The following is a 57,671-nucleotide window of genomic DNA, read 5'->3' on the forward strand; positions in this document are numbered from 1 at the left end:
CCGCCCATGCCCATGTGATGGACGGACCGCTCGGCGGGTTCGGCTCGGGATTCGGGCATCCGCTGGCTGGCTTAGACCATCTGCTTGCCATGCTGGCCGTCGGCCTCTGGGGCGCGCAGATGGGTGGGCGATCGGTCTGGACGCTGCCGGCGACTTTCCCGATGATCATGTGCGTCGGCGGGATCATCGGCATGACCGGCCTTCTGCCCGACCAGCCGATCGAATACGGGATTGCCGTTTCTGTCATCGTTCTCGGCGGTGCGATTGCGGCCGCGTGGCGGGCGCCGGAATGGGCGGCGCTGGTGCTGATCGCAGCCTTCGCGCTCATGCATGGCTATCCGCATGGTGTGCTCGCGCCGCGCGCCAGCGACCCCGCAGCCTTTACCGTGGGCTTCGTGGTCTCCACTGGCGTGATCCATGTGATCGGGATCGCAATCGGTGCTGCCTTGAAGCCGATCGGCGGCGGCCGGCTGGTGCAGGCGCTGGGGGCGGTCATCTCGCTCGCCGGCTTGTGGTTTCTGTTCGGGCTCATGACGGGCTAAGCCGGCTCTCGGCCCTGCAGACCAAGCGTTTTGCTGCATCGCGATAGCATGGTTTCTGTTGACAAACCGCGATCAAACCGCACAAACGACGGCACCGGTCGCGACCGTCTCCATCGGCGCGGCCAGCGCAACCGTGAACAGCTCAGACACAGGCTCTCCATGACCACGAATACCGCACTCCTCGACTTCCAGATCGTTCCGAATGCCTCGCCCATGCCGGAAGCCGAGCGGCTCGCGGCTTTCGAAAACCTGGGCTTCGGAACGCTGTTCACCGATCATATGGCGGTGGTGCATTGGCACGTCGACAAGGGCTGGCACAGCCCGGAAGTCTCGGCGCGCAAGCCCTTCCAGGTCGACCCGGCGGCAAGCGTGCTGCATTATGCGCAGGAAATCTTCGAAGGCATGAAAGCCTACAAGGCCGCTGACGGCCGCATCACGCTCTTCCGCCCGGAAGAGAATGCCCGCCGCTTCAACAGGTCGGCCGAGCGCATGGCAATGCCTGATGTGCCGGAAGAGCTTTTCCTGAGGGCCGTCGAGGAACTGGTGAAGATCGACGCCAAGTGGGTTCCGGAAGGCGAAGGCAGCCTCTATCTGCGTCCCTTCATGTTCGCCAGCGAAGCCTTCCTCGGCGTGCGCCCCTCGCGTGAATACGTGTTCTGCGTCATCGCTTCGCCCGTCGGCCCCTATTTCAAGGGCGGCAGCAAGCCGGTCACGCTCTGGGTCAGCGAGCACTATACCCGCGCAGCCCCTGGCGGCACGGGTGCGGCCAAGTGCGGCGGCAACTATGCGGCGAGCCTTCTCGCCCAGAAGGAAGCGGCAAGCCGCGGCTGCGACCAGGTCGTCTTCCTGGATGCCGCCGAACACAAGTGGATCGAAGAGCTGGGCGGCATGAACGTCTTCTTTGTCATGGACGACAACACCGTGGTCACGCCACCGCTCTCGGGCACGATCCTGCCGGGCATCACCCGCAACTCGATCATCAAGCTTGCCGGAGACAACGGCCTTGATGTCATCGAGCGCCCCTATTCCTTCGATGAATGGATGGCGGACGCCAAGAGCGGCAAGCTGCGCGAGGCCTTCGCCTGCGGCACGGCTGCCGTTGTTGCCGCGATCGGCACGGTGCGCCATCCCAGCGGCGAATTCGTCATCGGCAATGCCGGCACGGGCATGGAAACGGAAAAGCTGCGAAACCAGCTGACCGGCATCCAGCGCGGATCCGTGGCGGATACACATGGCTGGGTGAAGGAAGTGACTCGCGCCTGACGACAGGCACAGTCACACGCTTTGAAACCCCGTCATGGCAACATGGCGGGGAATTTTGTTTGGGCGGACGCCTTGGACACCGGAACGGACCGGCGCAAGCAATGAAGGTCCGAAACAAAAGAGACGGCGGCACATCTGCGGCCCGGAACAGATGCAGGAAGACAACATGACGAACGGTCGGTCCGCCTCGGACTTCGTGCTGCCGCGACGGATGGCCATGGCGACGATTCACGGAAAGGAGCGCGCTCTCTCCGCGTCGTTCGCAGCCATCGGTATCGACCTGGTGCTGCCATCGGCCCTCGATACCGATCAATTCGGGACCTTCACCCGGGATCGGCCGCGATCCGGGACGATGCTGGAGGCGGCACGGGCCAAGGCACAAGCCGCCATGCAGGAAACTGGTCTGCAGGCAGCGCTTGCCAGCGAGGGCGCCTATGGCCCCCATCCGACCATTCCATTGCTCGCGGTCGGTCGCGAGCTGCTGCTCTACGTGGACGCGGCACAGGGCTTCGAAATCGCGGAAATGAGGATCGACGAGCGGCCAACATTCGGTCACTGCCCTGCCGTTTCGGTCGGGGATGCAGACGCCTTTCTCGAGCGGATCGGCTTCCCGGAGCAGGGCCTGGTCGTCGCGCCCGTAGGTCGGTTGAACGCACCGGTGGCCAAGGGCATTCGCACTGTTGCGGATCTGGAAATCGCGATCGGGACCGCGGTCGGGCTTTCCCCGACCGGACGAGCGCATATCGAGACCGACATGCGGGCCTTCATGAATCCCCGGCGAATGGTGGTGATTGGCGAGGTTGGACGGCAGATGGCAGCGCGTCTGTCGACACCTTGCACGCATTGCCGCCATCCGGGCTGGGGCAAGGTCAGAACCGAATACGGTCTGCCCTGCAGCCTCTGTGGCTGTCCGACATCGCTGCCGCGGCATGATGTGTTCGGCTGTGTTTCCTGTGGCGTGGAGGAGCGCCGTGAGCACGCCCTCGGCGCCGTTGCGGACCCTACCTACTGCGCGCTCTGCAATCCGTGACGACAACGACGCGGCAGCCTGAAGACCGCAATCATCAGATCCTCGATGGCCGCAGGAGGTAGGGCCGGATCCGGCTGCTGACCGCCGCCGTCTTCCAGTTGCGTATCCGCGCGCCGATCTTCTCGTCCTGCTTCCAGATGATCTCGGCATGCAGAACACCGAACAGATCGCAATAAAGGACAAGCGGCTCCTGATCCGCGAGTTCTATTCCTTCGGAGAGCACCAGACCCAGCCCCTTGGGGCTGCAGTCGGAAATCCATCCCCGGACATGGCAGCCGAACATCAGGACCAGCGAATCCAGTTCGCAGCGCTGTCTTATCTCTTTGCGACGTTCCATCGGACCTCCGCTCGTCTGGTTCAAGTGAGAGCACCAAAAGGTCGAGGTTCAAAGCCGGAACTGTCCGAAGCCTTGTTTTCAGGTTAATGCAAACGATCGCATTTTAGGCATTGAAGAGCATGCGGACACACACACGGGCCGCGCCAAGCGGGCGTTCCAGATTGCTTCAGTATCAACCAGGGAGAAAATGGTACGGTTGGGGGGTCTCGAACCTCCGACCTCAGGTGCCACAAACCTGCGCTCTAACCAACTGAGCTACAACCGCACATGACCGCGTCGCTGACGCCGTCGAGGGGTCACATACGAGCAGATGGATTTTTTTTCAAGCCCTTTCTGCGCATCAGGCGAAAAGGCTTGGGGTTATGAAAAAGGCCGGGCGCTATGCCCGGCCTAAGATCCTTGGGAGGATTTTTCAGTAATCGCAGTCGATCAGGCGACCTTGAGCGAGGACATGACCTTTTCGGCAGCTTCCTTGCCAGGCTTGGTCATCGTTTCGGCAACCTTCTTGGCGGTTTCCTGGATCGCCTTGGCCTGTTCGATCGTCACTTCAGCCTGCTTGCGGATGAAGGCGGTCTGGAGTTCGACCAGTTCAGCCATCGACTTGACGCCGAGCAGCGCTTCCATGTGCGAGAGCGAGAGGTCGGCATTGGTGCGCATGGCGTCGATCGCCTTGAGGCCGAGTTCGACGGTGCCGGCCTGGGCCGTCTGGACGGTCGCTTCCACGGTCTTCGTGGCTTCTTCCGTGGCGGACTTCATCTTGGCATAGGCTTCCTTCGACTGGACTGCGCCCTTTTCGGCGAAGTCACGGAAGCTTTCCTGCATCTTCGAAGGATCGAAGGAGGAGAAAGAGAAGATATCATTGGTGTTCATGGTGCATTTCCTCTTGTCGGGGGTCTCAGCGACCCCTCATGTTTCATTCATGAACCCTATATAGCACCTGATATTGTGCATTGCAATATTATTGTGCGCCGCACAATTAGATTTTCTGCATGTTGAAAACCGGGGCGGATTAACCTTACCAATCGAAAGGGTCCCGACTTTCTGGACCCAAAGGCACTGCCTAGCTATTAAAAATCTGTTAATTTACTCGCAGGCCATGAAGCGACAGGTCCGAAAATGCCCGCTCAATACCCATTCATCGACGTCGCCGTGCACGACCTCATCCGACCGCGTCTGGCGCGGGGCGAGGCGCTCGTGCTGTTTGCGCCGGGGTTGGGACGGGTTCTCTGGTGCAACGGGGCCGGCGCCCGCTTCTTCGGCGCCAACTCGATCTACGACTTTCTCGAGGAAGGTCCTAACCGTGGCGACATCACCTTTCGGCAGCTCGAAACGGTTGCCCGCCAATTGTCATCGCCGGGCGACAGCCGCAATCTGATGCTGCGCATCACCTCGGGCTTCCAGAAGCTGCCGATCACGGCATCCGCCGACTGCATCGAGATCCGCAAGGGGGAGCCGGTGATCCTGCTCTCGCTGCCGGCCCTCAAGCGCGCGACCGGGGAAAAGCAGCTCGCCCAGGAACTGATGAGCGGCTTTGACGATCCGGACACGCATATGGCCGTGCTCGATGGCGAGGGCGGCCTCGTCGCGAGCTCCGACGGTTTCCCGGGCCTCGGCATCACGCCGCAGACGGCGCGCATGCTGATCAATCTGGTCGAGGCGGATGCAGACAGGCTCGTCAAGCGGCCGATCCCGACAGGCCGGGGATATCTCCCCGCCGCCATCGGCAAGATTTCCGACGCGCCGGCGCTCCATCTTCTGTTCGCGGTCGAGACGATCCTCGGCCAGATGGACCCGAGCGACGACTTTGCGGAAGAGGAGGATCTGCCGACCGCGATCGCCGAGCCTGTCCGGGCCGACGATACGGTCGAAGACGAGACCGAGACCGAAGACTTCGCAATCTCCGCGGATGAGGCAATGGCAGAATCGGCCGAGCTCCCCTCGCCTGCTGCGCCCTTTGAGAGCGTGATTGCTGCCCTCGGAGACATTGAAGAAATCGAGCCGGACACCGACGCTTTCGACGCAGAGGACGAAACGGTGGACGCGGATGTCGAGGCGCTCGCGGATGAAACGGCAGATGTGCTCGCAAGCGAGCCGGATCTGGCTGCGTCAGAGACGACCGAACATTCCGACGAACCGCCTGTTGTCACGGAAGCGGACGTGCCCGCTACCAATCAGATCGTCGAGACCGTTGAGACCGCCGCTGCAGCGACCGTCGCGCCGACAACCAGGCTCGCGGGCCATGGCCCTGGCACCGAAGGTTTCACGTTTCATCAGGATCGGCGCGCCACACGCTTCGTCTGGAAGATCGATGCCGAGGGCCGGTTCAGCGAAGTCTCGGCGGAGTTTGCCCAGGCCGTCGGCCCGCGTGCTGCCGATATCGAGGGCGTCGCCTTCTCCGATCTCGCGGCCCTTTTCAATCTCGATCCAGACGGCAAGATCGGCGAGCTCCTGAAGAAGCGCGACACCTGGTCCGGCAAGACGATCTACTGGCCCGTCGAAGGAACCCGACTGGTCGTGCCCGTAGATCTGGCGGCGCTGCCGACCTATACGCGCAACCGCGAATTCGACGGCTTCCGCGGCTTCGGGATCGTCAGGGTCGCGGACGCCCAGGAAGATCCAGACGCGATCGGCATGACCTTTGTTGAGCAGCAGCCCTCCTTTGATGCGCCGGACGAACTGCCGACCGGTGTGCACAGCGACCGGGACGAGGAACTCGCGGAGTTCTTGAGCGAACTCAGTGAAGGCGAGACCCATCCGCCCGAAGACTTTATCGAAGAGCAGATCGCCGAGGCTGGCGAGCAGACCCTCGACGCTCTTATCAATGCGGATGATGACAACGACGTTGTCGACGACGCCGAACCGCACGCTGAAGCCAAAAGCAACGACGATGTTCCTCCGTCGCGCCCGGTCGACTTCGAACCACCGGTGCTGCGGATCATGGAACCGCGCAAACCCAGCCTGCCGGACAAGGTCGTGCAGCTGCAGGATCACCGTGTCCGCCAGCGCGACAGCCTAACCCCCGGCGAACAGGCCGCGTTTCAGGAGATCGCCCGCAAGCTCGATCCGCTTAGCCTGAGGGCGAAGGTCGAGCAGTCGCTGGCGTCGTCGGAGCCACCCGTGCTGCGAAACGAGCCGGCCGCGCCGTCACCGAAGACGCCGGAAGCGCCCCAGACGCCGCCCGCCAGCGCGATCACGCCGACCGAGCCCGTCGCCGAGCGTTCGGCCGAAGCCAATTTGCCGAGCCCATCGGCGGATCGGCCGGCAGGAAGACGCGAGCGCAGCCTGACTGCCGATATCATCGACCTCATGCCGGTCGCGCTCCTGGTGCATGTCGGCGACCGGCTGATCCACGCCAATCCGGAATTCTTCGCGCTGACGGGATACAAGACGCTGGGTGAACTTGACGACGTCGGTGGTCTCGACACGCTGATCCAGCGTCGTGATCTGGAAGAGCCCGGCGATGAGGCGGGCCAGGTCGTGGCGCTCTGCGCCAACGATCGCCTGCTACCGGTCACGGCACGACTGCAGTCCGTGCGTTTCGAGGAAACCACCGCCCTGATGCTGGCGCTGATTGCCCAGCCCGAAGAACAGGTCCGGCCGGAAATGCCGGCCGAGCCCGAGACGGTGACGGTTGCATCGGCCGCGACACCGGCGCAGGCGGGGGAACTCGCGCGCATGAAGGTCGAAGTGGACGAGCTGCGTTCGATCCTGGAAACCGCGACCGACGGCGTGGTGATCCTCGATTCCGACGGTGACATCCGTTCGATGAACCGGGCGGCAAGCGCGCTCTTCAACTTCGACGACATGGAGACGCGCGGGAAACCCTTTGTCATGCTGTTTGCGCATGAGAGCCAGAAGTCGATCCTCGACTATCTGAGCGGACTTGCCGGTCATGGCGTCGCTAGCGTCCTGAACGACGGTCGCGAAGTGATCGGTCGCGAGGCCTCCGGCGGCTTCCTGCCGCTGTTCATGACCATCGGCAGGCTCAACTCCTCCAACGGCTATTGCGCAGTCATCCGCGACATCACGCAATGGAAGCGGACCGAGGAAGAGCTGCGCAACGCAAAGCGCGCGGCGGAAACGGCCAACGCCCACAAGACCGACTTCCTTGCCCGCGTCAGCCATGAGATCCGGACACCGCTCAACGCGATCATCGGCTTTGCCGACATGATGGCCAACGAGCATTTCGGCCCGGTCGGTCATCCGCGCTACGGCGAATACGCGCACGACATCGTGCGCTCTGGCCGTCATGTGCTCGACATCGTCAACGACCTCCTCGACATTTCCAAGATCGAGGCGGGCGAGATGGAGCTCGATTTCTCCTCCGTCGGGCTGAACGAAATGGTGCAGGCAGCCGTATCGATCGTGCAGCCGCAGGCGAATGGCCAGCGGGTGATCATCCGCACCGCGCTGTCGCAGGCCGTGCCGAATGTTGTGGCCGACGGGCGCTCGATCAAGCAGATCGTGCTGAACATCCTGGCGAATGCAATCCGCTTCACGCCGTCTGGCGGACAGATCATCGTGTCGACGGCATATGAAGCGAATGGCAGCGTGGCGCTCCGGATCCGGGATACCGGCATTGGAATGTCGCGCAGCGAACTCGAGCAGGCGATGAAACCCTTCCGCCAGGTTTCGACCGGCACGCCACGCAATCGCGGCGACGGCACCGGTCTCGGCCTTCCGCTGACCAAGGCCATGGTTGACGCGAACCGGGCCCAGTTTGCGATATCGTCGACGCCAAACGAAGGCACGCTGGTCGAGGTGACCTTTCCTTCGCCGAGGGTATTGGCGGACTGACATCTCGGAATGATCGCGAGGACGGGGAGAACGGCATGACGGCATTCAGCATTCTCCTCGGCATTGCCGTCGCCATCGCGGTCGGTGCCATGAGCCCCGGGCCGAGCTTCGTACTTGTTTCGCGGATTTCGGTTGCCAATACGCGATTGCATGGACTTGCAGCAGCGATCGGGATGGGGCTTGGTGGGGCTCTGTTTGCGGTTCTGGCGCTCACTGGTCTTATTGCTCTGCTCGAACGGGTTGAATGGCTCTACCTGGTTTTGAAGGTCGCGGGCGGACTCTATCTCGTCTATCTCGGTGTGATGATCTGGCGCGGCGCAGCTGCGCCGATCTCGGTCGGATCGGCAGAGGGGCGGACCATGCACTCGCTGCCGCGCTGCCTGGCGCTCGGCTTCGTCACGCAGATCAGCAATCCGAAGACTGCCGTGGTCTATGCCAGCATCTTTGCGGCCCTGATGCCGCAAAACCCGCCACTCATGGTGGTTATTGCACTGCCGCCGGTGATCTTTCTGATCGAGGCCGGGTGGTATGCCATCGTTGCGATCGCCTTCTCGGTGCCGCGCTCGCAACGCGCCTATCTCAGCGCGAAACTTTGGGTCGACCGGCTCGCCAGCGTTGTCATCGGTGCACTTGGGTTGCGATTGATCGGCGAAAGTCTCGCACATCTGCGGCGCTGACCACGCCGCGACAGTCGGGCCGGTTTTCATCGCCCTCGCTTTCCGCTAGAGGAAAACCATTCCCGCATTCGCAAGGGCCGACCGTTTGTCCACATTGCCGCGCACGGGCACAGCCCACTCCGTTTCGCCCAAGGGCACGCATGCCAGCAGACGCATGGGATCGGCAACGTTTGCTGCGCTGATTGCCGCGGCGGTCGTTTTCATGCCGATCGTGGCGATCTTCGTCATCGGCTTCTCGGCCGAGCCCGACAACTGGCAGCACATGATGACGAATGTCATCCCGCGCGCTGGCGTCAGGACCTTCTGGCTGCTGCTCTTCACCGGGCTCGTGACGGCTGTGGTCGGGGTCGGCACGGCATGGCTGGTAACGGCATGCGAGTTTCCGCTGCGGCGCCTCCTCTCTCCAGCCCTTGTTCTGCCGCTCGCCATTCCCTCATATCTGGCTGCCTATGCCTTCGGGGAGTTTCTGGATTTCACGGGACCGGTGCAGACGACCTACAGGGCAATCTTCGGCTTCACGTCGTCGCGCGAATACAGTTTCTTCGATGTGAAATCGCTGTCGGGCGCCGTGCTGGTCATGTCGGCGGTGCTCTACCCTTACGTCTACCTCGCCTGCCGATCGATGTTCCTGATGCAGGGCCGCGCGGCAGCCGATGTCGCCCGCACACTCGGTTCCAGCCCATTCAGGGTCTTTGCCCGCATCCAGGTCCCGATGGCGCGCCCGGCGATCATGATCGGCCTGACGCTTGTGATGATGGAGACGCTGAACGACATCGGGGCAGTGGAGTATCTGGGCGTGCAAACGCTGACCTTCTCCGTCTATGACACCTGGCTCAATCGCGGCAGTCTGGCGGGTGCAGCGCAGATTGCCTGCGTGATGCTGGTGATCGTTGCCGGCCTTCTGGTCATCGAGCGCATCGCTCGCAGACAGCAGCGCTTCTCGAGCCACAAGACGACGGCCATCGTGCCCGATGCCATCCGGCTCAGGCTGAAGGGCCCGAAGGCGTGGCTTGCGGCGATCTTCTGCCTTCTGCCGATCCTTGTCGGTTTCGTCGTGCCTGTCTTCGTGCTGGGCGGGTTCGCATTGCGTCGTCTCGAAGATTTCCTCGAGCCGCGGCTGCTTGATGCCCTCTGGAACTCGACGCTCGTGTCCTCGGCCGCCGCCCTGATCACGGTCTTTCTGGCCTTCGTGCTCTCCTATGCGGCGCGGACAGACCGTTCGCGTCTGGCGAAGGGCGCCGGACGGCTTGCCGCACTCGGTTATGGCATTCCCGGTACTGTGCTGGGGATTGGCGTTCTGATCCCGCTTGCGAGCTTCGACAACGCCCTGGACGGTTGGCTGCGTGCCAACCTGGGCATTTCGACCGGCCTTCTTCTGTCGGGCACAGGTTTTGCAATCGTCTATGCCTACACCGTCCGCTTCCTGACCATGGCGGAAGGCACGATCGATGCCGGTTTCCAGAAGCTATCCCCGCATCTCGACATGGCGGCTCGGACTCTCGGCCGCTCGGGTCTGCAGACATTGCGCCAGGTGCTGCTTCCCAACCTGCGTCCTGCCGTTCTGACGGCGGCTCTGCTCGTCTTCATCGAGACGCTGAAGGAGCTCTCGGCCACGATCCTGCTGAGACCATTCAACTTCAATACGCTGGCGACGCTGGTCTATGAAGATGCCTCGCGGGGCATGGCACAGGATGCCTCGGTGGCGGCGATCATCATCATTGCTGCCGGCCTGATCCCCGTGATCCTGGTTTCCCGATCGCTCGACGAACGACGTTGAACCGGCATCGCACGACAAAAAAAGGGCGGCCGAAGCCGCCCTTGAGTCAATGCTGTCGAACCGGAGTACTCGAGCGATCGACATTTTGTCGGAGGCTTAAATCGAGGCCTCACTGCGTCTGATCGCGCATCTCCAAGTTGCCCTCAGTCTTGCCGAATGCCAGTTAAGAGATCCTTACCCGTCGGCGCCGCCAGCTACCCAACATTTGAGGTATTGCCCTGATATTGCTGTGTTTCGGGACACATTTTCGTCAGGAGCGCAGCTGTGGCAGATCGGCGAAGAGGGCGAGCGCTTCCGGATTGGCGAGCGCCTCCCTGTTCTTGACAGGTCGTCCGTGCACCACCTCGCGCACGGCAAGCTCGACGATTTTGCCGGACTTGGTGCGGGGAATATCGTCCACCTGAATGATCTTGGCCGGGACGTGACGCGGCGAGGCGCCGGTGCGGATCTGCGTCTTGATCTTTTTGTCGAGTTCCTCGGTCAGAGACAGGCCCGGCGCGAGGCGCACGAATAGGATAACGCGGACATCGTCATCCCAGTCCTGACCGATGCAGATCGCCTCGACCACTTCATCGAGCTTTTCGACCTGGTTGTAGATCTCGGCCGTCCCGATCCGGACACCGCCGGGGTTCAGGGTCGCGTCTGACCGCCCGTGGATGACGATCCCGTCATGCTCGGTCCATTCGGCGAAGTCGCCATGGCACCAGGTGTTCTCGAAGCGTTCGAAATAAGCGGCGCGATACTTGGCGCCGTCGGGATCGTTCCAGAACATCACCGGCATCGACGGGAAGGCCTTGGCACAGATCAGTTCGCCCTTCTCGCCGCGGACCGGTTTGCCGTCGTCATCCCAGACCTCAACCGCAAGCCCGAGGCCCGGCCCCTGGATTTCGCCACGCCAGACGGGCTTCAGCGGATTGCCGAGCACGAAGCAGGACACGATGTCGGTGCCGCCGGAAATGGAGGCAAGCTGGATATCGTCCTTGATGCCCTCATAGACGAAGGAGAAGCCTTCCGGCGACAGCGGCGAGCCCGTCGACGTCATCAGCCTCAGGCTCGATAGATCATGCGAGCTCTTCGGAACGAGGCCGCCCTTTCGGACGGCGTCGATGTATTTGGCCGATGTGCCGAAGATGGCGAATTTCTCGGTCGCGGCATAGTCGAAGAGGACATTACCGTCGGGATAGAAGGGCGAGCCATCGTAGAGGCAGAGGGTGGCGCCACAGGCAAGGCCCGAGACGAGCCAGTTCCACATCATCCAGCCGCAGGTGGTGAAGTAGAAAAGCCGCTCTCCGGCCTCAAGCCCGCAATGGAAACGATGCTCCTTCAGATGCTGCAAGAGGGTGCCGCCGGCCGAATGGACGATGCATTTCGGCACGCCGGTCGTGCCGGAGGAGAAGAGGATGTAGATCGGATGGGAGAACGGCAGACGGCGATACTCGATGTCCTTGACCGAGAAATCGGTGATGAACTGTTCGAAGCTGCGGCCATCCGGCAAGCGCTCGATCAGCGCCGCCGTGTCTCCTGCGTAGGGAACGACGAGCACCGGGACATCGAGCTTGGCGGCGACGGCGACAATCTTGTCGGAGACGTCCTGCCGTTTGCCGTTATACCAATAGCCGTCACAGGCAACGAAAAGCTTCGGTTCGATCTGGCCGAAACGGTCGAGCACGCCCTGATCGCCGAAATCAGGCGAGCAGGAGGACCAGATAGCACCGAGCGAGGTGACGGCCAGCATCAGGGCCACCGTCTCCGGCATGTTCGGCATCATGGCCGCCACACGGTCACCTTCACCGATGCCCATGGCGGAAAGCGCCTGCTGCAGGCGCGATACCGTCGCAGTCAGGCGCGACCAGGACCACCGATCGGCGACCTTGTTCTCGCCCCGAAAGATCAGCGCATCGCCCTCGCCTGCATGGGCGAGCAGGTTCTCGGCGAAATTCAGTCGCGCTTCGGGGAAGAAGCGTGCTTTGAGCATGTCATCGCCGTCAGACAGCGCCAAACCGCCCTTTTCGCCGATCACCTCGCAATAGTCCCAGACAGCAGACCAGAATGCAGCGCGGTCCTCGACCGACCAGCGATGAAAATCATCATAATCTGCAAAGCTCCGGCCAAGGCGATCGGCGCACCACTGCATGAACAGGGTAAGCGGCTGTTTCGTCTTGAAATCTTCAGACGGTGTCCAAAGGGCTTTTTGTCCGGTCATGCTGATCCTCCTCAAGCGCATGGTCTTTCTATAGCATGCGGCAATGCAATATACAGACGCGTGCGGCTTGGAATATGGTCTGACATTTGCACCAGAGGGCAAATTCCTATATCCGCGCAGAAGTTCACGAAACCTCAGGACCTTCATCAGGGCATGCGCAATCCAGGACGTGGCGATCATACTTCACGCCCCTCCTCCCGCTGGCCGCGTGGCCGCCGCAGGGGCATGATCAAGCTCGCCTTGCTGATCGCCGCTGTCATCGTGGCCGTATCGGTCGTCCTGCGGCTCAGCGCTCCTTATCTGGTGTCGAGTTCCGTGGTGCGATCTGCCATCGCCTCGTCGATTGCGGCCTGGGTCGGACACGAGGTGACGATCGACGACGTTGCCGATATCGGCTTCTGGCCGCAGCCGGAGATCACGTTGACCGGCATCAAGGTGACGCGCATCTCCAATGGCGAACTGGAGACGCTTGGGGAGGTTGATCGGCTGTCTGCGCGGTTCGGCCTGATCTCCGCGCTTGCCGGCCGGCCGGACTTCAGTGCGTTTCGCCTGGAGCGCCCGCGGATCCAGGTCTGGCGCGGTATCGATGGTGGGCTCGACTGGAGCGATCAAGGCGTCTTGAGCGATGCGGTCCGCGCGGCAGTAGCCGCCACGCCTGATGTTCAGACAAACGGTGCCGCCGACAATGCGGAAATCGGATCGGTCGAGATCATCGATGGCGAGGTCACGCTGACCGATGTCGCCAGCGGCGCGTCTTTCGTTGCAAGCGGCGTCAATGCAAATATCGATTGGCCAGGTCTTGCAGCGCCCCTATCCGGTCAGGGACGTTTTCGGCTGGGCGACACTCCGGTTTCGGTCAAACTCCAGACGCCGACGCCGTTGGTCCTGATCGGCGGAGCAGCGAGCCGGGTTGATGCATCCGCCTCGATTGCGGATTTGAGCGCAGAAGTTCGCGGAACCGTTAGCCTGCGTCAGGCGAGCGCCGAAGACACCGATATCAACATTCGCATCTCCGATGTTCCCAAGACGGCTGCGGCCCTCGGCCTTCGCCTTGCCGGAACCGAACGCTGGCGAACCGCCGCCATCCAGGCGCGGGTGACGAATGCCGAGGACGAATGGCGCTTCGAGGATCTCGACTTCGAGATCAACGATAGCCGCGGTGACGGCATCCTGGCGCTCAAAAATCGTCCCGGCGAGCGCCCCCTCCTGAGCAGCACGCTTGCCATCGACCATCTTCAACTGGACGATATGCTTCAGGCCCTGTCCATCAATGTCGGTGACCGGGCGAATGTTCGCCTGCCCGGGCTGACCCGTTGGCTCGACATCGACCTGCGCCTTTCGGCGGCCACGGCCGCTTTCGGCGGCTTTCCCATGAGTGACCTCGGGGCAAGCCTTATCGGTCGGGGTGATGCGCTCAACCTGGTGATTGCCGACACGCGCTTCCTCGGTGGGACGATTGCTGCCCGGCTGAGCGGCACGGGAGAAGGTTTCGACAAAGGCGCGGACGTCGCGGTGACAATGACACGCGTCGATCTCGGAGATCTGATGTCGCGCCTCTCACTTGATGGGGGCCCTTCACTCAAGGGGACCGGATCAGTCGGCTTCAATGCGAAACTGGTCGGGACCGGCTGGCAGCAGAACATCGAGGCCATGTCCGGCAAATTGACGATTGCGTCGGACAATGGGCAGGTCACCGGCTTCAGCCCGGACGGCTTGCGGCGGCTCGCAGCCGACCGGGCTTACTTCCAGCTGAGCGCCACCGGAAACGACGGCTTGGATTACAGCACGCTGGATATCGCCGTCAGTTTTTCGGAGGGGTCGGCGGAAGTCGAACGAGCTGACATCATCGGTAAGCGACAGAAGCTCGACCTGGCGGGGATCATTCCCTACAGCCGCCAGGCACTGGCGCTGACAGGTGCACTGTCAGCGGCCAGCAACGGCGACCAGACACAGCTTCCGCTCAGCTTCTTCATTGGCGGCGCGTGGAGCGATCCCGTCATCTCGCCTATCCCCGCTCGGCCGGTCCCTGGACAATAAAGGTCCGAAGCGTCGCTGCCTGACAGTTCCATTCGAAAACTCAAATACTAGAATGGACGAATCACAGGTTGGGGGACGGCTGGTGCAAACAATGCTGTCGGGTTTTCTGAAACTGGCTCTGGCATCGTTGCTGGCCGGCAGCCTGTTGTCCATCTTCGGCATCACGCCCAGATCGGTCATGGACTTCCTGGGTGTGACGGCCGAGGAGTTGCACAATGGCATGATCTCGGCCTTCGCCTGGGCGGCACCGCGCATGGTGATGGGGGCCGTGGTCATCCTGCCGATTTGGTTGGTGGCCTATATCCTGATGCCGCCGAGGGGCTGACACACCCCGTCTTGCATGTTCAGGCCAGTGTGCCTCGCGCGGCGACATGTTCGTCTCGCTGCCGCTGAAGTTCCCGCTGCTTGGTACCGATCGAGGCGATGATGACGCCGAGGGTCACGATCCCGATGAGGATGGTGCAGATGGCGTTGATCTCGGGCGTAACCCCTAAGCGCACCTGCGAGTAGATCTTGATCGGCAGCGTCGTGGCACCTGGACCGGTGGTGAAGCTTGCGATGACGAGATCGTCCAGCGAGAGCGTGAAGGCGAGCATCCAGCCGGAGATGACGGCGGGCAGGATCAGCGGCAGGGTCACCTTGAAGAAGGTCTTGACCGGCGGGCACCCCAGGTCCTGCGCTGCCTCTTCCAGGCTCGTATCGAAGGTGAGGAGACGCGACTGCACGACGATCGCCACGTAACACATGGTGAAGGTCGTGTGGGCGATGACGACGGTCATCAGGCCGCGATCGACGCCGATGGCGACGAAGAGCAAGAGCAGCGACAGGCCGGTGATGACTTCAGGCATGACCAGTGGGGCATAGACCATGCCGGAAAACAGCAGGCGTCCCTTGAAGCGTGTGTAGCGAACGAGTGTGAGAGCGGCGAGCGTGCCGAGCACCGTACCGAGCGTGGCGCTCAAAAGACCGACCTGGAGCGTGACCCAGGCCGCGCTCATCAGGCCGGCATTTCGCCACATCTCGCCGTACCACTTGAGCGAAAAGCCACCCCAGACCGTCACCAGCTTCGACTCGTTGAAGGAATAGATCACCAGGATCAGGATCGGGATGTAGAGAAAGGCGAAGCTGAGCGTCAGGATAGTGGCGTCGAATTTTCCGGGTTTCATCGTCGCGCCCTCACACTTTCTGCTGCTGGTTCTGGAAGATCGCGATGGGCACGACCAGAATGAGCAGGAGCAGGACGGCGACGGCGGAAGCCAGCGGCCAGTCGCGGTTGCCGAAGAATTCGGTCCAGAGTGTCTTGCCGATCATCAGCGTATCAGCACCGCCAAGCAGATCGGGGATGACAAATTCGCCGGTGATCGGGATGAAGCAGATCATCGAGCCGGCGATCACGCCCGGGATCGACAGCGGGAAGGTGATCTTCCAGAAGGCCTTCCACGGCGGGCAGCCGAGGTCGCTCGCGGCTTCCAGCAGGGTGCCGTCCATCTTCTCCAGAGCCGAATAGAGCGGCAGCACCATGAAGGGCAGATAGGAATAGACGATGCCGATGAAGACGGCGATCTCAGTGCGGAAGATCTGGACCTGGCTGCCTTCGTCCATCAGGCCGAGCGATTGCAGAAGTACGGTCAGCAGCCCCTCCGGCTTCAGGATGCCGATCCAGGCATAGACGCGGATCAGGAACGAGGTCCAGAAGGGCAGGATGACCAGCATAACAAGCGTCGGGCGAATGCTGACGGAAGCACGCGCCATGGCAAGCGCCATGGGATAACCGATCAGAAGCAGCAGAAAGGTCGAGATTAGCGCGATGCGGAGCGACGAAACATAGGCGTTGAAATAGAGAGAGTCTTCCGTAAGGAAGACGTAGTTCTCGAAATCCAGCTGGCTGATGAAATCCCCGATCGCTGCGAAACCTTCCAACACCGGCGTGTAGGGCGGCATGGCGATCGCCGTGTCGGACAGCGAAATCTTCACGATGATCAGGAAGGGCGTCAGGAAGAAGAGCACCATCCACAGATAGGGAATGATGACGACCAGCCATTTGGCCAATCCTGGCTTCGAGGGAGCGACGGTTTCGGCCATTCTTGCCCCCTCAGCGTGTCAAAACAAGGCCGGCATCGGCCGACCAGGACAGCCAGACCATGTCGCCGAAGGTTATCGGGCGATCGACGAGACGCGAGACATTGGCCTGGGCGGCGCGGAACATGCGGCCATCGTCAAGGCGGACGATGAAGACCGAGAAGTCGCCGAGATAGCCGATGTCCCAGACCTCGCCATGCAGAGCGTTTGCAGTCTCGCCTTCCGGCTGGGTGGTGGAGATGCGCACCTTTTCGGGTCGGATTGCAAATGCGACTGTGTCACCGCTGTGGGCCTCGCAGGCCTGTTCGACCACGATCTTCACACCATCGCTGTCGATGCGAACAAGGTCGTCGGCCCCGTGGCTTTCCTTGGATTCGAGCTTGGCTTCGAGAATGTTGATGTCACCGATAAAGTCTGCGACGTAACGCGAGTTGGGCGCCTCGTAGATTTCCGCCGGCGTCGCCACCTGGACGAGGATGCCCTTGTCCATGACCGCGATGCGATCCGAGACGGTCATCGCCTCTTCCTGGTCATGGGTGACGATCAGAAAGGTCAGACCGAGCTTGGTCTGAATGTCCATCAACTCGAACTGTGTTTCTTCGCGCAGCTTGCGATCCAGAGCGCCGAGCGGCTCGTCGAGCAGCAGCACCTTGGGGCGCTTGGCCAGCGAGCGAGCGAGTGCCACGCGCTGGCGCTGACCACCGGAGAGCTGGTTGGGCTTGCGCTTGGCGAACTGATCGAGCTTGACCAGCTTCAGCATTTCCTGGACGCGCGCGTCGATCTCGGCCCTCGGCAGATTGTCCTGCTCCAGACCAAAGGCGATATTCTTCTCGACCGTCATATGCGGGAAGAGCGCGTAGGACTGGAACATCATGTTGGTCGGGCGCTTGTAGGGCGGCACGCCGGAGAGATCCTGGCCCTGCAGCAGAATTCGACCGGATGTCGGCTGCTCGAAGCCGGCCAGCATGCGCATCAGCGTGGTCTTGCCACAGCCCGAGGGGCCAAGCAGCGAGAAGAATTCCCGCTCGTAGATATCGAGGCTCAGATTGTCGACAGCGACGAAATCGCCGAAGCGCTTCGTGACTTTTTCGAAGCGGATGAATGGAACGGCATCCGGATCGGTCCAAGGAGAAAATTTACGCTTAACAGGCCCCAGTGTCTTCGCCATTACCCGATCCCAGCCGTTCTTCTTGTTGCCCCTACACCTAAAGCAATTCGCCGGGCGTTTGCGGCGCCCGGCGATTTCAGTGTTTGATCAGTTGCCGGTCTTGATCGTTGTCCAGACCCGGTTCAACACGCGTTGTTCACGCGGGCCATAAGGGGAAATGGTGAAGAGCTTGGCCATGACATCTTCCGGCGGATAAACGGCCGGATTGTCCTTAACCTCGGGGGCGAGCATCTCCTTCGAGGCCAGGTTGCCGTTGGCATACTGGACATAGTTGGAGGCCTTGGCGATCACATCAGGGCGCATCAGGAAGTTGATGAACTCATGCGCTTCGGCAACGTTTTTGGCATCCGCGGGGATCGCCATGTTGTCAAACCACATGTAGGTCCCTTCTTTCGGGATCACGTAGTTGATCTCGACGCCGTTATTGGCCTCCTCGGCTCGTGCCTTCGCCTGGAGGATATCGCCCGACCAACCGATCGTCATGCAGACGTCACCGTTCGCGAGATCGTCGATATAGGCGGAGGAATTGAAGGTGCGCACCGAGGGGCGGATCTTCATATAGACTTCGCCACCGGCTTCCAGATCAGCCGATTCCTTGCTGTCCGGGTCTTTGCCGATATAGTTCATCGCGATCGCGAAGGTCTCGTCCGAAGCGTCGAGGATGTTGATGCCACAGGACTTCAGCTTCTCGGCATTTTCAGGCTTGAAGATCGCATCCCAGCTGTCGACAGTGAAATCGGCACCCAGTGCTTCCTTGACCTTGGCAACGTTGTAACCGATGCCGGTCGTGCCCCACATGTAATTGACGGCGTATTCGTTGCCGGGGTCATATTTCGCGAGGCGCTCTGACACCATCGGCCAGAGGTTCGGCAGGTTGGTGAGCTTGGATTTGTCGAGTTTCTGGAAGACGCCTGCCTGGATCTGGCGCGCCAGGAAGGGTGCCGTCGGCACGACAACATCGTAGCCCGAGCCGCCAGCCAGCAGCTTGGTTTCGAGCAGTTCGTTGGAATCAAAGACGTCGTAGACGACCTTGATGCCGGTTTCCTTGGTGAAATCCTCAAGGACGGATTCGTCGATATAGTCCGACCAGTTGTAGACGTTGACGACGCGTTCCTGCGCCTGGACAGCCGATGCGATGAAGATCGTCGCCAGGGCTACCGACGCCGTACGAATGAAATGAGCCTTCATTTTTTTCTCCTGTTCCAGCCTTGGGGAGCGGAGAGCCCCCGATGCCATTCCCGTTATTTTTTAAGAGACTAGAAAGGAATTGGACGGGCGACAAGCGAAATTCTTCGCAGTCGCGAATGCTTTATCGGGTGTATCTGCTTCATTGGAAATCGAACGCCGAAAGGCCCGTGACCATCTCGTCGAGGCCGAGCGGGCGGGTGAGCGGCGGCTCGGCGCGCGCCAGACAGCCAGATCTTTCGCACAGCCGGCAGGCGGGGCCGATGGCGATTGCCGGCTGCGATCGATCGGGCAAAGCGGCGGCATAGGCCACCTCTTCGCGGCTCACGGCGTCGCAGCCGACCAGAAGGGCCGTGCGCCTGATACGCTCGCCGAAACCGGCCTGCGGACCTTCGAGGGTCCGCGAGATCGTCACGAAGCCGCTGCCATCCGGCATCTCAACCTGCTCGACCAACACCTGACCCGGCTGGGCAAACGCTGCATGGACATTGAGCTTGGGACAGCCGCCACCGAACTTCGAATGTGGGAAACCGGTGGCGCCCGCCCGGCGGAAGCGGTTTCCGGCATTGTCGATCTCCATCATGAAGAAGGGCACGCCCGTAGCACCCGGGCGCTGCATCATGGTCAGACGGTTGGCGGCCTGTTCGAAGGAAACATTGAAACGGGCACGCAACACGTCGATGTCGTAGCGGGCGCGGATCGCAGCCGAGAGAAAGGCGCCGTAGGGCATCATCAGGGCATGGGCTGTGTAACGGGCGAGCTCGAAGCGGGCGATGCGGCGCGCCTCGCCGGACGACAGCCCCAACGCATCCAGTTCGGCCTGGACATGTTCGCCGAGCGCCAGAAGCACCACCTCCATGGCCACCTCGCGCAACTGATCGAAGGGCGACAAGCGCTCGGAAAGGAACAGGCGCATGGAATGGCGGTCGTATCGGCGGCGCAGCGACGGCATGGTCTGCACCGGCAAGGCGCGAACAACAATGCCATGGGTGGAGCGCAGCCATGCCTTGAGCGCGACGGCGAGATCATCACCGGGCGCGAGGCTCAAGCCCGCATGAAATGTCTCGGCTGCCTCGTCGAGCCGGGCGAAATAATTCGGTCGACGCTCGAAGACTTCGCGGACCTCATCGATCGGCAGACGCGCGCCTGACAGAGAGGTTTCGTGCCCCTCGCGGGCCAGGAGATCGGCGAGATCGGAGAGCCGGGCCGCCTGCTCGCGGTAAGCCCTGTAGAGCTTGACGATGCCACTCGCGGCATTGGGGGCGGCTTCCGCCACCTCGATCAGCTCCTGATCGCCTGGCAGTTCGCCTAAAAGCAGGGGATCTGCGAAGACCTCACGCAGCTGGCTCGTCGATCCACCGGCCTCCCCCTGCAGCTCATCGAGATCGACCTTGTAAACGGAGGCAAGCTTCAAGAGCAGCTGGACCGTGAGCGGCCGCTGATTGCGCTCAATGAGATTAAGATAGGACGGCGAGATTTCGAGCGCCTCGGCCATGGCCGTCTGGGTGAGGCCGAGGCCGTTTCTGATGCGGCGGACGCGGGGGCCCGCGAAAATCTTGCGCTCTGCCAATTTACAGCTCCTTTACAAGATTAGACCGGCACGATCGGCCCTTGCGTTGTGACTGTTTTTACAAATTTACACGGGACTTCTGTCAAAGGCAAGACAGCCTAACCTCTTTCATCCCTTTGTTTTATCGAATTTTCTGGTCGTCTTTTGCAGTGCGGTGTAAATCTAGTCACATCAGAAGCGGCCAAACAGCTCCAAGAACTCCGGCTGATCCCGCTTCCTGCAGTGAACAGGGAGACCCGATATGACTGAATTTTACAATCTCGTTCCGAATGCCCCCAAGGGCCGCTATGACGGCATCGATCGTCCCTACACTGCAGCAGACGTACAGCGCCTGCGCGGCTCGGTCGAGATCAAGTATACGCTCGCCGAAATGGGCGCCAATCGCCTGTGGAAGCTGATCAACGAAGAGTCCTTCGTCAACGCGCTCGGCGCGCTCTCCGGCAACCAGGCCATGCAGATGGTCCGCGCCGGCCTCAAGGCCATCTACCTCTCCGGCTGGCAGGTCGCAGCTGACGCCAACACGGCTTCGGCCATGTATCCGGACCAGTCGCTCTATCCGGCCAATGCCGCACCGGAGCTTGCCAAGCGCATCAACCGGACCCTGCAGCGCGCCGACCAGATCGAGACGCAGGAAGGCAAGGGCCTTTCGGTCGACACCTGGTTCGCCCCGATCGTTGCAGACGCTGAAGCCGGCTTCGGCGGACCGCTCAACGCGTTTGAGATCATGAAGGCCTTCATCGAGGCGGGTGCTGCTGGCGTTCACTTCGAGGACCAGCTGGCGTCTGAAAAGAAGTGCGGCCATCTCGGCGGCAAGGTTCTGATCCCGACGGCCGCCCATATCCGCAACCTGACGGCTGCCCGTCTGGCTGCCGACATCATGGGTGTCCCCACGCTGATCGTCGCCCGTACTGATGCCGAAGCCGCAAAGCTTCTAACCTCCGACATCGACGAGCGCGACCAGCCCTTCGTCGACTATGACGCGGGTCGCACTGCGGAAGGCTTCTACCAGGTCAAGAACGGCATCGAGCCCTGCATTGCACGCGCAATCGCCTACGCTCCTTACTGCGACATGATCTGGATGGAGACCGGCAAGCCGGATCTCGAACAGGCCCGCAAGTTCGCCGAAGCCGTACACAAGGTCCATCCGGGCAAGAAGCTCGCCTACAACTGCTCGCCTTCCTTCAACTGGAAGAAGCACCTCGACGACGCGACGATTGCCAAGTTCCAGCGCGAACTGGGTGCGATGGGCTACAAGTTCCAGTTCATCACGCTCGCCGGCTTCCACCAGCTGAACTACGGCATGTTCGAACTGGCTCGCGGCTACAAGGATCGCCAGATGGCGGCCTATTCGGAGCTGCAGGAGGCGGAATTCGCCGCCGAGGTCAATGGTTACACCGCGACCAAGCACCAGCGCGAAGTCGGCACCGGTTACTTCGACGCCGTCTCGCTCGCCATCACCGCCGGCCAGTCTTCGACGACCGCGATGAAGGAATCGACCGAAACCGAGCAGTTCAAGCCGGCAGCTGAATAAACCTGGGCGACTGCCCCTCACCCTACCCTCTCCCCGCAAGCGGGGAGAGGAAGACGAGATCCACCATTCAAGAACCCCCAACACCAAGAGGAGAAATGCCATGACACCCCAGACCCGAGTCAAGGAACGCGCCGAAGAACAGTCCTCGGCCATGAGCACCGATCAGCAGGCGATGATCCGCATGCTGGCCAATGACCTGCACCGTCTCAACCATTCGATCATGAAGGCCGTAGATGCCGGCGTCTCGGTCGAGCTCGTCCGCTCCGCCCGCCATCATGGTGGCGACGGCAACTGGGGTGATCTCTTGATCCCCGTCATCGTGACCCAGGGCAATCACCAGGCCGCCTGAGCCACATTATCATCCCCCGTCCGGCACCTGACCTCCGGATCGGTTCCCGCACGATGATCGCCTCTGAGGAGGAGTGCCGGTCGTCGTGCGGGTTTTTCATTTTCGGCTTGACGTCAGCTGCTGGTACTGGGGCGCTTGCCCGCCAGAACATCCCGATGCGACTTCAACAGTTTTGCAACCCGATCGGCCACCATGCGGATATCGCTTCGATGACGATCGTCATTGTTGATGACGATCCACTGGCGATGGCGCAGTTCCGGGATTTCCTCGCCGACCCGCTCGAGTGTCGGATCGAGATCCCCAACGAAGCAGGGAAGCACGCCGACACCGGCTCCCGCCCTGACGAGATCCCTCAGCGACCTCGGGCGATTGACCGTCGCGACGACCTGCTCCGCCGACTGCTGGCGCGGCCAGCGCAGATAGGCGGAGACGGCATTCTCGTCATCAACCGCGACCCAGGGCTCCGGCCCCATCCATTCCCTGTTGCGGGCCCTGTAGGCCGCATAGGCCACTTCGCCTGCTGCGATCGCGGCGAGGTTCGGCTCTTCTGGTTCAAAGGCGCGGATGCCGATGTCACTCTCCCGATGCGCAAGCCTGGCACGTTGCTCGGCGACGTGCAGGTCGATGCGGAAGGCGTCGCGGGGGGTGCGGATCGTCGACATGTTCTGGCAGAGCAGCCAGGCGATCCAGGTGCCAAGGCTGATGCGCACCAAGGACTGACCCGCCTTGCCACGTCGCCATTCCTCCACCCTCCTGCTTCCGGCTTCCAATTCAACCAGATGCTCCAGCAACTGGCTGCCGTCGCTGGTGAGACGATAACCGGTCTGGCTGCGCAGGAAGAGTTCGCGGCCCAGCGCCTGCTCAAGTTCGACCATTCGTCGGCCAAGGGTGGCGGCACTGAGACCGGTCGTCTCAGCGGCAGCCGACAGGCCGCCTTGCCGCGCAACAGCGAGGAAGAGTTGATAGGCGTCCCACGATATGTCTTTCATATATGAAATGCATAGCACGATCTTGAGCGTACCTGCATCCAAAAATGATGGATAAAAGGGAAGACGGCTTCAACAGCAGGAGATCCGTCATGCACGAAGTTTATGCAGCCCTCGCCATTGCCGCGCTAAACCAAGAACAAGGGCAGAAGGCCCGACTGTCCGAAGAGGAATTCTACGCACAGTATAGCGAAGTGCCCTGGGCCCGTCTGCGGCGCTTCATCCGCACCATGCGCGAAAGACAGGTTCGCAGACGAGATGCGGAGGTCGATTGCGAGACCGATCCGGGCAGATCTTATCGTCTGGCTGAGGCTTGATACAAAAAAGCCCGGTGCGATGACCGGGCTTTTCCGTTTGGCGAAGGTGGAACCTCAGGCGGCGCGATCGACAGACCGCGAACGACCGGCCTCGATGCGGAACTGCTGGAGCAGATCCCGCAGGGCATCGGTCTGGGCCGAGAGATCCTGTGTGGCGGCGGTCGCTTCCTCAACCATCGCAGCATTCTGCTGGGTCATCTGGTCCATGCGACCGACGGCACCATTGACCTCCTGCAGCGCGCCGGACTGCTCGCTGCTCGTCTCGGCAATCTTCTCGATATGCTCGCTGATCATCGCGATCTGGCCGCCGATGCGCGAGAGCACGGTTCCCGTCTGCTGAACGTGGGTGGAGCCGTTCGCCACCTCTTCGGCAGAACGGTTGATGAGCGCCTTGATTTCCTTTGCGGCACCGGCCGAGCGCTGGGCCAGTTCACGCACTTCCTGGGCAACGACGGCGAAGCCCTTGCCGGCCTCCCCGGCGCGGGCGGCTTCGACGCCAGCGTTCAGAGCGAGCAGGTTGGTCTGGAAGGCGATCTCGTCGATGACGCCGATGATGTTGGAGATCTGACGCGAGGCTTCCTCGATGCGGCCCATGGCCGAAATCGCGCTGCCGACGACGACAGCGGATTCGTCGGCGTTCTGTTTCGCCTCGCGGACGACGCCATTCACCATCTCGGCGCGCTCCGAGGACGAGCGGACGGCTGCGGTGATCTCATCGACCGCGGCAGCGGTCTCCTCAAGCGAGGCTGCCTGCTGCTCGGTGCGGCGGGCGAGATCGAGTGCAGACTGCGCCATCTGGCGGCCATTGTTCTGGATCTGGTCGACGTTGCCGGAGATCTGATGCATCGTGTCGCGCAGACGCGACAGCGACAGGTTGAAGTCGTTGCGGAGCTGTTCCAGGCGTCCGTGGAAGCGGCCTTCGATCTCGAAGGAAATATCGCCATTGGCAAGACGCTCCAGCGCCTGGGCGAGCTTGCCGACGGCATGTTCGATCTCCCGGTCGAGCGCCTGCTTTTCCTCGTCGTTGCGGCGACGCTCGGCTTCCGCTTCCATCTGCTCGCGCTGCCGCTCGGATTCGATCTCGAGCTTGGTGCGGGCGTTCGTCTTGAAGACGGCGAGTGCGCGGGCCATGGCGCCGATCTCGTCACCGCGCTTGTCGCCGGCAATGCCGGCTTCGAGGTCACCTTCAGCAAGGCGCTGCATGCTTGTGGTGATGCGGGTGATCGGCCGCTGCAGGGTCAGGACCAGCGCGATACCGCCGATGACGGCGAGGAGGACACCGGCGATCATTGTGCCGATCGACAGGCGGTTTGCTTCCTGGCGCTCCGTGCCGGCGACATCCTTCTGCAGATCGGCAAAGGAGGTCAGCGAGGCCCAGATGGCATCCATCGTGCGGCTCGCCTGATCGAAGCTCGCGATGCGTTCGGCGCTGGTCTTCACGAGGGCTTCGGTATCGATCGTCAGCGAGACCAGCAGCGGTGTGATGGCTGCCGTCAGGCTGTCGTAGAAGGCCTTGTCGGCGATACTGCCGCCGAGAACCGCAAGGTTGTCGCCGATCAGCTTGATCTGGCGAAGGATCGGCTCGCGGGTCTTGTCATCCTTTACGTTCAGGAAAGTGGCGGTCATGATGCGCAGATCATAGACATCGGCGATCAGGGTGCGGCTGCCGACGAGAACATCGGCCGCCTGTACGGCGCCGGTCTCGACAGCGGCGAACTTCTGCACGGACTCGGCATATTTGACGGCGGCACCGGCGCTGAGCGTCGCTTCGAAGCCGCGGAAACGCGAGATGATCGAGCCAACGGCACGGGCGTTCTCAAGGCTCATGTCGCCGGTCGCGACCTTCGCCTTGATCTCGTTGATCGCAGCCAGGAGGGCCTTGCCCATGTCCCTGCTTTCAGCCGGCAGGGCATTGGCAATCTTGCGCTGGGTCTTGACCAGTTCAGGCAATTGTTTCTGCAGGTAGGGGAATTGCTCTTCAGGGGTTCCTGCGGAGAAGAAGCCCTGGAAGACTTCCGAGAGGTGCTTGGCACCGGAAGACAGGCGCTCGGCTTCCTTCAAGGCACCCTTCGCATCATTTTCACCACCGACGACGGCGCGCTGCAGTTTCTGCGCCTCATCCGACACGCGGATCTGCTGCGCCATCAGGCCCGTCAGATGGTTCTGGATGGAAGTGGCCAGCTTCACCTCCGCCTCGTGCAACTGCCAGAGCGCATCGATCTTCTCGTTGACGGCACCCGTGCCGGCAATCGCCTCATCGAGGAAGTTGCGCCCCATGCCGTCGGCGCCGATTTCCGAGATGTTCTGCGTGAGCGTCGACTGCTGGGACGCAAGCTGGTTCAAGACGGTGCTGCGCGTTTCTTCCGAGGTCTGATCGAGGAAGTGGGTCATGGCGGCGTTGACGTTCCGGAAGCCGTTCAGCGAACGCATCGTGCCGTTGGAAATTTCCATGCGCTGCTGCAGGAGGCCGGATGCGTAGAGGCCCATGAGACCGACTGCGGTGATCGACAGGACGAAGGGCAGCACAAAGGCAATGACCTTGGTCGATATCGAAAAGCGCGACAGTATTTGATCGATCAACATTGTTCCTCCAAACGAAAACGGCATCAAAGCTGCGCCGCAACCTTAAAAAAGTGGCGGCTCTGACTGTCGTCTTCGCCGTCTTTGCTCCTACCAGCCCAAACAGTTGCAGTAAAAGTCTCAAGACGGAGTTAAGGCCAAAGGCTGACATCCCGAAGCGGGACAGAGATCGTTGATCGAGGAAAAGCTAGCACCGCCAAAGGGTCGGGGTGTCAAAGAGTGGCTGTCGTCAAACCGCTGAAAAGCGACTTGCTGCCACTAACAGGGAGGACCGTCGAGACGCCCTAGCCGAGGAGACCAAAGGCAAGTGCAGCGACAGCGCTTGCGGCATAAAAGCAGACGATACTCACATGACGCAACCGGTCGCGCTCTGCGTCACGGGTGCGGGTGGCGGCAATGGCGATGGCACGGGGCTTGCGGGTCTCATGGTTCATGGGGCGCGGTCCTTGATGCAGCCAGGGAGGGTCATGCCCTTGCGGGGCCTTAAGCCGGCCAAACCTCATGTCGCGATATCAGACGATATCGCACCGGCATTCGGGCAGGATGACCGACGCATGTTAACAAGCCCTGAATTACAGATATAAGCTTGTCCGGAGCGTGAGACTTTGCTCAGACGGACTCGCCAACCGCATGGCCGGAGGCCCAGGCCCACTGGAAATTATAGCCCCCGAGCCAGCCTGTCACATCGACACACTCTCCGATGAAGTAGAGGCCCGGCACGATTTTCGCCTGCATGGTACGGCTGTCGAGCGCGCCGGTATCGATGCCGCCGAGCGTTACTTCCGCCGTACGGTAGCCTTCCGACCCCGCCGGTTTGATCGGCCAGCGACGAATGCGGTCGGCAAGCGATGACAAGGCCTTGTCGGGGAGATCAGCGAGAGGACGTTCCAGCTTGGCGGTCTCCGCCAGATATTGCGAAAGGCGCTTGGGCAAATGTTGGGCGAGCACCGTCTGCACCTGCTGGCGCCCGTTTTCGCGCTTTGCCGCCTTCAGGAGCTCCGCAAAATCCGTCTCGGGCTGCAGAGAAAGCAGAATCTCGTCCCCTTCCCTCCAATAGCTTGAGATCTGCAGGATGGACGGACCGGACAGTCCGCGATGGGTGAAGAGAAGCGCCTCGTGGAAGCGGGTCTTGCCGCAGGAGACGTCCGCATCGACGGCAACACCCGAGAGCTCCGACAATTCGCCGAGCAGATTGGGTTCGAGCGTCAACGGCACCAGCGCGGGCCGGGTGTCGGTCACGGGCAGGCCGAACTGCTCGGCGATGCGATAGGCAAAGCCGGTCGCGCCCATCTTGGGGATCGACTTGCCGCCGCAGGCAACCACCAGACTGTCCGCGGCAATCGGGCCTTCGCTGGTGGTGAGGCGGAAACCGTCCGGTCCCTTCTCCAGTTCGGAGATCTCGCAGGAGAGTTTCAGGTCGACATGTACCGCGCGCATCTCCTCTAGAAGCATGCGAATGATGTCTTTCGCGCTGTCATCGCAAAAGAGCTGGCCGAGGGTCTTTTCGTGCCAGGCGATCTTGTGGCGGTCGACCATGGCGATGAAGTCTGACGGTGTGTAGCGGGCGAGCGCCGACTTGGCGAAATGCGGGTTCTCAGAGATGTAGTTCTTCGGCGTGGCATGGATGTTGGTGAAGTTGCATCGCCCGCCGCCTGAGATGCGGATCTTCTCACCCGGGGCCTTGGCGTGGTCGAGGACGATGACGGATTTGCCACGCCGGCCGGCGGTAAAGGCCGCCATCATGCCGGCGGCACCGGCTCCGATGATCGCGACGTCGTACTTCCTGGCCATGCTGCTGCTCCCGGGGATCTGCCGCCTGTCTCGACAAACTTATGATCAAAGTCAACGCGTCCGGCTGGCCAAAGGCCAAAGTCTGGCTATGATGACCTGCATTAACAACCAACCGGTGAGACATGCCCGCGAAGAAATCCATGATGAGATCCCACAACGCTCCCTCCAAGAAGGCGGTGATCCCGCCGGATCCAGGATCCAAGCGCGGCGTCTCGAACTGGAAGGAAGCGGCCACCTGGCTCCGGGCGCGCGGCATCGAGGATATCGAGTGCATTACGCCTGACCTCGCCGGCGTGCCGCGCGGCAAGATGATGCCGTCGTCGAAGTTCACGTCCAACACGTCGTTGGCGCTTCCCTCGGCACTCTACCGCCACACGATCTCGGGCGAATATCCTGACGAGACGGAGAATTTCCGCTACGAGCCGCGCGACAGCGATCTGAAGCTCTTGCCGGATCTTTCGACGCTTTCGGTCGTGCCGTGGGAGACCGATCCGACCGCACAGGTGATCTGCGACATCGTCAATGTGGACGGGGAGAACGTCTCCTACACGCCGCGCAATGTGTTGAAGAACGTGCTGCGCCTTTATGACGAAAAGGGCTGGAAGCCGGTGGTCGCGCCGGAAATCGAGTTCTATCTCGTCGCCATGAACGACGACCCGGACTATCCGCTGCATCCGCCGAAGGGCCGCTCCGGTCGCTCGATCATCGGTGGCCAGGGCTATTCGATCGCCGCCATCAACGAATTCGACGAGCTGATCGACGACATCTATCACTTCTCGGAGAAGCAGGGGCTCGAGATCGACACCCTGATTCACGAGGAAGGGCCGGCACAGCTCGAAATCAACCTGCGCCACGGCAATCCGATCGAGCTTGCCGACCAGGTCTTCATGTTCAAGCGCACGATCCGCGAGGCGGCGCTGAAGCACGGGATCTATGCGACCTTCATGGCCAAGCCGATGCAGGGGCAGCCGGGATCCGCGATGCACATCCACCAGTCGGTCGTCGATGCCAAAACAGGCAAGAATATCTTCTCCAATCCAGACGGCTCTGCCTCGCCGGAATTCTTCCACTTCATCGGCGGCATGCAGAAATATGTACCAAGCTCGCTGGTGATGCTGGCGCCTTACGTGAATTCCTACCGTCGCCTGACGCCGGACATGGCCGCACCCGTCAACAATGCCTGGGGTTACGACAACCGCACGACGGCCTTCCGCGTGCCGGTCTCGGATTCCGCCGCACGGCGCGTCGAAAACCGCCTGCCGAGTTCGGATGCCAATCCTTATCTTGCGCTCGCGGCTTCGCTCGCCTGTGGTTATCTCGGCATCGTCAAGGAAATCGAACCGACGGCAGCGGCGGAAGGGTCGGCGAACGAGGGATCCGTCGATCTGCCACGCGGCCTGCTGGAAGCCGTTGCCCTGCTCGAGGGTGAAACCGACTTCCACGAGGTCTTCGGTTCGGAATTCGTCGGCCTCTATGCCGGCGTGAAGCGCGGCGAGTTCGAGACCTTCATGCAGGTGATCAGCCCGTGGGAACGCGAATTCCTCCTGCTCAACGTGTGAGGGAGGCGCCCCCATGACATGGCAAAGCCCGATCGCGCCGGGGATTTCGTGGTATCAGGCGAGTGTTGGCGAGCGGCCGGAATACCCGGCCCTCGACGGTTCCACCTCTGCAGACGTCGCCATCATCGGCGGCGGCTTTACCGGCCTGCAGGCCGCATTCAACCTTGCCCGCCTCGGCGTCTCGGTCGTGCTGATCGAGGGGGGCCGCTTCGGTGACGGCGCCTCGGGTCGCAATGGCGGCCAACTCGGCACCGGCCAGCGCGCATCTCCGGCAGAACTGGAGACCGAACTCGGCCTCGAGCGGTCAAAGGCGCTGTTCGAGATGGCGGAGAACGCCAAGCATTACCTGCTGGACTTCGCCGAACAGCACGGCATCGATATTGAATATCTTCCGGGGCAGATGAATGTCTCGCACAAGCGCGGTGGGGAAGAGGAATATCGGCACGAGGCCGAGATCATGGCCGTTCGCTATGGCTATCCGCATATTTCCTTCATGGACCGGGAAGAAACCCATGAGCGTGTCGGCTCGACGCGTTATCACTACGGCGTGCGCGATACCGGCACGGGGCACATCCATCCGCTGAAGCTGCTGGTTGGTCTGGCAAGGGTCGCGGCGGCGGCCGGAGCTCGCATCCACGAGATGACGCACGCGAACGCCATTCGCCAGGAAGGCGGCAAGACCTTAATCGACACGCCGCGTGGCACGATCACTGCCGACCGTCTGCTGATCGCGACCAATGCCTATATCGGCAATCTGGAGCCGGTGACGGCGGCCCATGTGATGCCGATCCGCTCCTTCATCGGGGCGACGGAACCGCTGGACATGTTCCCGCAGGTGCTCAAGGGCTCGGAGGCAGTTGCCGACAGCCGGTTCGTGGTGCGCTACTTTCGCAAGAGTCGCGATGGGCGGCTTCTGTTCGGCGGGCGCGAGGCCTATACCGCCGATAGCCCCCGCGATATCTCGACCCATATCCGCCGGCAAATCGCCGAGATCTATCCCGATCTCAAGACCATCGAGATCACCCATGGCTGGGGCGGATCGGTTGGCATTACCCTGCCGCGCAAGCCTTTTGCCCGGGATGTGATGCCCGGCGTAACCTCACTTGCGGGTTATTCGGGACACGGCGTGATGCTCTCCAACTATTGCGGCAAGATGTATGCCGACATGGTGGCCGGCAATGCCCGAGAGCTGGACGTGCTCAAGGACCTGAAGATCCCGCCCTTCCCAGGAGGTGCCAGCCTGCGCAAGCCGCTGCTGTTCCTCGCGCTCACCTGGTATGCGCTCCGGGACCGTTTCTGATACGTGAGTGCCACCTGCCGGAGCCGCTCACACTGGGCGCTGGCAGGTGTGTTTGATTGTCGCAGAACACACTTTGTTCTTCCTTCCAGCGCCATCCAAAGACAATTTCCACCCGGTCGGGGTGGCTTTTTTAAATCGATTAGATTAGAACCTATCCAACGAATTTGCCGAACGAGAGATGCGCATGAGCAGCCAGATCATCCCCGTTGAACCCTTTGACTACGTCGTCTTCGGCGGCACCGGCGACTTGGCCGAGCGCAAGCTTCTGCCGGCTCTGTTCCACCGCCAGCTCGCGGGTCAGTTGACGGAGCCGACCCGTATCATCGGTGCTTCACGCACGGCGATGACGCATGAAGAGTATCGCAAGTTCACGCTCGACGCGCTTCATGAGCACCTGAAGGCCGAGGAGCTGGAAGAGAGCGAAGTCGCAAAGTTTCTCGATCGCGTCCATTACGTCTCTGTCGATGCCAAGTCGGACCAGGGCTGGGAAGATCTGAAGAAGCTGCTCGACCAGGGCAAGGATATCGTTCGGGCCTTCTATCTCGCCGTGTCCCCGTCGATCTTTGGCGACATTGCCGACAAGATCCGCGACCACAAGCTGATCACCAAGTCGACCCGCATCGTCGTCGAAAAGCCGATCGGCCGTGATCTCGCCTCGGCGCAGATCCTGAACGACACGATCGGCAAGGTGTTCAAGGAAGAGCAGATCTTCCGCATCGACCACTATCTCGGCAAGGAGACGGTGCAGAACCTGATGGCGTTGCGCTTCGCCAACGCGCTCTACGAGCCGCTGTGGAATTCCGCCCATATCGACCATGTGCAGATCACGGTGGCGGAATCCGTCGGCCTCGAGGGCCGCGTCACCTATTACGACAAGGCCGGCGCGCTGCGTGACATGGTGCAGAACCATATCCTGCAGCTCCTCTGCCTCGTGGCCATGGAAGCACCCTCCTCGCTCGACGCTGAGGCCGTGCGCGACGAGAAGCTCAAGGTGCTGCGCTCGCTGAAGCCGATCACGCCGGCCAATGTCGAGAAGCAGACGGTTCGCGGCCAATACCGCGCTGGCGCTTCCGCCGGTGGTGCCGTCAACGGTTACCAGGAAGAGCTGGGCTCCGTGTCCGACACGGAAACCTTCGTCGCCATCAAGGCCGAGATCAACAACTGGCGCTGGGCGGGCGTGCCCTTCTACCTGCGCACCGGCAAGCGTCTGGCGACCCGCATGTCGGAGATCGTCATCGCCTTCAAGCCGATCCCGCATTCGATCTTCGGCGATGCAGCCGGCCGCATCGAGGCCAACAAGCTGGTCATCCGCCTGCAGCCGGACGAAGGCGTCAAGCAGTGGCTGATGATCAAGGATCCGGGTCCGGGCGGCATGCGCCTGCGCCACGTGTCGCTCGACATGAGCTTCGCCCAGGCCTTCGACGTGCGCAATCCGGATGCCTATGAACGCCTGCTGATGGATGTCATCCGTTCGAACCAGACGCTGTTCATGCGCCGCGACGAAGTGGAAGCCGCATGGAACTGGTGCGATCCGATCCTCAAATCCTGGGAGGAAATCGGCCAGAAGGCGCAGGGCTATACGTCCGGCACCTGGGGCCCGAGCCAGGCCATTGCGCTGATCGAGCGTGACGGCCGCACCTGGCACGAAATCGACTGAGGCCCGGACCAATGGCGCATCAGATGAAGATTTTCGAGAACGGAGCCGCTCTTGCGGCTGGTCTCGCCGATACCGTGGCTTCGGCCTTGTCGGCTGCGATTGCCGAGCGCGGCGAAGCGACGCTTGCCGTCTCCGGTGGCTCGACACCCAAGGCTTTCTTCGAGGCGCTGTCGACACGCATCCTCGACTGGACCAAAGTGAAAGTCACCTTGGTCGACGAACGTTTCGTGCCCGAAGACAATCCGCGTTCGAACCATCTGCTGGTCAAGACGCATCTTCTGAAGAATGAAGCGGTGGCGGCGGAATTCGTGCCGCTCTACCGTCCTGAGGCAACGATCGAGGATGCTGCGAAGACAGCGTCCGGGATCGTGACGGGCATGAGCCAACCTTTCGACGTGGCGATCCTCGGCATGGGGACGGATGGGCATACCGCCTCCTTCTTCCCCGGCGGCGATCACCTTGCTGCAGCACTCGATCTTTCGCTGCCGCGCCGCGTCATGACCATGGAAGCGCCGGGGGCGGGCGAGGCTCGCCTCACCCTCTCCTTCTCGGCGCTTCACGATGCCGGCCTTCTCGTGGTTCACATCGAGGGCGCCGAAAAGAAGGCCTTGCTGGAGAAGGCGCTTGCCGGCACGGACGAGGCAGAGATGCCGATCCGGGCCGTTCTTGAACGGGCCCACACCGCAACCGACATCTACTGGGCGCCCTGAGGGAGAGCCCTCGCCTGTCGGAGCGTTCCGGCAGGTGATGCGCATAAGACGAGTTTCACGGCCGAGGAGGCCTTTGCGCGATGTGCGCCTTGAGCGCCCGCGCCAGATGAGGAGCAATATCTCATGAGTGCAGACAGCCGCATCGAAGCCATCACCAAGCGGATCGTCGAGCGTTCCAAACCGACCCGCGAAGCCTATCTCGACCGCACACGTCGGGCAATCTCCAAGGGCGTGCATCGTTCGACGCTGTCATGCGGCAACCTCGCCCATGGCTTCGCCGTCTGTTCCCCCAAGGACAAGGAAGCCCTGGCCGGCGACGTGGTGCCGAACCTCGGCATCATCACGGCCTATAACGACATGCTCTCGGCCCACCAGCCCTTTGAGACCTATCCGGCGCTGATCCGCCAGGCAGCATCCGAAGCCGGCGGCGTGGCACAGGTCGCGGGTGGTGTTCCCGCAATGTGCGACGGCGTAACCCAGGGCCAGCCGGGCATGGAGCTCTCGCTCTTCTCGCGCGATGCGATCGCGATGTCGGCGGCCATCGGCCTGTCGCACAACATGTTCGACAGCTCCGTTTATCTCGGCGTCTGCGACAAGATCGTGCCCGGTCTGATGATCGCTGCCCTCACCTTCGGCCACCTGCCCGCCGTATTCGTTCCTGCCGGACCGATGACGACCGGTCTCCCGAACGACGAGAAGTCGCGCATTCGCCAGCTCTATGCCGAGGGCAAGGTCGGGCGTGCGGAACTGCTCGAAGCGGAATCCAAGTCCTATCATGGGCCGGGCACCTGTACCTTCTACGGTACGGCCAACTCCAACCAGATGCTGATGGAGATCATGGGCTTCCACCTGCCCGGCGCCTCCTTCATCAATCCGGGCACGCCGCTGCGCGACGCTCTCACCAAGGAAGCAACCAAGCGCGCGCTCGCCATTACCGCGCTCGGCAACGAGTTCACGCCAGCGGGCGAGATGATCGACGAACGCTCGATCGTCAACGGTGTCGTCGGTCTGCACGCAACCGGCGGCTCCACCAACCATACGATCCACCTGATCGCCATGGCGCGAGCCGGCGGCATCCAGCTCACCTGGCAGGACATTTCGGAGCTTTCCGACATCGTGCCGCTGCTCGCCCGCGTCTATCCGAACGGGCTTGCCGATGTGAACCATTTCCACGCTGCCGGTGGCATGGGCTTCCTGATCAAGCAGTTGCTCAAGGCTGGTTACGTGCATGACGACGTACGCACCGTCTACGGCCAGGGTCTGGCTGCCTATACGATCGATCCGAAGCTCGGCGATGACGGTAACGTCCACCGAGAGCCGGCAGCGGAGGTGAGCGCCGATCCGAAGGTGCTGACAACGATCGACAAGCCTTTCCAGGCCAATGGCGGATTGAAGATGCTGACGGGAAATCTCGGCAAGGCGGTCATCAAGATTTCGGCCGTCAAGCCGGAGCGCCATGTCGTCGAAGCCCCCGCGATCGTCTTCAACGATCAGCAGGAACTGCAGGATGCTTTCAAGGCCGGCAAGCTGGAAAAGGACTTCATCGCCGTCGTTCGCTTCCAGGGTCCCAAGGCCAACGGCATGCCGGAACTGCACCGTCTGACACCACCGCTCGGCGTTCTTCAGGATCGCGGCTTCAAGGTGGCGCTCGTCACCGACGGGCGCATGTCCGGCGCCTCGGGCAAGATCCCGGCAGCGATCCACCTGACGCCGGAAGCCGTCGATGGCGGCGCAATTGCCAAGATCAAGGACGGAGACATTGTCCGGCTGGACGCTATCGCCGGCACGCTCGAAGTTATGGTCGATGCCGCAGAATTCGATGCCCGGCCGCTGGCGACGACCAATCTGGATGACAATGAATTCGGTATGGGACGCGAGTTGTTTGCGAGCTTCCGCAGGATCGCCGGGCCTGCCGACCAAGGCGCAAGCGTCTTGTTCTGAATCCGTCTTTTGCGCACATGTTTGACTAGAGGCCGCGAGCGATCGCGGCCTTTTTTGTCTGTTCCGACTGACAGTGTTCGTCCGGCAGTGTGTTCGCAAACGCGTCCTTTAATAAATTCGACACTTCTAATTTTATATAATTTGATACAGAAACAAACGCGATATCAATAGGTTATACAAAACGACGATTCTGCTGCTGCACCTTCGCCCTTTGTCTACCTTTTGAATGTGCGGTCCGGTTTCTGAAGCAGGAAGTTGGCCAAAGGACCAAGGCAACATGTTTGGAATGTCCAGCAACACCCACTCGCAGCTTGAATCGCTTGAGGTCATTACCGCGAACATCATGATCGCCGACGACAAACTCAACATCCGCTACATGAACACCGCTACGAAGGCGATGTTGAAGGAAGCGGAGAGTGACCTGAAGAAGGAATTGCCGCGCTTCGACTTCGACAGGCTGATCGGCAGCAATATCGACATCTTCCACAAAGATCCCGGGCATCAGCGTAACATGCTGTCGAGCCTGAAGAATCAGCACAAGGCAACCATCTGGGTCGGCCACCGGGCTTTTGACCTGATCGTCACGCCGTTGAAGAATGGCGCCAAAACCACCGGCTTCGTCGTCGAATGGGCCAACGCCAAGGAACGGTTGCAGAACCTCGATTTCCAGAACCAGATGGAGGCCATCAGCCGCGTCCAGGCCATCATCGAATTCACGCCGCAAGGGGAAGTGGTCTCGGCCAATCAGAACTTTCTTGATGCCCTCGGCTACCGAATGGACGAGATCAAGGGCAAGCAGCACAGTCTGTTTGTCGACCCCGAATATGCGCGCACGCCTGACTATCAGGATTTCTGGACGCAGTTGCGAGCCGGCAAGTTCCAGGCCGCCGAGTTCACCCGCTACGGCAAGGGCGGCAAGAAGGTCGTGATAAACGCCTCCTACAATCCGATCATGGACGATCGCGGCCGTGTGACCAAGGTGGTGAAATTTGCCACCGATGTGACCGAGCGCGTGCATGCCGTGGACACGATCGGCGATGCGCTTGGACGCATGGCCAAGGGCGATGTCAGCTTCACGATCGACAGACCCTTCGCTCCTGATTTCGAAGCTCTCAGAACCAACCTCAACGACGCCATGATACAGCTCGCGACCACACTCGGTGCCGTGGCGCAATCGACCGACCAGATCGACAGCGGCAGCCGCGAGATCAGCTCGAGCGCCGAAGACCTGTCGAAACGCACGGAACAGCAGGCGGCTTCGCTCGAGGAGACGGCAGCGGCCCTCGACCAGATCACCGTCAACGTCAACAACGCCTCGAAGCGTGCCGAAGAGGCCCGTCACGCCACCCAGGCGGCCGACACAAGCGCTACCCGCTCTGGCCAGATCGTCGCAGAAGCCGTGGGGGCCATGGCACGCATCGAGCAGTCCTCGAACCAGATCTCCAACATCATCGGGGTGATCGACGAAATCGCCTTCCAGACGAACCTGCTGGCGCTGAATGCCGGTGTCGAGGCGGCTCGCGCGGGTGAAGCGGGCAAGGGTTTTGCCGTCGTTGCGCAGGAAGTCCGCGAGCTCGCCCAACGGTCGGCGCAGGCGGCGAAGGAGATCAAGGAGCTGATCCGCAACTCGTCCGAAGAGGTGAAGAACGGCGTCAAGCTCGTCAGCGAGACCGGTGAGGCCTTGAAGACGATCCAGGACAACATTGTTGCGGTTAACGACCACATGCAGGCCATAGCCAGTTCGGCACGCGAACAGGCAACCGGCCTCTCCGAGGTCAACTCGGCGGTCAATCAGATGGACCAGGTCACCCAGCAGAACGCGGCCATGGTGGAAGAGTCCAACGCTGCGAGCGCCACGCTGGCAACGGAGACACAGCGGCTTCGCCAGTTCATCTCCCGCTTTACCCTCGGCAGGCACTATACCGGCCAGCAGGGTGCGACGTCAGCATCCCATGGTGCGGCACGCGCTCACACGCCATCCAGCCCGGCAGCAGCACCCCGGCGCGCACCGGGACGCCCGGCGCAGACGCATGGAAATGCCGCTCTCAAGCAGGACGAGTGGCAGGAGTTCTGAGCCTGACAAGGGTCGCGCCCGCACGCCGGGCGCGACGCCACACTTATGGGCGCGGCATCTTTGCAAAGCCCTTGCCCAGGATCGGGCCTGTCGGCTTGCCCGTCGGTGATCCACCCAAAGGCTCCACCGTGATCTCGTAGAGCTGCTCCTCCATCGGGCCGGGAAGATCAGGCCCTTCGACTGTTGCCGTCCGCCAGCCGTCGAGAACGCCGAGCGATACCGGTCCGGTATCGCTTGACGGCAGCGTCCAGAGCTGCAGCGACCGGTCTGCTGCCACGGACACGTCGGAGAGCGGGATCACCTTGGCCGTGTCATTGCCGAAATCCTCGATCATGACGACCGGCTCGCCCTGTTCATTCATCAGGACGGCGATGACCTGTGGCTCCGCGCTGCGGAGAAGGGTAAAGGACAAGGCACCGACGAGCAGGAGCGAGGCGGCCGCAGCCGACAGACCGAAACCTCGCCACCAGGAGAGGCCGTTGTCGTTGACAGCCGCTGGCGGAGCGGCGGCGCTCTTCGTTCGCTCCTGCGGACCAAGCTGTCGTTCAATCCTTGCCCAGAGATCGGGAGAGACACTCGTGGTCGGACCGACGAGGTCGAGCTCCAGGAACTTATCACGCGACACGGCAACGGCACGGGCGAGGCTCTCGTCGCGTTCCATCTCGGTTTCGGTTGAACGATGCTCGTCCTCGTCCATCAGTCCGAGAACATAGGCATCGGCGCGTTCGGCTAAAGTGTGCCATGTGCTCATGCCATGCACTCCCTCAGCGCTACCAGCGAGCGGCGGATCCAGGCCTTGGCGGTCCCAAGCGGCAATTTCAAACGACCGGCGATCTCGCCATGGCTGTAGCCGGAGACATAAGCCATCATGACCGTCTTGCGACGCAGCCCGTCGAGCCGTCCAAGACAGGCGCGCAGGCGGCTTGTTGTATCGAGCTGATCGAACAGATCGTGATAGAGGGCATCCGCGCCCTCATCCTGCAGTCGCTCGAGGCTGTCCGTTTCAGTCAGATCTTCCCGCCCACCATCCCGGAGTGCATTCAGCGAGCGTGACCGAACAATTGCAAAGATCCATCCGCGCGCGGAGCCGCGCGACGGATCGTACTGCCAGGCCTTGTTCCAGATCTGCAAGAAGGCTTCCTGGACGATTTCCTCCGCCAGGTCGTGACGACGCAAGATTCGCTCAGCCACCGTGACCATGCGAGCCGCCTCGCTTTCGTAGATCAAGGCCAGGCCGTTGCGATCCCCTGCGGCACAGGCTTTCAGTGCCACACCGAGCTTATCTTGCTCATTCTCCATCCAGCTTCCTTCCAAGAACCTGCGCGGAAAGTAGCTCACCCGTCTGATTTGGCAACCTGCACCACATGCACCCGCCGAAGAACTGCCGCTCGTCATCGCCACGTCCATGAGTTTCTCCTTCATTTCGGAGACACGCGACGAGCGTCTCTGGATGCAGAAGAAAAAAACTTCTGACGCCTGCATCCAATCGGCATCTGCCGCGTGTCTTTGGTTCAGGAGGCACCAGATCGGTGTCGCCACCATCCAAACGGGAGAGTTTTCCATGACCAGCATCCGTATCCTCAGCCTTGCCGCAGCCACCGCCCTTGCGGCCTTCGGCGCCCAGGCCGCTCAGGTCGTCGGTCTCGCAGGCGACAAGACGCTCGTGATGTTCGACACTGAAAAGCCTGAAGTCTCGAAGTCGATGGACGTCACCGGCGTCGATCGCCTCGTCGGCATCGACTACCGTCCGGCCAATCAGACCATCGTTGGCGTGACGGCGGACAATGTCATCGTCACCATCGATCCGGAAACCGGCGCGGCAACGGAACTCGCCAAGATGGACAAGCCGCTGACGATCGGCGATGCGCCTGTGGTCGTGAACTTCAACCCGGCGGCTGACCGGCTGCGCTACATGACCGGCACCACCAATCATCGCGTCCATCCCGACACGGGTGCCGTGACCGTGGACGGCAGCCTCGTCTTCGAGGAAGGCGACATGCACAAGGGCGAAACCCCGAATACAGTCGCTGCCGCCTATACGAATTCTGTCGGCAAGCCGGAAAAGACCGCGATGTACAACATCGACGCGACGATCGGCGCGCTCATCCAGCAGACCAAGCCGAATGACGGAACGCTGAAGGCGATCGGCAAGCTGGGCATCGAGGGCATGCCGAAGACCTATGCCTTCGACATCGAAGCGGGAGCCGACGGCAAGAATACCGCCTGGCTGGTTGCCGATAGCGCACTCTACACGGTCAGCCTTGAAACGGGTGCAGCAACGAAGACCGGTGACATCACCGGTGCGCCGGCGGCGATCAAGTCGATCACGGTGATCCCGGCGATGTAAGCCAGAGCTTACAAGGGGCCTGTATCCGCAGGCTCCGCCAAGCAAAGCGAAAAGGCCTCCGCGAGATCATCGCGGAGGCCTTTTCATCAGAGCATCGCCATATATTTTGGCAGTTCCCGCATGCTGGGCACGACGATCAACGTATGGACGTGTCCCCGCTTATAGGCATTGAGGAACTTATTGTAGTCTTCGAAGACGACACAGCCTGAGCTGTCACCACGACGGCGCAGCAGGTAAGTGTGGGTCAGGAAGCCGTCGCGGTTATACATCTTGGCATCGCCGACGGGGTTCATGCGAATGGCCTCGATGCCATGGAAACGGGCTTCGCGCATGCGCAGCTTGTAAACGTTGGGTGGCGTCGGCCCCATGTTCTTTACATGCACATATTTGGGATTGTCGCGCATGTGGCCACGACCGGAATGGGCGCGCAGCTTTTCGCCATTGGGCATGTGCACGACGGAATCCTCGATCACGTAGACGGCAATGCGGCTTCCCGGACCGGGCAGGCTGTTCTTGCGGTTGAAGATGCCCCCTGCCCCGTCATCCGTGGTGATCGGATTTTCCGGCTTGGCGTAGGCCAGCATGCCGAACAGCGTCTTTTTATTCGGCTTTTCAGTCGTGGTGACTGCAACAGGCGCTTCCGGAGCCGGCACGCGCTCGACACGCGGTTTGGCCTGCGGCTTGGCACCCGGAACCGGGCCGTCATCCGGCAGCGCACCGTGATCTTCTGTATGGGGTGCCGAGAGCAATTCCTCGAAGGGCTCTTCGCGCGGATCGGCCGTGGCCATCGTTTCGGATGCGCTTGGCGTTGCAGCATAGCCGAGGGCGACAGGTGCTGCCTCGGCCGTGTTCCTCGCGATGGAGGCGGTGACGACGGGATCAACGTCGTCTCTCTCGCTGCGGCGTTCATGGGCGGCAGTCGCAAGGGCGGCCTGCTGACGCCCCGCTTCCGCTTGAGCCAGCGCTTCGCGCAACACCGCAATGTCCTGTGCGCCGACAACGCTCTCCACACGGGCGAGCAGCAGGCGGTCGGACTTGTCGACCTCTGCAAGCTGCATGGCAGCGGGCAGCATCAGCAGACCCAGATGGTCGGTGGCGGCGATCGCCTCGGCAAAGCGGTTGCGCATCTCATCAAGGGCTGCGAAATCCGCCGATGGTGCCGGCACGGTCCGGGGCGGAAGCGGCTTCGAAAGGGCGAGATCCGGATTCGGCAGGCTGTGGCCCACCACGCTCGGTGCCTGGATTGTGGAGGATGACAGTCCCTTGATTACGGCGAGGCTTGCTGTGCCCCAGAAGAGGCAGGCCAGTGAGATGCCCAAGACCGTCGGCAGGCTGGAGCCGCGCTTATTTCTGCGCGACTTTGTCTTCTGAACGGCGGCGCGATCGCCACCGATGACCTGAGGGGTCAAGGACGCCATGATACCTGAACTCGCTTACCAAAACTCGGAGAACCGGTCGCCTAGCAGCGGAAACCGGCTTTACTGGGACAGGATGCCCGATGGTCGTCCTGTCGGCTGTCCTAAAGAATGAAGAAGTTTGGTAACCAAGAGGTTTACGCCCGGAGCTCCTTTGTGACATTTCCGGGCGCGGCGTCGAGATAGTTTCAAACGTGACGGGTCAACCCGCCATCAACCTTAAGGTTCTGACCCGTGATGTAAGCCGCACCATCCGAGGCGAGGAAGGCGATCGTGGCTGCGATTTCCTCGCTCGTACCGTAGCGTTTCATCGGCACACCATCACGCCGCTCCTCGGTCGCTGGCAGGCTGTCGATCCAGCCGGGAAGGACATTGTTCATCCGGATATTCTCGCCCGCATAGGAATCGGCGAAGAGCTTGGTAAAGGACGCGAGGCCTGCGCGGAAGACGGCCGAGGTCGGGAACATCGAAGATGGTTCAAAGGCCCAGGCTGTCGAGATGTTGATGATGGCCCCGGATTTCTGGCTCTGCATGATCGGCGTGACGAGGCGTGTCGGACGGATAACATTGAGAAGATAGACATCCATGCCTTTGGCCCATTGCTCGTCGGTGATCTCGAGGATCGGGGCCCGCGGGCCATGGCCTGCACTGTTCACGAGGACATCAATGCGGCCATAACGCTCCATCGTGCCGTCCACGAGGCGCGCAAGGTCTTCTGGAGACTGGTTCGACCCGGTGATCCCGAAGCCACCAAGTTCGGCGGCGAGTGCCTCCCCCTTGCCGGAGGACGAGAGGATGGCGACCCTGAAACCGTCGGCGGCAAGGCGCCTTGCGGCAGCCGCCCCCATACCGCTTCCCCCTGCCGTGACGATGGCGACCTTCTGACTGGACATGTCTGTATCTCCCTTTGATGGGAGCGAAGATCAAAGGTCAGCCCGGCGATGTCCAGTCAGAAATGCTGAAGGCCGGTGCAGCGTTTGCTGCACCGGCCTTGATGCATTTCGTGGAAGCGCAGGTTACCAGCTGCGAACGTCGAGAACGCGGTCCTTGTGCGCCGGATGGGTGGAGAAGACGAAGATGCGATCCAGCTCCTTCTGCGTCAGCAGGCGCAGGAAACGGATTTCGGCCGTGTTGTTGGCAAAGCTCTTCATCAGCACCGCACCCACCTTGTTGATGCGCGCATCCGGAATATCGAGATAGAATTCCTTGGGAAGATTGACCTGCGTGATCAGTCCGATCACCGCGCCGCTGAGCGATATGCGCAGGACGTCGCAACGCCGCGCTGCCATGTGGGACATGCCGTTCTCGGTGTATTCGAGGCGCCCGGCATTCATCGTATCCTCCATGCGATACCGGTTCTCCCGGTCATACATGAAGGATTCCTCCTTCTTCAGGAAATGAGATCCGCCGCTTGCTGCTCTCATCGTTTCTGCCCTCGTCTTTTTGTCAATTGTTATGGGCAAAAAGCTAACAGCGACAACTTAACAGTCGGTGTTGCCGCAAGGGCCATTCCTGACCACGAAAAAGCCCTGTTATCGGTAAGGATAACAGGGCTTTAAGCAGATTGGTCAAGTTATGGTCAGCGGCGGTAGGTCTGACCATCGGCGTCGAACAGATGGAGCTTGGTCTTGTCTGCGGAAAAGCGCAGCGTCTGCCCCTTTTTCACATCGACAATGCCGGGCAGTTTGACGACGATCGGCTCTTCTTCGACCGGCCCCTTGACATAGAGAAGCGTGACTTCGCCGAGTGCCTCGACGATGTCCACATTGCCCTCGAAGAGAAATTCCGCGCCGGTTGCGATCGCAAGATCTTCCGGTCGGACGCCAAAGCTTGCGGACTTGCCCTGTTCCGATGCGGCGATCGCCACATCAACGGTGACTTCCGAGCCATCCTTCAACTTGATCCGGGTCGCCTCGCCCGTGCCGATCACGGTCACCGGCATGATGTTCATAGCCGGCGAGCCGATGAAGCGGGCGACGAAGAGGTTGGCCGGACGCTCATAGAGTTCGAGCGGCGGGCCGACCTGTTCGATCTTGCCAGCCGAGAGCACCACGATCCGGTCCGCAAGCGTCATCGCCTCGACCTGATCGTGGGTCACGTAGATCATTGTGGTGTCCGCCATCTGCTCGTTGAGCTTGGCGATCTCGATGCGGGTCGCAACACGCAGGGCCGCATCGAGGTTGGACAACGGCTCGTCGAACAGGAAGACCTTGGGGTCGCGGCAGATGGCGCGACCGATGGCAACGCGCTGGCGCTGACCACCGGACAGCGCCTTCGGCAGGCGGTCGAGATAGGAATCAAGCTGAAGAATGTTCGCCGCGGAGCGAACGCGACGGTCGATCTCTTCCTTGCTTTCCCCGGCGATGCGCATGCCGAAGGCCATGTTGTCATAGACGGTCATATGCGGGTAGAGCGCATAGGACTGGAACACCATGGCAATGCCGCGCTTGGACGGCGGCACATCGTTGACGAGCTGGCCGTCGATATAGAGTTCACCGCCGGTGATGTCCTCAAGGCCCGCAATCATGCGCAGGAGCGTGGACTTGCCGCAGCCCGAGGGGCCGACAAAGACCACGAACTCGCCTTCCTTGATCTCCAGATCGATGCCGTGCAGGACCTTCACCTGCCCGTATGCCTTGCGGATGTCCTTGAGAACGAGACCCGTCATGCTTTCCTCCCCTGTCAGGCGTGGCGCGCGAAATAGGCGCCCCAAGCCGGCAACTCTACCTTGTTATCGTTGATTGCACTGTCAAAGCCGTGGCCTTCGAGCGCGATCCATTCGCCGGATGGCATGGCAATCGACGTTTGATCGGCGCTCATGTTGAAGATGCAAAGCAGCTTCTCATTGCCGAAGGCGCGGGTGTACACCAGCTGGTCATCGCCTGCCTCGTGGAAGGTGATGTCGCCCTTGGCAAAGGCCGGATACTGTCGGCGGAAGGCCAGGAAGCGACGATAGTGCTCGAGCACGGATTCCGGCTTGCCAAACTGCGTGTTGACCGCGCGCAGGTTATGTTCAACCGGGATGGGCAGCCAGGTCTTCTGCGCCGTCGAGAAGCCCGCCTGGGTCGCATGATCGTCCCAGACCATTGGCGTGCGGCAACCGTCGCGGCCCTTGAACTCCGGCCAAAACTGAATGCCATAGGGATCCTGCAGATCCTCGAAGGCGATTTCGGCTTCGGTGAGGCCGAGTTCTTCGCCCTGGTAGATGCAGACGGAGCCGCGCTGGGTCAAGAGCAGCGCCGAGGTCATCTTCGCATAGGCGTCGCGATCGAGAACGTTTGCTCCCCAGCGGGATACGTGGCGAACGACGTCATGGTTGGAGAAGGCCCAGCAGGCCCAGCCTTCAGGGGCTGCATTTGCGAATGCATTCTGCGTGTTGCGCACGACTTCCGGCGTCAGAGGTTCCGGCGCCAGGAATTCGAAGGCATAGCACATCTGCATCTTGTCATTGCCGGAGGTGTATTCGCCAACGATTTCCAGACCACGCTGGCTGTCGCCGACTTCGCCGACGGCGGCAATCGCCGGATACTCGTCGAGCAGCGCACGGAAGCGCTTCAGGAAGGCGATGTTCTCAGGGCGGTTCTTGTCGTAGATGTGTTCCTGGAAGTTGTAAGGGTTCACGGCCGGTGCGGTCGAGGCGTTGCGGCGCTCCGGTGCAAGCGGCGGATTGTCCCGCAGTTCCTTGTCGTGGAAGTAGAAATTGATCGTGTCGAGGCGGAAGCCGTCGACGCCGCGGTCGAGCCAGAAGCGTGTGGCCGCCAGGAGCGCATCCTGCACTTCCGGATTGTGCAGGTTCATGTCCGGCTGCGAGGTCAGGAAGTTGTGCATGTAATACTGCATGCGGGTTGGATCCCACTGCCAGGCGGACCCGCCGAAGATCGACAGCCAGTTGTTCGGCGGCGTGCCATCCGGCTTCGAATCTGCCCAGACATACCAGTCAGCCTTGGGATTGACGCGGCTCGAGCGGCTCTCGACAAACCAAGGGTGCTGGTCCGACGAGTGCGACATCACGAGGTCGATCATGACCTTGATGTTGAGGCGGTGGGCTTCGGCGATCAGGCCGTCGAAATCGGTCAGGGAGCCGAACATCGGATCGACGTCGACGTAGTTCGAGACGTCGTAGCCGAAGTCCTTCATCGGCGAGGCGAAGAAAGGTGAGATCCAGATCGCATCGGCGCCGAGATCGGCGATATGCGACAGACGGGCGGTGATGCCCTTCAGGTCGCCGATGCCGTCACCGTTGGAGTCCTGATAGGAGCGTGGGTAGATCTGATAGATCACCGCGCCGCGCCACCAGTCCTTGTCGGGCGTCATGACGGGATTTGCATCTGCACTCATTTAGATATTCCTGTTGGCTTGGTCTGAAACCCGGCGTCAGCCACCCTTCACCGATCCGGCAAGGAGGCCACGCACGAGGTAGCGTTGCATGAAGAAGAAGACGAGGAGCGGCACCGCGATCGACACGAAGGCGGCAGTCGCCAGGATTTCCCAGTTGCCGCCGCGCGTGCCCAGAAGCTCGACGATCTGGTTCGTCATCACGGTCGTCTCGCCGGTCGCATCGATCAGGAAGACCTTGGCGACGAGCAGGTCGTTCCAGGTCCAGAGGAACTGGAAGATGGCGAAGGAGGCGAGCGCCGGGAACGATAGGGGAAGGATGATGCGGGTGAAGATCTGGAAATCCGTCGCACCGTCCACCTTCGCGCATTCGATGATGTCGCGCGGGAGCCCCACCATGTAATTGCGCAGGAGGTAGATCGCGAGCGGCAGGCCGAAACCCGTATGGGCGAGCCAGACACCGAGATAGCCCTTGCCGATGCCGATCGACAAATGCAGACGCAGCAGCGGGATGAGCGCGAGCTGCAACGGAACGACCAGAAGTGCTACCACGGCCGCGATCAGAAGCGCGCGTCCGGGAAATTCCATCCAGGCAAGCGCATAGGCCGCAAAGGCTGCAATCACGATCGGGATGACGGTCGCGGGAATGGTGACCGTCAGCGTGTTGAAGAAGGCTTTTGCCATGGAGTCCGTGGTCGAGCCGGAAAAGAGGACCGTCTCGTAGTTGTCGAGCGTAAACTTCGGCGGCAGCTCGGCCGTCACGAAGATGCGATCACCGCGGCTTCCGGTCAGTTCGACATCACTTTCCAGACGATAGTCGCCATTGGCCTGGACGGTCACACGTGCATTGTCTCCCATTGGCGCGGTCGCACCGGGCTCGTATTCACTGATGGCACGCGAGGATGTTCCCCAGACCGAGATCTCTGCTTCGGCCGAAGCACCGCCTTCGCTGAGCAGATTGCCCTCGATGACCCAGAGATTGCCTTCCTGCTGCTGGGTGGACGGAGCTGCGGTTCTCAGCACGAGGTTCTGCTCCTGCGAGAACAGCGAGCTCCACCAGCCGCTGGTGGAAATCTGATCCGCAGTGCGGAATGACGAGATGAAAAGGCCCGCAGTCGGCAGCAGCCAAAGGATGACCAGTGCTACGACCGAGAGATGAACGGCCCAGACGAGACCGGATTTCTTGCCTGCAATCTTTGCCATGATCCCGCCTCCCCTCAGCGCATTTCTTTTCGAGCGTTGTAGACGTTCCAGACCAGGATCGGCAGGACCAGCAGCATGATCACCATGGCGCTTGCCGAACCGATGCCCCAGTCATTGGCCCGGAAGAGCTTGTCGAACATGTAGTTGGCAAGCACCTGCGTTTCCCACTGGCCGTTGGTCATCGCAAAGACGATGTCGAAGACCTTGAGAACGACGAGCGTGATGGTGGTCCAGACGACGACCACGGTTCCCATGATCTGCGGGATCTTGATCTTGAAGAAGATCTCAAAATCGTTCGCGCCATCGATGACGGCCGCCTCGATTGTCTCTTCCGGGATGCCGCGAATGGCCGCCGACAGGATGACCATCGCGAAGCCCGTCTGGATCCAGATCAGCACGACCATCAGGAAGAAGTTGTTCCAGAACGGAATCGTCAACCAGGTCTGCGGCTCGCCATAGGGATAGGCGAAGGTCATGACGATGTAGATGGAGACAAGCGCACGATAGCAGAGCCAGGCTCCGGCGAGCGTCAGCGCAACGCGAACGACGACACCGAATTTCGAGCTTCCGCCACGATGGCCGATTCCTCCGCCGAGGGGACGCAACAGCTGGTAAATGCCATAGGCGACGAAGGCAATGAACGCGAGGAGCAGCAGTGCCGGCAGGATACGCAGGGTCAGAACCGCCCCAAATCCGCCATCGAAAGACAGCCAGATGGCGTTGAGGATACCGATCTGCTCCTCACCCGCCGGTCGTGTGTCATACACCAGCTTGAAGATGACTGACGCACCGACGAAGGAGATCGCCATAGGCATGAAGATCAGCGATTTCGCGATGCTTCCCCAGGAAATGCGGTCGGTAAGCTGTGCGGCCAGAAGGCCGAAGGCTGTCGAGACTGCCGGTACCACAATCAGCCATAGCAGATTGTTGGTGATCGCCTCCCAGAACTTCGGTTCAGCAGCCATCCGCTCATAATTGGCCAAGCCGACAAAGGCTCCCCCTAAACTGCGGTCCGACACGGATAGCCAGAGCGTGGCGATGACGGGATAGACCAGATAGAAGCCGAGGGCGACAATGGCAGGAAACAGGAACAGCCAAGGGCGGATCATATTGGCGCGGTTAATATTGCGCCCTGCGTGCTCACCCTTGGCGGGGAACAGCACCCTGTCGACAAAAATATTCGACAGGTAGAAATAACCGACACATCCACCGACACCGATGATGATCGTGATCAGAGCCTGCAACGCTGGATTCATGATGGTCTCCCCCTCCGCATGCCTTCTGATTTTTGCGAGCGCCCGGGCGGTTTAGCCCGGACGCTCGTGAGGCAGTACTGCTCTATGGCAGCTTACTTGACGCCGTCCCAGGCTGTCTGGATCGACTTTGCAACATCTTCCGCGGACTTGCCACCGACATAATCGACCATGCCGGTCCAGAAGCTTCCTGCGCCGATGGCGCCCGGCATCAGGTCAGAACCATCAAAGCGGAACGTGGTCGCCTGCAGCAGGATGTCGTTCATCTTGCGGACGGTAGGATCCGTGAAGACTTCCGGGTTCACGCCCTTGTGCGGGGTGAGGAAGCCCTTCTGGGCCATCCAGACTTCATGGGCGATCGGCGACTTCAGGAACTCGATGAAAGCGCGAGCGGCCTTGCTGTCCTTTGTGATAGTGAAGGTCGTGCCAGCGCCAAGAACCGGGCTTCCGAGGTTCTTTTCGGCATAGGCCGGGAAGTAGAAGAAGTCTGCATCTTCACCCACCGACGTGCCTTCAGGGAAGAAGGACGGGATGAACGACGCCTGGCGGTGCATGTAGCACTGCGGCGGCGAGGCAAAGAGGCCCTTCGGGCTGTCGCGGAAGTCGGTCGAAGCGACGGCGCCGGCACCACCGACGACGAACTTGTCGTTCTTGGCGAACCAGCCGAACTCATTGATGGCATTGACGACGATCGGGTCGTCGAACTTCATCTCGTTGGAAACCCACTTGTCGTAGTCTTCCGGCGACGCCGTGCGCAGCATCATGTCCTCGACCCAGTCGGTGGCCGGCCAACCGGTGGCGGCACCCGAACCGAGACCGATGCACCACGGCGTACCACCGTCAGCGACGATCTTCTCGGTCAGAGCCTTGAGCTCTTCCATGGTCTGCGGGACTTCGTAACCGGCATCTTCGAAGTTTTCAGGCGAATACCAGACGAGCGACTTCAGGTCAGTCTTGAAGGGGAAGCCGTAGAAGGCCTTGTTGCCGTCCTGGCCAGCATAGGTGCCGAGATCGACCCAGGACTGGCCAGCGGCGTAGTTATCCTTAAGCCAGGATGCGTTTTCAGCGCCGAGATCGGTCAGGAAACCACGCTTCGCCATGTCGGACGCGAGGCCCGGCTGCGGGAAGATGGCGATGTTCGGGGCGGAGCCGGCTTCCAGATCGACGGCGATCTGCTGCTCGAAGCTGTCAGAGCCGGTGTAGCGGACATCCGCGCCGGTCGCGGCTGCGAAATAGGCCAGAACGCTTTCAACGAGGACCTGGTCCGGGCCCAGCCAGGGGCCAAAAATGGTGATCTGTTCGCCGTTGAGCTGGGTCTTCTTCAGCTCCTCGAAGCTTGCCCAATTGAACTTGGCATCTTCACCGGGAGCGAACTTCAATTCCTGTGCGCCGGCCGTGCCAGCAACGAGCGCGGCAGCAGCCACGGTCATCAAAAACAGTTTCTTCATGTGATTAACCTCCCATCACATCGGACGGCCAAACGTCCTTGGTCAGCGCATTATCCTCAAAGCGCTTTGGCCCCTATTTCATCCCATTGGGTTCCATATTGAGTCAAGCGCTTTTCTGGTTCTGCCGCATTTTGGCGCAACCCCTGGCACGGCCAGCAGCATCTGCATTGATTTAAAGCATTTTTCTCTTGTCGCCGACCGGGCGTCTGCGCCATAGTCGAAGCGCTTTGACCACCTGCGGAGGCAACTGGCGGTCTTGCACGGGAGAGGAATGCCAGCAGTGAATCTCAAAGAATTGTCGCAGATGCTCGGTCTGTCGCAGACGACGATAAGCCGTGCGCTCAACGGCTATCCGGAAGTGAACGCGGAGACGCGCAGGCGCGTGCTTCAGGCGGCAAAGGAGACTGGCTACCGTCCGAATCGGGCGGCCCAGCGTCTGGCGACCGGCAAGGCCGGATCCATTGGGCTGATCATGCCGATCTCGCCCGATCATAGCTCGGACATGCACTTCGCCGAATTCCAGAGCGGGCTCGCCGAAGCCTCGATCGTCCACGACTTCCATTTCGTCATCATGCCGTCACGGGCTGAAGAAGAGGAACAGGCCATCCGCTGGCTCGTCTCAAGCGGCAGTGTTGATGGTTACTATCTCGCCTATGTGCGCGAGAAAGATCCGCGGATCGCGATGGCGAAATCCTTGTCCCTGCCCTTCATCGTGCACGGTCGATCATCCGGTCTCGGTCTCGACTACCCCTTCCTCGATGTGGACAACGAAGGCGCCTTTTATGATGCGACACGCTTCCTGCTCCAGCTCGGGCATAAGCGTATTGCCCTGCTGAATGGACAGGCGGAGCTCGACTTCGCCTGTCGGCGTCGACTTGGAACGGAGAAGGCGCTTGCTGAGAAAGGGCTCCTGCTCGATCCCCGGCACACCCGGCACAGTTTCATGGGCGACGAGCAGGGCTATCGCGGCATGAAAGAGATCCTGGGCTTGCCCGATCGTCCGACTGCGGTTCTGTGTGCCAGTACCGTGCTTGCTCTCGGCGCCGTCCGGGCGATGAACGAATTCGGGCTGAAGCTCGGGACCGACATCTCGCTTATCGCCCATGACGACGAGTTGCCGCTGCTGAAACCGGAAAACTTCTCGACGCCCCTCACCACGACCCGCTCGTCGTTGCGCGCAGCAGGAAAGCGGGTCGGCGAGCGCCTGATTGCAATGATCAACCAGAGCGAACCAGCCTTGCCCGAGCAGGAATTGTGGAAGGTGGAACTGGTGGTGCGTGCCTCGACGGGACCGGCGCCGGCCTGAGCACGGCGCCCGGCGTAAGCCGTCAGAAGCGCGGCGCCGCCATGCCTGCCCGACGATGGGCTGCAATCACTGTGTTGGCCATCAGCATGGCAATCGTCATCGGCCCGACGCCGCCCGGAACCGGCGAGATCGCCTTGGCAACCGGCTTGCATTCGGCAAAGGCGACGTCGCCGACCAGCTTGAACTTGCCCTCGCCCTTCTCCGGAGCCGCAACACGATTGATGCCGACATCGATGACGGTCGCGCCGGGCTTCAACCAGTCAGCCTTGACCATCTCGGCGCGGCCGACGGCGGCGACCAGGATGTCGGCCTGGCGGGCGAGTTCCGGCAGGTCGCGGCTGCGAGAATGGCCGATAGTGACTGTGGCATTGGCATTCAGCAGAAGTTGCGCCATCGGCTTTCCGAAGAGGTTCGACCGGCCGATCACCAGTGCATTCAGGCCGGACAGGTCGTCACCATGGATCTGGCGGACAAGGATCATGGCACCGGCCGGGGTGCAGGAGAGCAGGCCCGTCTTCAAATCACCTGTCGCAAGCTTTCCGGCATTGACGATGTGCAGGCCGTCGACATCCTTTTCCGGCAGGATCGACTGGATCACCGGCTCGCTGTCGAGATGCTTGGGAAGCGGGAGCTGGACGAGGATGCCATCGATCTCGGGGTCGGCATTGAGCGAGGCGACCAGCGTCATCAGCTCGTCCTGAGATATCTCCTCCGGCAAGGTGTGCTGGATCGAGTTGAAACCGCACTGCTTGGCCATTCGGCTCTTCGCGCCGACATAGGCGTGACTTGCCGGGTCGTTGCCGATGATGACCACAGCCAGACCGGGCTTGCGATGGCCGGAGGTCTTGAGCGTCGTCGCTGCTGAGGTTACTGCTTCAATCACCGAAGCAGCGGCTGCCTTTCCATCGATTACCGTGGTCACTGTGCACAATCCCCGTCTAGAACTCGCAGCAAGCTAGCGCCAACATGCAGGCGCCGTTTGCCTGTCGCCGTCCTATGCTGTCAAAATGCGGCACATTGCAAGTGCAGGATTTCGCGGCCCTGGTGTCAGCCGGACATCGTTGCCGGCTGACTGAGCCGGTGACGCAGCACATAGGCGAGAAAGACGGGGATGCCGAGCACATAGCGTCGCCAGAGGCGCGAAGGCTCCCGCCAAAGACGAAACAGCCATTCGGACCTGAGTTGGCGGACCCAGTCAGGCGCACGGGGGACACGTCCCGAGACGAAGTCGAGCAGTGCGCCAACGCTGATCACGACCCGCGCATGATCGCCGGTCAGATGCCTGTCGACCCATTTTTCCTGCAGCGGCGTGCCCATGGCGACGAGCAGCAGATCGATGCGGGCCTGCTCAATGCGCTTGAGGATGAATGTCGGATCGGCACGGTCGAAATATCCATCGGAGATTTCGACGAATTCATGCCAGGGTGTGTGAAGGCGAAAGTTCTTGGCTGCATCCTGCAGCACCTCGGATGTTGCTCCGAGCAGCCCTACCCTGAGCGGCTTCGTGATGAAGGTCAGGGCTGCCGGGACGAAATCGGTCCCATTCAGGTTGGCCGAGAAGCGGTCTCCGTGCAGGAACTTCGCGGCGATATCGACACCGATGCCATCCGGCAGGACCAGACACCGACCGAGAACCTCGCGGTAATCGGGGTCCCGCATCATCACATTGGCATTGTTGGCATTGAGGAAGGCGATGTGTGTGAGGCCCGTGTCCTCGGTCAGCTTTTCCTCAAGAAGGGCGAGCGCTGGCTTCCAGCCCAGGTCGTGGACGGGCATGTCGAGGATCGGGCGTACGGGGACAATCGTTTGCGGAGCCGGGCCAACGACGTCGTCAGGCTCTCTCACTGCAGAAAATGACGAAGCTGGCATGGAAGGGGTCCCAAGGATTGATACCCAGAACCTATCAGTCACCGCTAAAATTCAGGTTAAGCTCCGCGCTACAATTCTCATGAGATGATCAATGCGGCGTTCACCATAAGGCCACGCGAATGGTCAATGCCCTGAGGATGCCGCCTTTTCCTCAACCTTTTCGCCTTCGACGACCGTGGTCTTCTCCATGGGCTTGGAACCACCGTCGGCAGCCTTGCGGGCGGCGTCCTTCGAGACGTAATCGAGCTGCTCGATCAGCACCTGAGCGATCATACCCTCACCGAGCCTTGCATTCATCTCGGTCTTGATCTGCTCACGAAACGAATTGACGTCGAAGGCGGAGACGTTGCCGATGTCGACCATCTTGTTGCCAACCAGCAGCGTGAACAGCTGGTCGGTCATCAATTCGGTCGTCGGCAGGTCCTGTCCTTTGAGCTTTTCCTTGTCCATCATGAAGGAGATGCGGGTCAGGAAATATCCGGTGACATCACCACCGCCGATGACCGGAATGGTGATGGACTCACCGCGAACGAGCTCGAGTGCGGCCGTCTTTGTTTCTTCCTCGCTCGGGCCGGCAGGGGCTGTCGCCAGATAGATCGAACCGTAGACGGCCCCCAGCGTGACGATGCAGACCCAAAGGCCGATTCCGAGTATCTTGCCCATCAGAACTCGCTGAACTGGAACTGTTCCTGAGAATAGGTGCCGTCACCGTCTGCGTCGCGAACCGCGTTCTTCAGGATGTCGGCAACCGCACGAACGGCCGCGAGATGCGCCTCGACGCGACGGGCGTTCAGAGCGAGCTTTTCCTTCAGAACATGGAGCTGCTCGACATAGTTGACCGCGAATTCGCGCGGGTCCGTGTCACGGAACAGCATGGTCAATTCGTAAAGGCAGCGGCTCTTGTGGGCGTTGGAAACCTTGAAGTCGAATTCCGGATCTTTGCCGATCCGCTCGTTCTCATTGTCGATGATACGCTCAAGCCGGCTCAGTACCGTCTTCACCCGATATTCGCTTGAAACAAATTCCATGAATTCTGCCCTGTCTTTCGAAAAATCGATCAATTCTTGTTATCGGTGTCGGCGCCGGCACCCAGGGTGCGGCGCTCCAGATCGGTCACCCAGCTCATGGCGAGCCCGCGATCTGTCTCGTCCGTGGCAGCATTCACGCTATCTTGTCCGCGCACGCGCTGGAGGGCTTGGTCATACATCTGCTCGGCGATGCCGACGCCGCCGGATTCAGACAGAACCGTGCCGAGTTGCTCGGCCATCATGCTCTTCCACATCTCGCCGGCATTGCCCTTGCCGTACACTTCCTCGCTCTCGTCCGGCAGCATGCTCTGGACGAAGTTGGTGAGATAAACGGCTTCAAAATCGCGGTAGATCTTCGGAGGCTTGCCGACATCCTCGGTCGGTTGCGCCGTCGCTTCGACGCGAGCGGCGTTGGCGCTGCGGTTCAGAATGTCGACAGTCGCGCCAAAACCTGCGCCCTTCTCGGCGAGACTGGTCGCCATGAAATTCGCCCGGTTGGCTTTCAGTTGTTCCTGAGCAGCGGCAACTTGTGCCGGATCAGCAGCACGGACAACGTCCAGCACCAGATCGCTTGGAGGAGAAATGGCCACGATGACATCCTCGATTTCGGTTCGAGGCGACTATCACTCCTGAAGCTTGCTGGAGGCTGGTGTGGCAAATTTCAGGTCGATCAGATCATAGATGGCATCGTCATCGCGCTCGCGCTCTTCGTGGTCGCGCGCATCCTTCATGTTTTCTTCCAGCCGGTCGCCCTTGGCGCGCTCGCGCATCAGCTTCATCTCCTGAACCTGCTGCAGACCGTGCAACTGCTTGTCCGTGTTGGACAGGCGATCGAAGCGGTCCGCATAGTTCTGGGCGAAAAGCCGGTGCAAGGGATCGAGCGATCCGATGGCATCCATGACCGTGTCCATCGAACGAGCGTTTTCCTCGATGCGTTGTGCGGTGATGCCCAGATCGCTTTCGGCCATCCGCTCCATGTGACGCTGTACGGCGACGAGACGCTTGAGTTTGTCGGATTTCTTTTGCGGTCCCAAGGCAGCCTCGTCAGAAATTGAAGATCATCGGGAAATTCTGGCCGAACTGCATGACCATGGCGGCGATGGTGAAATAGACCAGGAGCAGTCCACCCATCAGCAGATAAGGGGTCGAGATGTAGAATACGGGTACCTGGGGTGCGAGCTTGTTCACCAGACCGACGGCCACGTTGAACATCAGACCGAAGATCAGAAATGGGCTCGCCAAACGCAGCATCAGAAGGAAGGTCTGCGTCAGGGTGTCGGTCAGCGTGATCAGCATTTTCTGGCTGTCCGGCATGCCGCCGATCGGCATCACCGAATAGGAATCGAACAGCGCGCGAAACACCACATGGTGAAAATCCAACATGAAGAGCATGAGAAGGCCACCGAAAGAGATCAGATTGGTCATCTGGTTGTCAGGGGTGTCTTCGAGAACGTCTGACGCGCCCGGCGTGTTGAGGCCAATCGCCATCGAGATCGCCGAGCCTGCAAATTGCAATCCGAGCACATAGAAGCGCGGAACAAGGCCGTACATCATGCCAATCAGGAGTTCCGCGACAATGACGCCGATAAGAGAGGCCCCGCCCCCGGAGACCGTGGGGTACACGGTATCGAAGAGCAAAGGCGTCATGGCCAGCGAGATGGCAAAGGCAAGGAAGAACCGCACCGTCATCGAGATACGGGCCGAAGAAAAGCCCGGCAGGGTCATGATGCAGGCGCCGATGCGACAGAAAATCGCGATCAGTACCAGCACACTCCCCTGCGGGTCAGAAATCATGAAATGGAGCCCAGAATCTTGATCTCGATGCCCTTGGCGAGTTCCACATGTGAAAGGACCGGCAAGGTGGCAAAGAGTCGTTCGATGATCATGCGCACATAGGACCGTGTTTCGGGCGACGTGACAAGGACGAAGGGCAGGCCCCGGTCCATGAATTCACGGATAACCTGACTTGCCTGTTCGGAGAACTCTTCCAGGCTGCGCGGATCGATGTCGAATTCGACGATCTCGCCCTTGGCATCGCGCTTCAGCGCCTGGTGGAAGACGAGATCCCACTTGGAGCCGAGACGCAAGACGCGCAGGACACCGTTGTCGGTGAGGTCGCCGCAGAGCTGCTGGGCCATCCGGACACGCACATGCTCGACGATCTGCTCCGTCTTGCGGACATGCGGCGCGAGTTCGGCGACCGCTTCGAGAATGAGATGCAGGTTGCGGATCGAGACGCGCTCGGCGAGCAGCAGCTTCAAGACCGCCTGCAGGCCCGAATAGGACATATGCGACGAGCAGATCTCGTCGGCGAGCTTCTTGTACTCGGGATCCAGGCGATCGATCAGCACCTTGACGTCCTTATAGGACAGGAGCTGTGGCAGGTTGTTGCGGATGACTTCCGAGACATGGGTCAGCACGACCGAGACATTGTCGATCGGGTGGAAGCCTTCGCGCTTGAGTTCTTCTGTGAAGGTTTCGAGGACCGAGACCGCCGGCATGCCGAAAGCCGGTTCGCGGATCTCGTCGCCCGGTACGTTTGGCTTGCGACCAGAGCCTGTCACGACCAGAACTTCGCCGACACGCAGGTTGTTCGACGCGACCGTCGTACCGTGGATACGGATCTGATAGGCCTTTTCCGGGATCGCGATATCGTCGGTCACCTTGATTTCCGGCACGACAAAACCGTACTGGCTGGCGAATTTCTTGCGCATCTTGCCAACGCGGAAGGCGAGTTCCTGATGGGCCCCAAGCAGTCGGGTGGAGACAAGCTTGCCAAGGGCCAGTTCGATCTCGGAGGTCTTGAGAACAGACTTGACCGAATCTTTCTCGGCTTCCTTGTTCTGGATGACCTTCTTTTCTTCCTGCTCGCGCTTGACCTGATTTTCGGCCTCGAGGCGGCGCGGGATGAGCCAGGCACCGAAGGCCATCAGACCACCCAGAACGGTAAACGGGATCAGGGGAAGGCCGGGAACGAGCGCAAGTGCCCCCATCATTGCGGCCGCGACAGACAAGGCACGCGGATAGCCGCTCAGCTGATTGACCACAGCCTCGTCGGTCGAGCCGGGTGTGCCGCCGCGCGAGACCAGAAGGCCGGCGGCCAGCGAAACGATCAGTGCTGGTACCTGGGAGACGATGCCGTCACCGACGGAGAGCTTGACGAAGACGTCTGCTGCTTCACCGAGCTCCATGTCATGGCGGAAGTAGCCAATGACAATCCCGCCGACAACGTTGATGGCGGTGATGATCAGACCGGCGATCGCGTCGCCGCGGACAAACTTCGAAGCACCATCCATCGCACCGAAGAACGAGCTTTCCTGCTCCAGTTCACGGCGTCTGTGCTGTGCTTCCTTTTCGTCGATGATACCGGCCGAAAGGTCGGCGTCGATCGACATCTGCTTGCCGGGGATTGCATCAAGGGTAAAGCGGGCGCCGACTTCCGCGATACGCGTGGCGCCCTTGGTGATGACGATGAAGTTGACGGTGATCAGGATCAGGAAGACGATCAGACCGATGACGAAGTCGCCGCCCATCACGAGGTTGGAGAAGCCGGCGATCACCCCGCCGGCAGCCCCGTGGCCCTCGTGACCATGTGTTAGAATGACGCGCGTCGTCGCGATGTTGAGCGACAGACGGATCATGGTGGCGATCAGCAGGATGGTCGGGAAGGACGAGAAGTCCAGAGGGCGCTGAATCCAGAGCGCGACCATCAGGATCAGGACGGAAAGCGCAATGGAGAATGCCAGGCCGACATCGATCAGAAAGGGCGGTATGGGCAGAAAGAGGATGCACAGGATCATCACGATCCCGAACGCGAAACCGATGTCACGCCCGCTGGGGCTGGCCTTCGGGATTACGAGTGCAGGTGGTTGCGCCATGTCCATTCCATCTCTTCATGAGAAGTCACCCGGAAGACCATGCTTCCGGCAGTCTGCCTTGAAGAGATAGACGGCGAAGCTTGCGCGAGGGTGTCAGACCGCTCCGCTAGAAGCCTGACTGGATCCGCG

At 61.1% G+C, this 57,671-nt stretch carries 50 protein-coding genes and 1 tRNA gene (2 of these 51 running past the window's edge); 19 read left to right on the forward strand and 32 right to left on the reverse strand.

What is annotated here, in order from left to right; all coding sequences use genetic code 11:
- The 3 genes from BSY240_RS10135 to BSY240_RS10145 all read left to right on the forward strand — a co-directional run.
- Positions 1–542, forward strand: partial view of a HupE/UreJ family protein gene (locus BSY240_RS10135; protein ID WP_069042227.1) — the 3' portion only. Its footprint begins 64 nt before the window's first position; only the last 542 of its 606 coding nucleotides appear in the window; its start codon lies beyond the left edge, outside the window; the stop codon is at positions 540–542.
- 159 nt (positions 543–701) lie between these two features.
- Positions 702–1,805 (forward strand): branched-chain amino acid aminotransferase, encoded by a 1,104-nt coding sequence (locus BSY240_RS10140; protein WP_083229729.1) that lies wholly within the window; start codon positions 702–704, stop codon positions 1,803–1,805.
- A gap of 166 nt (positions 1,806–1,971) precedes the next feature.
- Positions 1,972–2,835: a DUF6671 family protein gene (locus BSY240_RS10145; protein WP_069043931.1), complete on the forward strand. Its 864-nt coding sequence runs from the start codon at positions 1,972–1,974 to the stop codon at positions 2,833–2,835.
- A gap of 34 nt (positions 2,836–2,869) precedes the next feature.
- Here BSY240_RS10145 and BSY240_RS10150 read toward each other — a convergent pair whose 3' ends face one another.
- The 3 genes from BSY240_RS10150 to BSY240_RS10160 all read right to left on the reverse strand — a co-directional run bounded on the left by BSY240_RS10150 (position 2,870) and on the right by BSY240_RS10160 (position 4,042).
- The gene (locus BSY240_RS10150) at positions 2,870–3,172 is read right to left on the reverse strand and encodes a PilZ domain-containing protein (RefSeq protein WP_069042228.1); all 303 of its coding nucleotides are present in this window, start codon (positions 3,170–3,172) and stop codon (positions 2,870–2,872) included.
- 188 nt (positions 3,173–3,360) lie between these two features.
- Positions 3,361–3,437: transfer RNA gene (locus BSY240_RS10155), tRNA-His, on the reverse strand.
- Positions 3,438–3,601: 164 nt separating this feature from the next.
- A complete protein-coding gene (locus tag BSY240_RS10160) occupies positions 3,602–4,042 on the reverse strand; it encodes a phasin (RefSeq protein ID WP_054150794.1) in 441 nt (146 codons plus the stop codon).
- 246 nt (positions 4,043–4,288) lie between these two features.
- Here BSY240_RS10160 and BSY240_RS10165 point away from each other — a divergent pair, with 246 nt between their 5' ends.
- The 3 genes from BSY240_RS10165 (at position 4,289) to BSY240_RS10175 (ending at position 10,423) form a co-directional block, all read left to right on the forward strand.
- Positions 4,289–7,969: an ATP-binding protein gene (locus BSY240_RS10165; RefSeq protein ID WP_069042229.1), complete on the forward strand. Its 3,681-nt coding sequence runs from the start codon at positions 4,289–4,291 to the stop codon at positions 7,967–7,969.
- A 35-nt stretch (positions 7,970–8,004) separates the two neighbouring features.
- A complete protein-coding gene (locus tag BSY240_RS10170) occupies positions 8,005–8,646 on the forward strand; it encodes a LysE family translocator (protein ID WP_069042230.1) in 642 nt (213 codons plus the stop codon).
- A gap of 154 nt (positions 8,647–8,800) precedes the next feature.
- Positions 8,801–10,423, forward strand: coding sequence for an ABC transporter permease (locus BSY240_RS10175; protein ID WP_069042231.1), 1,623 nt, complete (start codon positions 8,801–8,803; stop codon positions 10,421–10,423).
- Between the two features lie 250 nt (positions 10,424–10,673).
- Here BSY240_RS10175 and BSY240_RS10180 read toward each other — a convergent pair whose 3' ends face one another.
- On the reverse strand, positions 10,674–12,557 hold the full coding sequence (locus BSY240_RS10180; protein ID WP_442856013.1) for an acetoacetate--CoA ligase: 1,884 nt from the start codon (positions 12,555–12,557) through the stop codon (positions 10,674–10,676).
- Positions 12,558–12,851: 294 nt separating this feature from the next.
- On the opposite strand from BSY240_RS10180, the gene BSY240_RS10185 reads away from it, so the two are divergent.
- Entirely contained in the window at positions 12,852–14,663 is a 1,812-nt protein-coding gene (locus BSY240_RS10185; RefSeq protein ID WP_069042233.1) for an AsmA family protein, read from the forward strand.
- 91 nt (positions 14,664–14,754) lie between these two features.
- Complete coding sequence (locus BSY240_RS10190) at positions 14,755–14,988, forward strand: DUF6460 domain-containing protein (protein ID WP_054150800.1); 234 nt, start codon at positions 14,755–14,757, stop codon at positions 14,986–14,988.
- 19 nt (positions 14,989–15,007) lie between these two features.
- On the opposite strand, the gene BSY240_RS10195 is transcribed toward BSY240_RS10190, so the two are convergent.
- The 5 genes from BSY240_RS10195 to BSY240_RS10215 all read right to left on the reverse strand — a co-directional run bounded on the left by BSY240_RS10195 (position 15,008) and on the right by BSY240_RS10215 (position 20,665).
- Positions 15,008–15,829: an ABC transporter permease gene (locus BSY240_RS10195; RefSeq protein WP_054150801.1), complete on the reverse strand. Its 822-nt coding sequence runs from the start codon at positions 15,827–15,829 to the stop codon at positions 15,008–15,010.
- 10 nt (positions 15,830–15,839) lie between these two features.
- Complete coding sequence (locus BSY240_RS10200; protein ID WP_054150802.1) at positions 15,840–16,745, reverse strand: ABC transporter permease subunit; 906 nt, start codon at positions 16,743–16,745, stop codon at positions 15,840–15,842.
- Between the two features lie 10 nt (positions 16,746–16,755).
- Positions 16,756–17,910, reverse strand: coding sequence for an ABC transporter ATP-binding protein (locus BSY240_RS10205; RefSeq protein WP_069042234.1), 1,155 nt, complete (start codon positions 17,908–17,910; stop codon positions 16,756–16,758).
- Between the two features lie 87 nt (positions 17,911–17,997).
- On the reverse strand, positions 17,998–19,098 hold the full coding sequence (locus BSY240_RS10210; protein WP_054150804.1) for a polyamine ABC transporter substrate-binding protein: 1,101 nt from the start codon (positions 19,096–19,098) through the stop codon (positions 17,998–18,000).
- Between the two features lie 139 nt (positions 19,099–19,237).
- Entirely contained in the window at positions 19,238–20,665 is a 1,428-nt protein-coding gene (locus tag BSY240_RS10215; protein ID WP_069042235.1) for a helix-turn-helix domain-containing protein, read from the reverse strand.
- A gap of 241 nt (positions 20,666–20,906) precedes the next feature.
- Between BSY240_RS10215 and aceA the strand changes: the two genes are divergently transcribed.
- Positions 20,907–22,196, forward strand: a complete 1,290-nt coding sequence (gene aceA, locus BSY240_RS10220; RefSeq protein ID WP_069042236.1) for an isocitrate lyase — start codon at positions 20,907–20,909, stop codon at positions 22,194–22,196.
- 100 nt (positions 22,197–22,296) lie between these two features.
- Entirely contained in the window at positions 22,297–22,545 is a 249-nt protein-coding gene (locus BSY240_RS10225; RefSeq protein WP_054150807.1) for an SMc00767 family acetate metabolism repressor, read from the forward strand.
- Between the two features lie 113 nt (positions 22,546–22,658).
- On the opposite strand, the gene BSY240_RS10230 is transcribed toward BSY240_RS10225, so the two are convergent.
- The gene (locus tag BSY240_RS10230) at positions 22,659–23,534 is read right to left on the reverse strand and encodes a LysR family transcriptional regulator (protein WP_069042237.1); all 876 of its coding nucleotides are present in this window, start codon (positions 23,532–23,534) and stop codon (positions 22,659–22,661) included.
- A gap of 89 nt (positions 23,535–23,623) precedes the next feature.
- Between BSY240_RS10230 and BSY240_RS10235 the strand changes: the two genes are divergently transcribed.
- On the forward strand, positions 23,624–23,848 hold the full coding sequence (locus tag BSY240_RS10235; RefSeq protein WP_069042238.1) for a hypothetical protein: 225 nt from the start codon (positions 23,624–23,626) through the stop codon (positions 23,846–23,848).
- Positions 23,849–23,902: 54 nt separating this feature from the next.
- Here BSY240_RS10235 and BSY240_RS10240 read toward each other — a convergent pair whose 3' ends face one another.
- The 3 genes from BSY240_RS10240 to BSY240_RS10245 all read right to left on the reverse strand — a co-directional run bounded on the left by BSY240_RS10240 (position 23,903) and on the right by BSY240_RS10245 (position 28,219).
- Positions 23,903–26,431 carry a methyl-accepting chemotaxis protein gene (locus tag BSY240_RS10240; protein ID WP_069042239.1) on the reverse strand — a complete coding sequence of 843 codons (2,529 nt, stop codon included), beginning with the start codon at positions 26,429–26,431 and terminating at the stop codon, positions 23,903–23,905.
- Between the two features lie 281 nt (positions 26,432–26,712).
- Positions 26,713–26,862 carry a hypothetical protein gene (locus BSY240_RS24135; RefSeq protein WP_153761431.1) on the reverse strand — a complete coding sequence of 50 codons (150 nt, stop codon included), beginning with the start codon at positions 26,860–26,862 and terminating at the stop codon, positions 26,713–26,715.
- Positions 26,863–27,037: 175 nt separating this feature from the next.
- Positions 27,038–28,219 (reverse strand): NAD(P)/FAD-dependent oxidoreductase, encoded by a 1,182-nt coding sequence (locus BSY240_RS10245; RefSeq protein ID WP_150127449.1) that lies wholly within the window; start codon positions 28,217–28,219, stop codon positions 27,038–27,040.
- 143 nt (positions 28,220–28,362) lie between these two features.
- Here BSY240_RS10245 and BSY240_RS10250 point away from each other — a divergent pair, with 143 nt between their 5' ends.
- The 6 genes from BSY240_RS10250 (at position 28,363) to BSY240_RS10275 (ending at position 37,460) form a co-directional block, all read left to right on the forward strand.
- On the forward strand, positions 28,363–29,778 hold the full coding sequence (locus BSY240_RS10250; protein ID WP_371418507.1) for a glutamine synthetase family protein: 1,416 nt from the start codon (positions 28,363–28,365) through the stop codon (positions 29,776–29,778).
- Positions 29,779–29,791: 13 nt separating this feature from the next.
- Positions 29,792–31,078: an NAD(P)/FAD-dependent oxidoreductase gene (locus BSY240_RS10255; RefSeq protein ID WP_069042241.1), complete on the forward strand. Its 1,287-nt coding sequence runs from the start codon at positions 29,792–29,794 to the stop codon at positions 31,076–31,078.
- Between the two features lie 184 nt (positions 31,079–31,262).
- Entirely contained in the window at positions 31,263–32,735 is a 1,473-nt protein-coding gene (gene zwf, locus BSY240_RS10260) for a glucose-6-phosphate dehydrogenase (protein WP_069042242.1), read from the forward strand.
- 11 nt (positions 32,736–32,746) lie between these two features.
- Positions 32,747–33,445 carry a 6-phosphogluconolactonase gene (pgl, locus tag BSY240_RS10265; RefSeq protein WP_069042243.1) on the forward strand — a complete coding sequence of 233 codons (699 nt, stop codon included), beginning with the start codon at positions 32,747–32,749 and terminating at the stop codon, positions 33,443–33,445.
- A 123-nt stretch (positions 33,446–33,568) separates the two neighbouring features.
- Positions 33,569–35,386 carry a phosphogluconate dehydratase gene (gene edd, locus BSY240_RS10270; protein WP_069042244.1) on the forward strand — a complete coding sequence of 606 codons (1,818 nt, stop codon included), beginning with the start codon at positions 33,569–33,571 and terminating at the stop codon, positions 35,384–35,386.
- A gap of 277 nt (positions 35,387–35,663) precedes the next feature.
- Positions 35,664–37,460, forward strand: a complete 1,797-nt coding sequence (locus BSY240_RS10275; protein ID WP_069042245.1) for a methyl-accepting chemotaxis protein — start codon at positions 35,664–35,666, stop codon at positions 37,458–37,460.
- A gap of 43 nt (positions 37,461–37,503) precedes the next feature.
- Here BSY240_RS10275 and BSY240_RS10280 read toward each other — a convergent pair whose 3' ends face one another.
- Together BSY240_RS10280 and BSY240_RS10285 are read right to left on the reverse strand one after the other, a co-directional pair.
- Entirely contained in the window at positions 37,504–38,211 is a 708-nt protein-coding gene (locus BSY240_RS10280) for an anti-sigma factor (protein ID WP_069042246.1), read from the reverse strand.
- The gene (locus BSY240_RS10285) at positions 38,208–39,032 is read right to left on the reverse strand and encodes a sigma-70 family RNA polymerase sigma factor (RefSeq protein WP_442856004.1); all 825 of its coding nucleotides are present in this window, start codon (positions 39,030–39,032) and stop codon (positions 38,208–38,210) included. The genes BSY240_RS10280 and BSY240_RS10285 overlap by 4 nt, the downstream gene beginning before the upstream one ends.
- On the opposite strand from BSY240_RS10285, the gene BSY240_RS10290 reads away from it, so the two are divergent.
- On the forward strand, positions 39,022–39,807 hold the full coding sequence (locus tag BSY240_RS10290; RefSeq protein WP_069042247.1) for a DUF4394 domain-containing protein: 786 nt from the start codon (positions 39,022–39,024) through the stop codon (positions 39,805–39,807). The genes BSY240_RS10285 and BSY240_RS10290 overlap by 11 nt on opposite strands.
- Before the next feature lie 86 nt (positions 39,808–39,893).
- Here the strand turns inward: BSY240_RS10290 and BSY240_RS10295 are convergent, their stop codons facing one another.
- From BSY240_RS10295 to BSY240_RS10330, 8 genes are all read right to left on the reverse strand, one after another.
- Positions 39,894–41,225, reverse strand: a complete 1,332-nt coding sequence (locus BSY240_RS10295; RefSeq protein ID WP_069042248.1) for a tlde1 domain-containing protein — start codon at positions 41,223–41,225, stop codon at positions 39,894–39,896.
- A gap of 185 nt (positions 41,226–41,410) precedes the next feature.
- Entirely contained in the window at positions 41,411–42,115 is a 705-nt protein-coding gene (locus tag BSY240_RS10300) for an SDR family oxidoreductase (RefSeq protein WP_069042249.1), read from the reverse strand.
- A gap of 123 nt (positions 42,116–42,238) precedes the next feature.
- Positions 42,239–42,646, reverse strand: a complete 408-nt coding sequence (locus BSY240_RS10305) for a hypothetical protein (RefSeq protein ID WP_054150821.1) — start codon at positions 42,644–42,646, stop codon at positions 42,239–42,241.
- A gap of 155 nt (positions 42,647–42,801) precedes the next feature.
- Positions 42,802–43,890 carry an ABC transporter ATP-binding protein gene (locus tag BSY240_RS10310; RefSeq protein WP_069042251.1) on the reverse strand — a complete coding sequence of 363 codons (1,089 nt, stop codon included), beginning with the start codon at positions 43,888–43,890 and terminating at the stop codon, positions 42,802–42,804.
- Positions 43,891–43,904: 14 nt separating this feature from the next.
- Entirely contained in the window at positions 43,905–45,560 is a 1,656-nt protein-coding gene (bglA, locus tag BSY240_RS10315) for a beta-galactosidase BglA (RefSeq protein ID WP_069042252.1), read from the reverse strand.
- A 36-nt stretch (positions 45,561–45,596) separates the two neighbouring features.
- Positions 45,597–46,760 (reverse strand): carbohydrate ABC transporter permease, encoded by a 1,164-nt coding sequence (locus tag BSY240_RS10320; RefSeq protein ID WP_069042253.1) that lies wholly within the window; start codon positions 46,758–46,760, stop codon positions 45,597–45,599.
- 14 nt (positions 46,761–46,774) lie between these two features.
- Positions 46,775–48,016: a carbohydrate ABC transporter permease gene (locus BSY240_RS10325; RefSeq protein ID WP_069042254.1), complete on the reverse strand. Its 1,242-nt coding sequence runs from the start codon at positions 48,014–48,016 to the stop codon at positions 46,775–46,777.
- A gap of 92 nt (positions 48,017–48,108) precedes the next feature.
- Positions 48,109–49,461, reverse strand: a complete 1,353-nt coding sequence (locus BSY240_RS10330; RefSeq protein WP_054150826.1) for an ABC transporter substrate-binding protein — start codon at positions 49,459–49,461, stop codon at positions 48,109–48,111.
- A gap of 280 nt (positions 49,462–49,741) precedes the next feature.
- On the opposite strand from BSY240_RS10330, the gene BSY240_RS10335 reads away from it, so the two are divergent.
- Positions 49,742–50,767: a LacI family DNA-binding transcriptional regulator gene (locus BSY240_RS10335; RefSeq protein WP_069042255.1), complete on the forward strand. Its 1,026-nt coding sequence runs from the start codon at positions 49,742–49,744 to the stop codon at positions 50,765–50,767.
- 22 nt (positions 50,768–50,789) lie between these two features.
- Here BSY240_RS10335 and folD read toward each other — a convergent pair whose 3' ends face one another.
- The 9 genes from folD to BSY240_RS10380 form a co-directional block, all read right to left on the reverse strand.
- Positions 50,790–51,689 (reverse strand): bifunctional methylenetetrahydrofolate dehydrogenase/methenyltetrahydrofolate cyclohydrolase FolD, encoded by a 900-nt coding sequence (folD, locus tag BSY240_RS10340; protein WP_069042256.1) that lies wholly within the window; start codon positions 51,687–51,689, stop codon positions 50,790–50,792.
- A 125-nt stretch (positions 51,690–51,814) separates the two neighbouring features.
- Positions 51,815–52,636: a WecB/TagA/CpsF family glycosyltransferase gene (locus BSY240_RS10345; RefSeq protein ID WP_150127450.1), complete on the reverse strand. Its 822-nt coding sequence runs from the start codon at positions 52,634–52,636 to the stop codon at positions 51,815–51,817.
- 123 nt (positions 52,637–52,759) lie between these two features.
- Positions 52,760–53,299: a flagellar basal body-associated FliL family protein gene (locus BSY240_RS10350; protein WP_054150829.1), complete on the reverse strand. Its 540-nt coding sequence runs from the start codon at positions 53,297–53,299 to the stop codon at positions 52,760–52,762.
- Complete coding sequence (locus BSY240_RS10355; RefSeq protein WP_054150928.1) at positions 53,299–53,664, reverse strand: hypothetical protein; 366 nt, start codon at positions 53,662–53,664, stop codon at positions 53,299–53,301. The genes BSY240_RS10350 and BSY240_RS10355 overlap by 1 nt, the downstream gene beginning before the upstream one ends.
- 29 nt (positions 53,665–53,693) lie before the next feature.
- A complete protein-coding gene (locus tag BSY240_RS10360) occupies positions 53,694–54,254 on the reverse strand; it encodes a rod-binding protein (RefSeq protein WP_069042257.1) in 561 nt (186 codons plus the stop codon).
- 33 nt (positions 54,255–54,287) lie between these two features.
- Positions 54,288–54,641, reverse strand: a complete 354-nt coding sequence (locus BSY240_RS10365) for a hypothetical protein (RefSeq protein WP_052018175.1) — start codon at positions 54,639–54,641, stop codon at positions 54,288–54,290.
- A 67-nt stretch (positions 54,642–54,708) separates the two neighbouring features.
- The gene (locus BSY240_RS10370) at positions 54,709–55,458 is read right to left on the reverse strand and encodes a flagellar biosynthetic protein FliR (protein ID WP_054150831.1); all 750 of its coding nucleotides are present in this window, start codon (positions 55,456–55,458) and stop codon (positions 54,709–54,711) included.
- Positions 55,455–57,542: a flagellar biosynthesis protein FlhA gene (gene flhA, locus BSY240_RS10375; RefSeq protein ID WP_054150929.1), complete on the reverse strand. Its 2,088-nt coding sequence runs from the start codon at positions 57,540–57,542 to the stop codon at positions 55,455–55,457. The genes BSY240_RS10370 and flhA overlap by 4 nt, the downstream gene beginning before the upstream one ends.
- Before the next feature lie 106 nt (positions 57,543–57,648).
- On the reverse strand, positions 57,649–57,671 hold the end of the coding sequence (locus BSY240_RS10380) for a flagellar biosynthetic protein FliQ (RefSeq protein ID WP_054150832.1). 244 nt of this gene lie beyond the right edge of the window; 23 of the gene's 267 nt are visible here — the last part of the coding sequence; its start codon lies off the right edge, out of view — the gene reads right to left on this strand; its stop codon occupies positions 57,649–57,651.

The sequence above is a fragment of the Agrobacterium sp. RAC06 genome (assembly GCF_001713475.1).
GTDB lineage: Bacteria > Pseudomonadota > Alphaproteobacteria > Rhizobiales > Rhizobiaceae > Allorhizobium.

Coding starts and splice junctions, on each gene's coding strand:
- BSY240_RS10140 (WP_083229729.1), top strand. CDS start 702: ATGACCACGAATACCGCACTCCTCGACTTCCAGATCGTTCCGAATGCC.
- BSY240_RS10145 (WP_069043931.1), top strand. CDS start 1,972: ATGACGAACGGTCGGTCCGCCTCGGACTTCGTGCTGCCGCGACGGATG.
- BSY240_RS10150 (WP_069042228.1), bottom strand. CDS start 3,172: ATGGAACGTCGCAAAGAGATAAGACAGCGCTGCGAACTGGATTCGCTG.
- BSY240_RS10160 (WP_054150794.1), bottom strand. CDS start 4,042: ATGAACACCAATGATATCTTCTCTTTCTCCTCCTTCGATCCTTCGAAG.
- BSY240_RS10165 (WP_069042229.1), top strand. CDS start 4,289: ATGCCCGCTCAATACCCATTCATCGACGTCGCCGTGCACGACCTCATC.
- BSY240_RS10170 (WP_069042230.1), top strand. CDS start 8,005: ATGACGGCATTCAGCATTCTCCTCGGCATTGCCGTCGCCATCGCGGTC.
- BSY240_RS10175 (WP_069042231.1), top strand. CDS start 8,801: ATGGGATCGGCAACGTTTGCTGCGCTGATTGCCGCGGCGGTCGTTTTC.
- BSY240_RS10180 (WP_442856013.1), bottom strand. CDS start 12,557: ATGCAGTGGTGCGCCGATCGCCTTGGCCGGAGCTTTGCAGATTATGAT.
- BSY240_RS10185 (WP_069042233.1), top strand. CDS start 12,852: ATGATCAAGCTCGCCTTGCTGATCGCCGCTGTCATCGTGGCCGTATCG.
- BSY240_RS10190 (WP_054150800.1), top strand. CDS start 14,755: ATGCTGTCGGGTTTTCTGAAACTGGCTCTGGCATCGTTGCTGGCCGGC.
- BSY240_RS10195 (WP_054150801.1), bottom strand. CDS start 15,829: ATGAAACCCGGAAAATTCGACGCCACTATCCTGACGCTCAGCTTCGCC.
- BSY240_RS10200 (WP_054150802.1), bottom strand. CDS start 16,745: ATGGCCGAAACCGTCGCTCCCTCGAAGCCAGGATTGGCCAAATGGCTG.
- BSY240_RS10205 (WP_069042234.1), bottom strand. CDS start 17,910: ATGGCGAAGACACTGGGGCCTGTTAAGCGTAAATTTTCTCCTTGGACC.
- BSY240_RS10210 (WP_054150804.1), bottom strand. CDS start 19,098: ATGAAGGCTCATTTCATTCGTACGGCGTCGGTAGCCCTGGCGACGATC.
- aceA (WP_069042236.1), top strand. CDS start 20,907: ATGACTGAATTTTACAATCTCGTTCCGAATGCCCCCAAGGGCCGCTAT.
- BSY240_RS10225 (WP_054150807.1), top strand. CDS start 22,297: ATGACACCCCAGACCCGAGTCAAGGAACGCGCCGAAGAACAGTCCTCG.
- BSY240_RS10230 (WP_069042237.1), bottom strand. CDS start 23,534: ATGAAAGACATATCGTGGGACGCCTATCAACTCTTCCTCGCTGTTGCG.
- BSY240_RS10235 (WP_069042238.1), top strand. CDS start 23,624: ATGCACGAAGTTTATGCAGCCCTCGCCATTGCCGCGCTAAACCAAGAA.
- BSY240_RS10240 (WP_069042239.1), bottom strand. CDS start 26,431: ATGTTGATCGATCAAATACTGTCGCGCTTTTCGATATCGACCAAGGTC.
- BSY240_RS24135 (WP_153761431.1), bottom strand. CDS start 26,862: ATGAACCATGAGACCCGCAAGCCCCGTGCCATCGCCATTGCCGCCACC.
- BSY240_RS10245 (WP_150127449.1), bottom strand. CDS start 28,219: ATGGCCAGGAAGTACGACGTCGCGATCATCGGAGCCGGTGCCGCCGGC.
- BSY240_RS10250 (WP_371418507.1), top strand. CDS start 28,363: ATGAGATCCCACAACGCTCCCTCCAAGAAGGCGGTGATCCCGCCGGAT.
- BSY240_RS10255 (WP_069042241.1), top strand. CDS start 29,792: ATGACATGGCAAAGCCCGATCGCGCCGGGGATTTCGTGGTATCAGGCG.
- zwf (WP_069042242.1), top strand. CDS start 31,263: ATGAGCAGCCAGATCATCCCCGTTGAACCCTTTGACTACGTCGTCTTC.
- pgl (WP_069042243.1), top strand. CDS start 32,747: ATGGCGCATCAGATGAAGATTTTCGAGAACGGAGCCGCTCTTGCGGCT.
- edd (WP_069042244.1), top strand. CDS start 33,569: ATGAGTGCAGACAGCCGCATCGAAGCCATCACCAAGCGGATCGTCGAG.
- BSY240_RS10275 (WP_069042245.1), top strand. CDS start 35,664: ATGTTTGGAATGTCCAGCAACACCCACTCGCAGCTTGAATCGCTTGAG.
- BSY240_RS10280 (WP_069042246.1), bottom strand. CDS start 38,211: ATGAGCACATGGCACACTTTAGCCGAACGCGCCGATGCCTATGTTCTC.
- BSY240_RS10290 (WP_069042247.1), top strand. CDS start 39,022: ATGACCAGCATCCGTATCCTCAGCCTTGCCGCAGCCACCGCCCTTGCG.
- BSY240_RS10285 (WP_442856004.1), bottom strand. CDS start 39,032: ATGCTGGTCATGGAAAACTCTCCCGTTTGGATGGTGGCGACACCGATC.
- BSY240_RS10295 (WP_069042248.1), bottom strand. CDS start 41,225: ATGGCGTCCTTGACCCCTCAGGTCATCGGTGGCGATCGCGCCGCCGTT.
- BSY240_RS10300 (WP_069042249.1), bottom strand. CDS start 42,115: ATGTCCAGTCAGAAGGTCGCCATCGTCACGGCAGGGGGAAGCGGTATG.
- BSY240_RS10305 (WP_054150821.1), bottom strand. CDS start 42,646: ATGAGAGCAGCAAGCGGCGGATCTCATTTCCTGAAGAAGGAGGAATCC.
- BSY240_RS10310 (WP_069042251.1), bottom strand. CDS start 43,890: ATGACGGGTCTCGTTCTCAAGGACATCCGCAAGGCATACGGGCAGGTG.
- bglA (WP_069042252.1), bottom strand. CDS start 45,560: ATGAGTGCAGATGCAAATCCCGTCATGACGCCCGACAAGGACTGGTGG.
- BSY240_RS10320 (WP_069042253.1), bottom strand. CDS start 46,760: ATGGCAAAGATTGCAGGCAAGAAATCCGGTCTCGTCTGGGCCGTTCAT.
- BSY240_RS10325 (WP_069042254.1), bottom strand. CDS start 48,016: ATGAATCCAGCGTTGCAGGCTCTGATCACGATCATCATCGGTGTCGGT.
- BSY240_RS10330 (WP_054150826.1), bottom strand. CDS start 49,461: ATGAAGAAACTGTTTTTGATGACCGTGGCTGCTGCCGCGCTCGTTGCT.
- BSY240_RS10345 (WP_150127450.1), bottom strand. CDS start 52,636: ATGCCAGCTTCGTCATTTTCTGCAGTGAGAGAGCCTGACGACGTCGTT.
- BSY240_RS10350 (WP_054150829.1), bottom strand. CDS start 53,299: ATGGGCAAGATACTCGGAATCGGCCTTTGGGTCTGCATCGTCACGCTG.
- BSY240_RS10355 (WP_054150928.1), bottom strand. CDS start 53,664: ATGGAATTTGTTTCAAGCGAATATCGGGTGAAGACGGTACTGAGCCGG.
- BSY240_RS10365 (WP_052018175.1), bottom strand. CDS start 54,641: ATGGAGCGGATGGCCGAAAGCGATCTGGGCATCACCGCACAACGCATC.
- BSY240_RS10370 (WP_054150831.1), bottom strand. CDS start 55,458: ATGATTTCTGACCCGCAGGGGAGTGTGCTGGTACTGATCGCGATTTTC.
- flhA (WP_054150929.1), bottom strand. CDS start 57,542: ATGGCGCAACCACCTGCACTCGTAATCCCGAAGGCCAGCCCCAGCGGG.